The organism is Candidatus Aciduliprofundum sp. HYA1 (genome assembly GCF_056175085.1).
The window spans coordinates 788,403-846,073 of the sequence record NZ_CM149694.1 but is presented as its reverse complement, the minus strand read 5'-3'; the positions used below and the strand labels follow the sequence as shown (position 1 = coordinate 846,073).

General features: G+C 45.9%; 54 protein-coding genes, 3 tRNA genes and 1 rRNA gene (2 of these 58 cut by a window edge). 29 read left to right on the top strand and 29 right to left on the bottom strand.

The features are described from left to right. The 3 genes in view from AC0S1O_RS04605 to AC0S1O_RS04595 are tightly spaced (at most 49 nt apart) and all read right to left on the bottom strand, a layout consistent with a single transcriptional unit that may run on beyond the window. Positions 1 to 432, bottom strand: the 5' portion of a protein-coding gene (locus AC0S1O_RS04605; RefSeq protein ID WP_475393162.1) for an MATE family efflux transporter. The gene continues 990 nt to the left of window position 1, outside the view; 432 of the gene's 1,422 nt are visible here — the first part of the coding sequence; it begins with the start codon at positions 430 to 432; the stop codon falls past the left edge of the window. Positions 433 to 481: 49 nt separating this feature from the next. After that, complete coding sequence (amrS, locus tag AC0S1O_RS04600) at positions 482 to 1,483, bottom strand: AmmeMemoRadiSam system radical SAM enzyme (RefSeq protein WP_475393161.1); 1,002 nt, start codon at positions 1,481 to 1,483, stop codon at positions 482 to 484. Next, the gene (locus AC0S1O_RS04595) at positions 1,440 to 2,363 is read right to left on the bottom strand and encodes a thiamine-phosphate kinase (protein ID WP_475393160.1); all 924 of its coding nucleotides are present in this window, start codon (positions 2,361 to 2,363) and stop codon (positions 1,440 to 1,442) included. The genes amrS and AC0S1O_RS04595 overlap by 44 nt, the downstream gene beginning before the upstream one ends. A 58-nt stretch (positions 2,364 to 2,421) precedes the next feature. On the opposite strand from AC0S1O_RS04595, the gene AC0S1O_RS04590 reads away from it, so the two are divergent. After that, positions 2,422 to 2,877: a hypothetical protein gene (locus AC0S1O_RS04590; protein ID WP_475393159.1), complete on the top strand. Its 456-nt coding sequence runs from the start codon at positions 2,422 to 2,424 to the stop codon at positions 2,875 to 2,877. Then, entirely contained in the window at positions 2,865 to 3,332 is a 468-nt protein-coding gene (locus AC0S1O_RS04585; protein WP_475393158.1) for a DUF2240 family protein, read from the top strand. Before AC0S1O_RS04590 ends, AC0S1O_RS04585 begins: the two co-directional genes overlap by 13 nt. Here the strand turns inward: AC0S1O_RS04585 and AC0S1O_RS04580 are convergent. The 3 genes from AC0S1O_RS04580 to AC0S1O_RS04570 are packed head-to-tail and all read right to left on the bottom strand — an operon-like array spanning position 3,327 to position 5,895. Next, positions 3,327 to 4,085: a tetratricopeptide repeat protein gene (locus AC0S1O_RS04580; protein ID WP_475393157.1), complete on the bottom strand. Its 759-nt coding sequence runs from the start codon at positions 4,083 to 4,085 to the stop codon at positions 3,327 to 3,329. The two genes, AC0S1O_RS04585 and AC0S1O_RS04580, sit on opposite strands and share 6 nt — an antisense overlap. Before the next feature lie 24 nt (positions 4,086 to 4,109). Beyond that, on the bottom strand, positions 4,110 to 4,640 hold the full coding sequence (locus AC0S1O_RS04575; protein WP_475393156.1) for an NUDIX hydrolase: 531 nt from the start codon (positions 4,638 to 4,640) through the stop codon (positions 4,110 to 4,112). Then, complete coding sequence (locus tag AC0S1O_RS04570; RefSeq protein ID WP_475393155.1) at positions 4,630 to 5,895, bottom strand: hydroxymethylglutaryl-CoA reductase, degradative; 1,266 nt, start codon at positions 5,893 to 5,895, stop codon at positions 4,630 to 4,632. The genes AC0S1O_RS04575 and AC0S1O_RS04570 overlap by 11 nt, the downstream gene beginning before the upstream one ends. A 102-nt stretch (positions 5,896 to 5,997) precedes the next feature. Here AC0S1O_RS04570 and AC0S1O_RS04565 point away from each other — a divergent pair, with 102 nt between their 5' ends. From AC0S1O_RS04565 to AC0S1O_RS04555, 3 genes are read left to right on the top strand one after another with little or no spacing between them, the layout of a single operon-like run. Beyond that, on the top strand, positions 5,998 to 10,152 hold the full coding sequence (locus tag AC0S1O_RS04565) for a protease pro-enzyme activation domain-containing protein (RefSeq protein ID WP_475393154.1): 4,155 nt from the start codon (positions 5,998 to 6,000) through the stop codon (positions 10,150 to 10,152). Positions 10,153 to 10,194: 42 nt separating this feature from the next. Further along, on the top strand, positions 10,195 to 11,130 hold the full coding sequence (locus AC0S1O_RS04560) for a hypothetical protein (protein ID WP_475393153.1): 936 nt from the start codon (positions 10,195 to 10,197) through the stop codon (positions 11,128 to 11,130). Positions 11,131 to 11,169: 39 nt separating this feature from the next. Further along, complete coding sequence (locus tag AC0S1O_RS04555) at positions 11,170 to 12,369, top strand: isocitrate/isopropylmalate dehydrogenase family protein (RefSeq protein ID WP_475393152.1); 1,200 nt, start codon at positions 11,170 to 11,172, stop codon at positions 12,367 to 12,369. Between the two features lie 20 nt (positions 12,370 to 12,389). Here AC0S1O_RS04555 and AC0S1O_RS04550 read toward each other — a convergent pair whose 3' ends face one another. The 4 genes from AC0S1O_RS04550 to AC0S1O_RS04535 form a co-directional block, all read right to left on the bottom strand. Next, positions 12,390 to 13,022 (bottom strand): PLDc N-terminal domain-containing protein, encoded by a 633-nt coding sequence (locus AC0S1O_RS04550; protein ID WP_475393151.1) that lies wholly within the window; start codon positions 13,020 to 13,022, stop codon positions 12,390 to 12,392. Between the two features lie 65 nt (positions 13,023 to 13,087). After that, entirely contained in the window at positions 13,088 to 13,585 is a 498-nt protein-coding gene (locus tag AC0S1O_RS04545; RefSeq protein ID WP_475394470.1) for a 3-isopropylmalate dehydratase small subunit, read from the bottom strand. A 19-nt stretch (positions 13,586 to 13,604) separates the two neighbouring features. Beyond that, on the bottom strand, positions 13,605 to 14,864 hold the full coding sequence (locus AC0S1O_RS04540) for a 3-isopropylmalate dehydratase large subunit (RefSeq protein ID WP_475393150.1): 1,260 nt from the start codon (positions 14,862 to 14,864) through the stop codon (positions 13,605 to 13,607). 5 nt (positions 14,865 to 14,869) lie between these two features. Next, complete coding sequence (locus tag AC0S1O_RS04535) at positions 14,870 to 16,027, bottom strand: citrate/2-methylcitrate synthase (protein ID WP_475393149.1); 1,158 nt, start codon at positions 16,025 to 16,027, stop codon at positions 14,870 to 14,872. 99 nt (positions 16,028 to 16,126) lie between these two features. Between AC0S1O_RS04535 and guaD the strand changes: the two genes are divergently transcribed. After that, on the top strand, positions 16,127 to 17,332 hold the full coding sequence (guaD, locus tag AC0S1O_RS04530) for a guanine deaminase (protein WP_475393148.1): 1,206 nt from the start codon (positions 16,127 to 16,129) through the stop codon (positions 17,330 to 17,332). On the opposite strand, the gene AC0S1O_RS04525 is transcribed toward guaD, so the two are convergent. Next, positions 17,320 to 17,871, bottom strand: a complete 552-nt coding sequence (locus AC0S1O_RS04525) for an undecaprenyl-diphosphatase (RefSeq protein ID WP_475393147.1) — start codon at positions 17,869 to 17,871, stop codon at positions 17,320 to 17,322. The two genes, guaD and AC0S1O_RS04525, sit on opposite strands and share 13 nt — an antisense overlap. A gap of 83 nt (positions 17,872 to 17,954) precedes the next feature. On the opposite strand from AC0S1O_RS04525, the gene AC0S1O_RS04520 reads away from it, so the two are divergent. Beyond that, positions 17,955 to 18,026, top strand: a tRNA-Cys gene (locus AC0S1O_RS04520). A 1-nt stretch (position 18,027) separates the two neighbouring features. On the opposite strand, the gene leuS is transcribed toward AC0S1O_RS04520, so the two are convergent. After that, the gene (leuS, locus tag AC0S1O_RS04515) at positions 18,028 to 20,850 is read right to left on the bottom strand and encodes a leucine--tRNA ligase (RefSeq protein ID WP_475393146.1); all 2,823 of its coding nucleotides are present in this window, start codon (positions 20,848 to 20,850) and stop codon (positions 18,028 to 18,030) included. A 104-nt stretch (positions 20,851 to 20,954) separates the two neighbouring features. Between leuS and AC0S1O_RS04510 the strand changes: the two genes are divergently transcribed. From AC0S1O_RS04510 to rrf, 7 genes are all read left to right on the top strand, one after another. Continuing rightward, positions 20,955 to 21,308 (top strand): 50S ribosomal protein L18e, encoded by a 354-nt coding sequence (locus AC0S1O_RS04510; RefSeq protein WP_475394469.1) that lies wholly within the window; start codon positions 20,955 to 20,957, stop codon positions 21,306 to 21,308. Between the two features lie 5 nt (positions 21,309 to 21,313). Continuing rightward, complete coding sequence (locus AC0S1O_RS04505) at positions 21,314 to 21,730, top strand: 50S ribosomal protein L13 (RefSeq protein ID WP_475393145.1); 417 nt, start codon at positions 21,314 to 21,316, stop codon at positions 21,728 to 21,730. Positions 21,731 to 21,734: 4 nt separating this feature from the next. Continuing rightward, a complete protein-coding gene (locus AC0S1O_RS04500; RefSeq protein WP_475393144.1) occupies positions 21,735 to 22,133 on the top strand; it encodes a 30S ribosomal protein S9 in 399 nt (132 codons plus the stop codon). 5 nt (positions 22,134 to 22,138) lie between these two features. Beyond that, positions 22,139 to 22,360 (top strand): DNA-directed RNA polymerase subunit N, encoded by a 222-nt coding sequence (locus AC0S1O_RS04495; protein ID WP_475393143.1) that lies wholly within the window; start codon positions 22,139 to 22,141, stop codon positions 22,358 to 22,360. Between the two features lie 9 nt (positions 22,361 to 22,369). Beyond that, positions 22,370 to 22,442: transfer RNA gene (locus AC0S1O_RS04490), tRNA-Pro, on the top strand. Positions 22,443 to 22,508: 66 nt separating this feature from the next. Continuing rightward, on the top strand, positions 22,509 to 23,066 hold the full coding sequence (locus AC0S1O_RS04485; RefSeq protein WP_475393142.1) for a TATA-box-binding protein: 558 nt from the start codon (positions 22,509 to 22,511) through the stop codon (positions 23,064 to 23,066). 37 nt (positions 23,067 to 23,103) lie between these two features. After that, positions 23,104 to 23,226, top strand: a 5S ribosomal RNA gene (gene rrf, locus AC0S1O_RS04480). A gap of 35 nt (positions 23,227 to 23,261) precedes the next feature. Here the strand turns inward: rrf and citF are convergent. The 8 genes from citF to AC0S1O_RS04440 form a co-directional block, all read right to left on the bottom strand. Continuing rightward, the gene (gene citF / locus AC0S1O_RS04475; RefSeq protein ID WP_475393141.1) at positions 23,262 to 24,797 is read right to left on the bottom strand and encodes a citrate lyase subunit alpha; all 1,536 of its coding nucleotides are present in this window, start codon (positions 24,795 to 24,797) and stop codon (positions 23,262 to 23,264) included. After that, a complete protein-coding gene (locus tag AC0S1O_RS04470; protein WP_475393140.1) occupies positions 24,798 to 25,646 on the bottom strand; it encodes an HpcH/HpaI aldolase/citrate lyase family protein in 849 nt (282 codons plus the stop codon). Beyond that, positions 25,643 to 25,885, bottom strand: coding sequence for a citrate lyase subunit gamma (locus tag AC0S1O_RS04465; RefSeq protein ID WP_475393139.1), 243 nt, complete (start codon positions 25,883 to 25,885; stop codon positions 25,643 to 25,645). The genes AC0S1O_RS04470 and AC0S1O_RS04465 overlap by 4 nt, the downstream gene beginning before the upstream one ends. 70 nt (positions 25,886 to 25,955) lie before the next feature. Further along, positions 25,956 to 27,170 carry an ammonium transporter gene (locus AC0S1O_RS04460; protein ID WP_475393138.1) on the bottom strand — a complete coding sequence of 405 codons (1,215 nt, stop codon included), beginning with the start codon at positions 27,168 to 27,170 and terminating at the stop codon, positions 25,956 to 25,958. Positions 27,171 to 27,289: 119 nt separating this feature from the next. Continuing rightward, on the bottom strand, positions 27,290 to 28,744 hold the full coding sequence (locus AC0S1O_RS04455; RefSeq protein ID WP_475393137.1) for an RtcB family protein: 1,455 nt from the start codon (positions 28,742 to 28,744) through the stop codon (positions 27,290 to 27,292). Positions 28,745 to 28,788: 44 nt separating this feature from the next. Continuing rightward, complete coding sequence (locus AC0S1O_RS04450; protein ID WP_475393136.1) at positions 28,789 to 29,415, bottom strand: DUF973 family protein; 627 nt, start codon at positions 29,413 to 29,415, stop codon at positions 28,789 to 28,791. Then, complete coding sequence (gene ftsZ / locus AC0S1O_RS04445; RefSeq protein WP_475393135.1) at positions 29,402 to 30,514, bottom strand: cell division protein FtsZ; 1,113 nt, start codon at positions 30,512 to 30,514, stop codon at positions 29,402 to 29,404. The genes AC0S1O_RS04450 and ftsZ overlap by 14 nt, the downstream gene beginning before the upstream one ends. Positions 30,515 to 30,591: 77 nt before the next feature. Then, positions 30,592 to 31,356 (bottom strand): sulfide-dependent adenosine diphosphate thiazole synthase, encoded by a 765-nt coding sequence (locus AC0S1O_RS04440; RefSeq protein WP_475393134.1) that lies wholly within the window; start codon positions 31,354 to 31,356, stop codon positions 30,592 to 30,594. Positions 31,357 to 31,458: 102 nt separating this feature from the next. On the opposite strand from AC0S1O_RS04440, the gene AC0S1O_RS04435 reads away from it, so the two are divergent. Continuing rightward, complete coding sequence (locus tag AC0S1O_RS04435) at positions 31,459 to 31,797, top strand: hypothetical protein (RefSeq protein WP_475393133.1); 339 nt, start codon at positions 31,459 to 31,461, stop codon at positions 31,795 to 31,797. On the opposite strand, the gene AC0S1O_RS04430 is transcribed toward AC0S1O_RS04435, so the two are convergent. Then, complete coding sequence (locus tag AC0S1O_RS04430; RefSeq protein WP_475393132.1) at positions 31,787 to 32,299, bottom strand: gamma carbonic anhydrase family protein; 513 nt, start codon at positions 32,297 to 32,299, stop codon at positions 31,787 to 31,789. The two genes, AC0S1O_RS04435 and AC0S1O_RS04430, sit on opposite strands and share 11 nt — an antisense overlap. A 73-nt stretch (positions 32,300 to 32,372) precedes the next feature. Between AC0S1O_RS04430 and AC0S1O_RS04425 the strand changes: the two genes are divergently transcribed. After that, positions 32,373 to 32,618 carry a pseudouridine synthase family protein gene (locus AC0S1O_RS04425; RefSeq protein WP_015283509.1) on the top strand — a complete coding sequence of 82 codons (246 nt, stop codon included), beginning with the start codon at positions 32,373 to 32,375 and terminating at the stop codon, positions 32,616 to 32,618. On the opposite strand, the gene AC0S1O_RS04420 is transcribed toward AC0S1O_RS04425, so the two are convergent. Then, a complete protein-coding gene (locus AC0S1O_RS04420; protein WP_475393131.1) occupies positions 32,615 to 33,895 on the bottom strand; it encodes an NAD(P)/FAD-dependent oxidoreductase in 1,281 nt (426 codons plus the stop codon). The genes AC0S1O_RS04425 and AC0S1O_RS04420 overlap by 4 nt on opposite strands. A gap of 136 nt (positions 33,896 to 34,031) precedes the next feature. Here AC0S1O_RS04420 and AC0S1O_RS04415 point away from each other — a divergent pair, with 136 nt between their 5' ends. Next, positions 34,032 to 35,129, top strand: coding sequence for an OBG GTPase family GTP-binding protein (locus tag AC0S1O_RS04415; RefSeq protein ID WP_475393130.1), 1,098 nt, complete (start codon positions 34,032 to 34,034; stop codon positions 35,127 to 35,129). Here the strand turns inward: AC0S1O_RS04415 and AC0S1O_RS04410 are convergent. Next, positions 35,112 to 35,774: a class I SAM-dependent methyltransferase gene (locus AC0S1O_RS04410; protein ID WP_475393129.1), complete on the bottom strand. Its 663-nt coding sequence runs from the start codon at positions 35,772 to 35,774 to the stop codon at positions 35,112 to 35,114. The two genes, AC0S1O_RS04415 and AC0S1O_RS04410, sit on opposite strands and share 18 nt — an antisense overlap. 69 nt (positions 35,775 to 35,843) lie before the next feature. Between AC0S1O_RS04410 and rnhB the strand changes: the two genes are divergently transcribed. The 4 genes from rnhB to AC0S1O_RS04390 are packed head-to-tail and all read left to right on the top strand — an operon-like array spanning position 35,844 to position 39,405. Then, positions 35,844 to 36,485, top strand: coding sequence for a ribonuclease HII (gene rnhB, locus AC0S1O_RS04405; protein ID WP_475393128.1), 642 nt, complete (start codon positions 35,844 to 35,846; stop codon positions 36,483 to 36,485). Continuing rightward, positions 36,482 to 38,449 (top strand): IGHMBP2 family helicase, encoded by a 1,968-nt coding sequence (locus tag AC0S1O_RS04400; protein ID WP_475393127.1) that lies wholly within the window; start codon positions 36,482 to 36,484, stop codon positions 38,447 to 38,449. The genes rnhB and AC0S1O_RS04400 overlap by 4 nt, the downstream gene beginning before the upstream one ends. A gap of 2 nt (positions 38,450 to 38,451) precedes the next feature. After that, entirely contained in the window at positions 38,452 to 39,066 is a 615-nt protein-coding gene (locus AC0S1O_RS04395) for a class I SAM-dependent methyltransferase (protein WP_475393126.1), read from the top strand. A 27-nt stretch (positions 39,067 to 39,093) separates the two neighbouring features. After that, a complete protein-coding gene (locus AC0S1O_RS04390) occupies positions 39,094 to 39,405 on the top strand; it encodes a transcription factor S (RefSeq protein ID WP_475394468.1) in 312 nt (103 codons plus the stop codon). On the opposite strand, the gene AC0S1O_RS04385 is transcribed toward AC0S1O_RS04390, so the two are convergent. Genes AC0S1O_RS04385 through AC0S1O_RS04370 form a run of 4 tightly spaced genes read right to left on the bottom strand, consistent with a single transcriptional unit; the run spans position 39,402 to position 44,430 of the window. Next, positions 39,402 to 39,824, bottom strand: a complete 423-nt coding sequence (locus AC0S1O_RS04385) for a hypothetical protein (protein WP_475393125.1) — start codon at positions 39,822 to 39,824, stop codon at positions 39,402 to 39,404. The genes AC0S1O_RS04390 and AC0S1O_RS04385 overlap by 4 nt on opposite strands. Before the next feature lie 27 nt (positions 39,825 to 39,851). After that, on the bottom strand, positions 39,852 to 42,944 hold the full coding sequence (gene rgy, locus AC0S1O_RS04380) for a reverse gyrase (protein ID WP_475393124.1): 3,093 nt from the start codon (positions 42,942 to 42,944) through the stop codon (positions 39,852 to 39,854). A 24-nt stretch (positions 42,945 to 42,968) separates the two neighbouring features. Then, positions 42,969 to 43,571 (bottom strand): KaiC associated regulatory domain-containing protein, encoded by a 603-nt coding sequence (locus AC0S1O_RS04375; protein ID WP_475393123.1) that lies wholly within the window; start codon positions 43,569 to 43,571, stop codon positions 42,969 to 42,971. 1 nt (position 43,572) lies between these two features. Next, a complete protein-coding gene (locus tag AC0S1O_RS04370; RefSeq protein WP_475393122.1) occupies positions 43,573 to 44,430 on the bottom strand; it encodes a KaiC domain-containing protein in 858 nt (285 codons plus the stop codon). A gap of 71 nt (positions 44,431 to 44,501) precedes the next feature. Between AC0S1O_RS04370 and AC0S1O_RS04365 the strand changes: the two genes are divergently transcribed. Continuing rightward, on the top strand, positions 44,502 to 44,759 hold the full coding sequence (locus AC0S1O_RS04365) for a hypothetical protein (RefSeq protein WP_475393121.1): 258 nt from the start codon (positions 44,502 to 44,504) through the stop codon (positions 44,757 to 44,759). A gap of 22 nt (positions 44,760 to 44,781) precedes the next feature. Then, complete coding sequence (pyk, locus tag AC0S1O_RS04360; protein ID WP_475393120.1) at positions 44,782 to 46,431, top strand: pyruvate kinase; 1,650 nt, start codon at positions 44,782 to 44,784, stop codon at positions 46,429 to 46,431. A gap of 2 nt (positions 46,432 to 46,433) precedes the next feature. On the opposite strand, the gene AC0S1O_RS04355 is transcribed toward pyk, so the two are convergent. Beyond that, positions 46,434 to 52,835, bottom strand: coding sequence for a CARDB domain-containing protein (locus AC0S1O_RS04355; protein ID WP_475393119.1), 6,402 nt, complete (start codon positions 52,833 to 52,835; stop codon positions 46,434 to 46,436). Between the two features lie 93 nt (positions 52,836 to 52,928). On the opposite strand from AC0S1O_RS04355, the gene AC0S1O_RS04350 reads away from it, so the two are divergent. From AC0S1O_RS04350 to AC0S1O_RS04325, 6 genes are all read left to right on the top strand, one after another. Beyond that, positions 52,929 to 54,503 (top strand): NosD domain-containing protein, encoded by a 1,575-nt coding sequence (locus AC0S1O_RS04350; RefSeq protein ID WP_475393118.1) that lies wholly within the window; start codon positions 52,929 to 52,931, stop codon positions 54,501 to 54,503. 33 nt (positions 54,504 to 54,536) lie between these two features. Further along, positions 54,537 to 54,610 (top strand) — tRNA-Val (locus AC0S1O_RS04345). Positions 54,611 to 54,764: 154 nt separating this feature from the next. Beyond that, on the top strand, positions 54,765 to 55,025 hold the full coding sequence (locus AC0S1O_RS04340; protein ID WP_475393117.1) for a 4Fe-4S dicluster domain-containing protein: 261 nt from the start codon (positions 54,765 to 54,767) through the stop codon (positions 55,023 to 55,025). After that, positions 55,022 to 56,140, top strand: coding sequence for a 2-oxoacid:acceptor oxidoreductase subunit alpha (locus tag AC0S1O_RS04335; protein ID WP_475393116.1), 1,119 nt, complete (start codon positions 55,022 to 55,024; stop codon positions 56,138 to 56,140). The genes AC0S1O_RS04340 and AC0S1O_RS04335 overlap by 4 nt, the downstream gene beginning before the upstream one ends. Further along, positions 56,140 to 56,976, top strand: a complete 837-nt coding sequence (locus AC0S1O_RS04330; RefSeq protein WP_475393115.1) for a thiamine pyrophosphate-dependent enzyme — start codon at positions 56,140 to 56,142, stop codon at positions 56,974 to 56,976. Before AC0S1O_RS04335 ends, AC0S1O_RS04330 begins: the two co-directional genes overlap by 1 nt. After that, positions 56,973 to 57,533, top strand: coding sequence for a 2-oxoacid:acceptor oxidoreductase family protein (locus tag AC0S1O_RS04325; RefSeq protein WP_475393114.1), 561 nt, complete (start codon positions 56,973 to 56,975; stop codon positions 57,531 to 57,533). Before AC0S1O_RS04330 ends, AC0S1O_RS04325 begins: the two co-directional genes overlap by 4 nt. On the opposite strand, the gene glyA is transcribed toward AC0S1O_RS04325, so the two are convergent. Further along, positions 57,526 to 57,671: the end of a serine hydroxymethyltransferase gene (glyA, locus tag AC0S1O_RS04320; protein ID WP_475394467.1), read on the bottom strand. 1,159 nt of this gene lie beyond the right edge of the window; 146 of the gene's 1,305 nt are visible here — the last part of the coding sequence; its start codon lies off the right edge, out of view — the gene reads right to left on this strand; it ends in the stop codon at positions 57,526 to 57,528. The two genes, AC0S1O_RS04325 and glyA, sit on opposite strands and share 8 nt — an antisense overlap.

Sequence of the window (57,671 nt, the reverse complement as noted above, 5' to 3'; positions counted from 1 at the left end):
GGATCCGTAGATGGCAGATGTTTGAAGCAGAGTTCCCTTTGCCCCTATGAGTTCAAATATGGGGTATGAGAAAACCGAGCCTATGAGCGCCATTATTGTTGCAAGAACTATGACTATGCCAAAAATCTGACCCGTGTAATGGTTCGCCTGCTCCCTATCATTTGAACCGATGTACTGGGATATTATGGGTATACCTCCCCTCCCCAGCCCTCCTGCAAAGGATATGAAGAAAAAAACCACGGGCCATGTGAAATTTATGGCCGCCACAGCCACCTTTGCCTCCTCCTGAGGTAGGCGGCCCAGCCAGAACATATCGGCCAGGTTGTAAAGGGTTTGCAGAAGGCTGCTCAGCATCATGGGCCAGCCTAGGAGGAACATGGTACGTATAACTCCGCCTTCGAGTATCTCCTCCCTGCTCAATCGCAGTGCCACGAAGCCCTAAAAGGATAAAACTTATTTTAATGTTTGCGTATAAATGCAATTACAATCTAACATTTATCCTTGCGCCACATTTTTTACATTTTCCATCTCCCGTCAGTCCTAAAATTCTGGTGTTGTAGTAGACCCTTTCAATCAGGAGATTCCCACAGTTCGGGCAGTAGGTGCTTTCGTATTCAGGCTCCCAAGTGTTGCCAAGATACACGTATTCCAGTCCCACCTCCCTTGCGATTTCGTAGGCCCTGTGAAGAGTCCTAACCGGGGTTGGAGGCTTATCCGTGAGTCTGTACATGGGAAAGAACCGTGAGAAGTGAACAGGTATCTCTGGACTCAATCCGTACACCCACTCCACAAATCTCCTTATCTCTCCTTCCCCATCGTTCAGCGTTGGAATTATGAGGTAGGTGAGTTCAACATGAATTCCCAAGCGATAGGCCCTTTCAACGGTCTCCAGCACAGGTTGAAGTCTTGCCCCTGCGATTTTTCTGTAGAATTCATCATTAAATGCCTTGACATCTATGTTCATTGCATCAAGGTACCTGGCAATTTCCTCAAATGGCTCCCTGCATATGTATCCATTCGTAACATAAACGGTGTATAGCCCCTCACTCTTTGCCATTTTTGCCACATCAAGGGTGTATTCGTGCCATATTGTTGGCTCGTTGTATGTAAATGCTATGCCCTCATAATTCCTGGCCACCTGCATAAGTTCCTCCGGGCTCATCTCCCTTATGTATGGAAACTCCATTCCAACCTGACTTATCTCCCAGTTCTGACAGTGCTTGCATCTCATATTGCAGCCCACCGTGGCAACAGATAGAACCTGGGAGGTGGGCTTGAAATGAAAGAGGGGTTTTTTCTCTATTGGATCCACCGCCATTGAGGATACGCTGCCATAATTGAGCGTGTAAAGCTTACCTCCAATATTCTTCCTGACCCTGCAAACGCCCACCTGCCCATCCCCGATCACGCATCTGTGTGGGCACAGATTACACCGAACCTTATTGTCTTCCAATTTTTCCCAGTGCCTGGCTAAAATGAGCATAACCCTCACCTTCAATTTTTTTATTTTCCTTCCATACCCCTGCATTTTTCCTCTCAACAACCTCCCCTATCTCCTTGCCAATCACACCACGCTTGGCAGTGTATATGAGTTCGTACTCACCACCAAACATTGTTGCAAGGTACTCCAAGGGCAGGTTGTAATCCTCTGAAACCTCATAGGCAAGTTTGTGTATGGGAATCCTATCAAAATATATTCTCAGCCCATATTTCTCATTCCCCATAAATTTAACAGATGCAAGCAAGCCGTCGGATAGGTCCATGCATGCGCTTCCAACCTCTGAAATCTTTCTACCCTCTTCAATCCGGGGATTCACGTCCAACAGGTACTCAATGCCCTCATCATGCCCGTTTTTCCAGAGAAAATATCCAGCGGCCTGCTTTCCAAGTTCTCCAGTAACAAAAACCCGCTCACCATTCTTTAATGCGTTCCTTCTCAAGATTCTGTTGGCCTCCACATGACCAACCGCAAAGCCGCTCATTCCCACGCTTTTTGACTCTTTGAAATCTCCACCGTAATAGGGCACACGGAATCTCTGCAAGATACTGTTCATTCCCTCAACAAAGGATTCCACATAACTCCAGTCCACATCCTGCGGGAAGGCCATGGAGGCCATGAATAAATCGGGCAGCCCGCCCATTGCAGCAATATCACTTAAATTTATGGATGCGAAAAAGGCTCCAACCCTCTCGGGGTTCCATTCTCGCATGAAATGCACACCCTCTCCAATGAAATCCACGGTATAAAGCTGGTAAATATCTCCCATTTTTATGTAAACGCAATCCTCATAGGTTTGTTTCTTTCCAATTATTTTCCATATCCCGTCTATGGCCCTTCGCTCACCCATGTGCCTCAGTTGCATCGTGCTACGCATGACCTTGCAACGATAAAGTTTTTACTCCATACACACATACTTCCCCGTGGAATGCTTGAAGATATATCCTGTGGCGCATGGAAAAATTGACGGAAAGAGTATTGAAAACTTCGTGGACTCCTTCAATGGAGATGTGCTATATCTCATAGACGTGGACTCCCACAATGGTAGGGAGATGAACTTCAAGGTTTACGATGAGTTATCGGGACTCTTTGAAATGTGGATAGATGCGGCTCCAAGAAGACACTACGATGTTATGGACGTGCTCGTAATTGGAGGCACCAAGGCGGTGATCACGCCCCATTTCACAAGGTGGAAGGAGATAGCAAAGGCCATAGAATTAACGGAGAACACGATTTTGAAATCATACAATATGGAGGAAATTGAAAAATTTCTGAGTATGGGGGGCAAAGATATTATAACATCCGCGCGCATGGCCCCACTTGTGCATGCCAATACCTATGTGCTAAAAGGAGGTGAGGTCTGCCCATGGAGGATCTGAAAAGGGTGGTTGCATTCGTGGTGAAGCGGAAGGGAAGGGAGATAAGGGAGGAGGATTTTGTAAATACCCTGTCCTACGATATGAAGTGGATTTCTCCAAATTCCGCACGCGCACTGTTCAAGGTGGCCGTGGATACCCATCTCATTGAGAAAAAGGATGAACATTACGAGCCAACCTTTGAGATGAAGGGACTGATCCTGCCCCTTGATTTTAAGGTCACCGAGGAGAATGTTGCCAGGTATTTCACCAAACCGGATATTTTCACAAGGATAATGGATCGCCTGACATCCAGCCTGAAGAGGAGCAGAAGGGACATACTTATGGAAATAAACGAAATCAAAAACAGGATGAAGTATGTGAGCATTGAAGTGGCAGCCCTAATTTACTGCAAGGAAAACGGGATAGATTGCTCCGAATTTTACCCAGAGGTAGAGAAAAGAATAATGGAATTATAAATTGGATGCACTCTCGGTGAATTTTAAAGCCTTTTCCACATCTCCCTTCTCCATATATATGTCTGCAGCCACTTCGTAGATCTTTTTCTTCAGTTCATCATCTCCATCCTTTTCAAGCATGGATAACGCCTTTTTGATAAAATGGAGAGCCTCGTCAAAATAGTCGTCTTCAAGGTAGTACATGGCAAGATGGTAGAGTGTCTCAACCTGGGCTCTTATATGTCCCTCCCTCTCAAACAGATCAAGGGCTCTGTAAAGATAGTCCAGCTGTCTCATATCATCATAAAGCAAGGCAAAATTTGAATATACCGCACCAAGGGCAACGTTATCCCTAAGATTACGAAATATTCTCTCTGCCTCACCAAAATCTTTCTCAGCTTCATCCCTCATGCCCAGAAAATAATGTAAGAGACCAAGATTGCTCAAAATTATACCCCTCTGTTTCTTATCCTCCTCAACTTCAAGCTTACCTTCAAGTTCCTCAATATCGCTCTGAACTCGCTCCATGAACCTTTTGACCTCTTCCACATTTTCCTGAACCTTTTGATTCTCAATCCCCTCAGTGTTGTCAAGGGCCATCTGAAAATATTTAAGGGACTCTCTTGGATAGTGGAGAAAATAAAGGCATAGCCCTGCAAGATTCGCATTGTAGGCTATTTCATCCCTGGTTGTGGAATTTTCCAACTCGTCCAGAAAGAGTTCAAGCGCCCTGCGATAATTTTCCCTGTTGAAGTATTTCAGCGCATTCCCCATACGCGGTCCAAGCATTTATACAATTTAACACTTTCCAAGGTATCTTTTCAGAGCGTAAATCCCGCTTAGCACGTTGGCTCCAAGAATAAGATCCCCAGGAAGAGAAAAGAGATACTCATCAACATTTACCCATGGAACCTTAATTATTTCTATCTCCTCCGTGGGTTCAAGATTTTGCTTTGCAACCATTTTCACATCGGGTGCGTAAAAATAGTAGGCCTCCATTCTTGTTAGCCCCTGACAGATCACTCCCCTGAAGAGGAAAATTAGTTTCTCTGCTTCATACCCCGTTTCCTCCAAAAGTTCTCTTCGGGCACATTCCTCCGGATCCTCATCATCAACCAGCCCTGCTGGAAGTTCAATAACATACCTGTTCAAGGGAAAACGGTAATGCTTCTCCAGCAGGATTTCTTTATTTTCCGTGAGCGCAATCACCACCGCAGTTTTCGTATGATTTCCAATTTCAATGCTTTCCCATATTGCACTTCCGTTGTAGTCCCTTCTAACACGCAGAAACTTGCCCCTGAAAACGATCTCGCTTCTCTTAATGTTCATTTTTTCTCAGTTCCTCCAGTATCTCCTTGGCACGATCAACACGGACAGTTCTCTCGGCCACAAGTTTCTCAGCGACCTTGTCAATTTCCTCTCCCTTCGCTCCTGCCATGACAGCGATGTTTCTAGCATGTAAACTCATGTGTCCCCGCTGTATGCCCTCCGTGGCCAGAGCTCTTAGCGCTGCGAAATTCTGTGCAAGTCCCACGGCGGCGAGAATTTCTGAGAATTCCCTCGCACTCGTTATGCCCAGAATCTTTCTTGCGATTTTGGCCTTTGGATGTGTGCTCGTTGCTCCCCCAATAATCCCAACGGCCATTGGGATCTCAATGCTTCCCACAAGGTTCCCCTCATCGTCTTCCTCGTAGGTGGTTAGGGAGGTGTACTGTCCATTGAGAGCGGCGTAAGCATGCGCTCCCGCCTCCACCGCGCGCCAGTCGTTGCTTGTGGCGATTAGCACGGCATCTATCCCATTCATTATTCCCTTGTTGTGTGTAGCCGCTCTGAATGGGTCCACACGGGCAAATTCATAGGCGTACAGGATACCACGCACTGTTTCCTCACCAATCACATCTTTCCTCCACACCGCGCGGGCCCTGGCAAGGCGATATATGGCCAGATTGCTGAGGATGCGGAGATAGACCTTGCCACCAGTTATATCCTCTATATACGGAGCCAAAGCTTCTGCCATGGTGTTCACCGCATTTGCGCCCATGGCATCTCTGACATCCACATGTAAATGGATAACAAGCATCGGCCCCAATTTTGAATCCAGCACCCTCGCAGTTATGTCCCTGCACCCTCCACCGACCTTGACGAGCACCGGGTCCTGCTCGTTGGCAATCCTCATCAACTCATCTTTATGCTCAAGAACCTGTAATTTTGAGGAGAAAGGGTCTTTCAGGCCAACAACCTGAATTTGGGAGATCATAATTGGCTCGGTGGAGGATGTGAAGAATCCGCCTCCGGGCCTTGCAAGTTTCGCCGCGTGGCTTGCCGCGGCAACCACGCTTGGCTCCTCTATGGCCATGGGAATTAGATAATCTCTTCCATTGATCAGAAAATTCGTTGCGATGCCCATTGGCAATTCGGTCATTCCTATTACATTCTCAATCATCCTGTCTGCCAATTCCATACCCAGATGCCCATTCAGAAGAAAGTTTGCTTCCTCATCACTCAGATTCGCAAATTCCTTCACGATTTTGAGACGATCTTCCACAGGCAACTTGTAGAATCCGGATATGCGTGAGGATTTCATAGGTGGGTTATTGGCTGTTCTCTATTAAACTTTTTTTTGGTTGCGAGTTGCGAAAGGTATTAATAATATTGTTTCATTTGATAAGTTTATAAGGTGATTCGTATGAGTTTACTGGGTGGGAAGAAAAGATTGTTCGTATTTGCCATTATCCTTTTGTTGGTCATAGTGAACATGGCCACATTGATCAATACACCACAGAGAGTGAACAGCCCCAGGGAAATATCCCCTGGAAAAATGGTCATTTACACAAAAGGTTTCAATGCAGATCTGGCAAAACCTGAAAATTATATAGGTTCTCCAAATCCTGGGCAGAAAATATATATGACCATAGCCCTCAAATGGAGAAACGATGATGATCTGAATAAGACCCTATGGCTCATAAACAATCCCAGATCTCCTCAATACCACCATTTTCTCTCTTGGAAGGAGTTTAAAAATAGATATGCACCCTCAGAAGTTGTTTACAACTCAATTTTAAAGTGGTTGAAAAAGGAAGGATTACACGTGCAATATACATACCCCCTAAGAAATTCCATAACGATATACGATAGTATGGGAAAAATAGAACGTGTGTTCCACACCCAGTTCGGCATTTACAGGGGGGATGGCAAGCATCTAAGAAAAGAGTATTTTGCCATATCAAAACCCATAGAATTCCCAAGTAACTTCATACCTTACATATTTGGAATTGATGGACTTGACAACGCCACAAGGTATCATCTAAACTATTTTAAGGCCTCCTCTGGTATAGATTATCTCAGTGGAGCAGATGTTGCAAGAATGTACCATGTTTATGAGTTGTACAATGATTCTGCCTCAGGGGCAGCAAGTACAAAGCATATATTTGCCACTGGACTTCGCGTGGCTACTGTACTATGGGAAGGTGCCGATTCCTCTGGAAACCAGTATGCTCCATTTGATCCGAGTGCAGTGGGTTATTACTATGGTCATGTGATTCCCTCTTGGATTCAGAATTTGGGTGTGAATTCTACAATTCATTACTACGGCACAAGCGGTACTGTGGCTCCAGGCAGTAATACAGATGGTCAAGTTTCTGTGGAGAATGAACTTGATCTCGAAATGGTGGGAACTTTAGCTCCAGGAGTGGATGCTTACTGTGTCTATGGACCTGGAGGAAGTAACGGAGGACCTTCAGAGTCTAATTTCCCAGATAATGAATACGATTATATAGCAAATACCCTTGCTACAGACACATCTGCAACACTGGTGGCTGTTAGCAATTCGTGGGGTGGAGGAGATGCTACGGGTTCTGCAACCACAGACAACGATATAAAGGCTCTTAATGCTATGGGAGTAACAGTTCTTGCCTCCTCAGGAGATGACGGAGATACCAATTCACCAAGTTATATTTCAACAGATGCTCATTCGTCATTTGGTGTTATTGCAGTTGGTGGCACCACGCCATTCCCAAATGGGTATGATATTACCACTCTTGATGATGAAGCCACAATGGGATATAATACAAACCTTGCTGACCCCAGAAGCAGTGAGATAGTGTGGTACGATATTTCAAGCACAAATAGTGCTGGTGATCACTGGGGCACTCAGAGTGGTGTGAGTTCTACATATCCCGAGCCATGGTTCCAGCAGGATTTTGTAGGGAGTATAATAAGTAATACTGGAAGCACAGGAAGGGCCACTGCAGATATATCCGCAATGGGTAATCACACCCTTATCTACACCAGCAGTAGCAATGGATTGCAGTGGAGTTATGTGGCTGGTACCTCCGTAGCCTGCCCCGTCACCGCAGGAATGATTGCAGAGATGGCCGCCTATGTGGGTGTGCAGTACGGAGTCTCAGATCATGGATTTGGATATCTTCTACCAACAATATATCAGCTTGGAAATGATTTCTACAATAATGGAAAGTACAGTTCCTCTCCACCATTCTTTGATGTGACAGAAACTCCCAGCGGGTATCACAACGGAGAAACCGCCTACGATGCCCGCACCGGCTGGGACCTTGCATCTGGATGGGGAGTTATAAATGCCTGGGAATTTGTGCACGATATCGGATTTGTGCTCAGTGCCTCCACATCCTCAGCCACCATATCTCAGGGACAGACTGCCTCTTATACGATAAATGTGGCATTTCCGTACATGTGGACATGCGAGGTGGGGCATTTCACGGTGAGCGGCCTACCTTCCGGTGCAACTGCAAGCACGTCGGTGGAATACGTGCATCCTGCCGGTAATGGCACAGCTGCATCGGTCACCTTGAACGTGGCCACCCAGCCGTCCACTCCCACAGGTACATACACTCTAACCTTCTATGCGTATTCCTACAATCACACCACTGGCCATTGGGGTAATCTAACTCAGAGCGTGCAGCTCACATTGACGGTAAATTCTGCAAATGCACCGGATCTTACAATAACCTCAATATCCACTTCCGCGAGCACAGTTGATGAGGGAAAGAGCGTCACAATATACGCCACGGTGAAGAATGTTGGAAATGAAGATGCCAGCAATGTTTACGTGGGCTTCTATTATGATAATGTTTCTGCAAGTACCCACATCGGAAATGCCTCCGTGGGCACTCTGGCAGCGGGGGCAAGCGCAAATGTTCAGATTACGTGGGATACCACCGGGCATGTGGGAACGCATACTTTGATTGCCTACGCAGATCCAGACAACATAATAGCTGAGAAGAATGAGACGAACAACTCTGCATCTACCACGATAACCGTAAATGGATATGGAGTATCTCTCTCAGTAAATCCAGCATTGGCCACCGTGCAGCCGGGCAACTCCGCCACATATACCATAACGGTGAAGAACATTGGAACTCTCCAGGATACCTTTGATCTGAGCACATCTTCGGTGGCAACGGGGTGGTCTGCATCACTTTCAGAAAATTCAGTCACACTCAACGCGGGGGCGAGCACAACGGTTACCCTGACAGTCACTGCTCCAAGCACCGCAAACAATGGAGATTCGCAGTCTGTAACGGTTACCGCGGTTAGTGAGGGTAATTCAAGCAAGAGTGATAGCGTTACCACCACAACAACCGTAGCAACGATATCCATCACTGAAATGCACATTTACTCTCACCTGGATGCGGTGATAAATTACACCACTTCCGAGAGCGTAAAAACCTACATAGAATATGGAATTGGCCCGAACCATATGAATATGCAGACACCGGAAGAGAGCAGTGCGAGCATATATCACGAGGTGGCAATAGAGAATCTCACTCCGGGAATGAGGTATTATTTTAAGGTGTATATGACCGATGGTACCACGAGCGTGTGGAGTAACATATATAGCTTCACCCTCAACGGTACAAATGATTTTGAGACCAGTGATAATGGGCAGTATCTATATAACTGGCATACCGTGGCTTGGAATTATAGCACTGGTAACAGTGAACCGAGCATATGGCAATGGGGCTCTCCCAGCAACGTTGGACCAACATCTGCACATTCTGGAAGTGATTTGATAGGCACAGTGCTGAATGGAGATTATGGGGTAGATGAGCAGGTACAGGTTTTGATGACTCCTTGGATGGATTTCACAAACGCGTCCTGGGTCACTCTTTCATTCTATGCATGGTATGACCTTGAAGCAGATTCCAGTGGAATGTGGGATGGCGTTACCATGGCTTTTGAAAATGATACCGGTAGCACATGGTGGCTCTTAGATCCAAATAACAATGCTTCTCAGTACGATGGTATATGCGCATCTGATCAGGGACTCAATGACACATACATATTCGGGGGCAACTCTGGAGGATGGGTACTCAAAACCTTCAACACCAGTGCAATAAATGATCCAAACGTGAACAGGAACCTTCTCGGACATAAGGTTCGCTTCATATTCTACTTTGAAAGCGACGAATCTGTGCATAATTATCCTGGATTCTACTTTGACGACATCCAGGTGAAGGCAGGAATTCCACAGTACCACATATATGGATACGTCAAAGATTCCAGCGGGAACCCGGTGAGCGGAGCAACAGTTTGGGTAAACGACACCACCCTTGGCATAACCTATGAAACAACCACAGACAGCAATGGATACTATGAGATTTACACACACAACTGTATGGGTGGGGATAGCATAAGCGTGGATGCAGAGAGCACGGGTATGAAGGGAACAAATTCAGGTACGATGAGCAGCACAACAACCAATCTACAAATAGACGTAACTTTACAGGCCGTACCAGAGCTGAGTTTCCTTGCACTAACCGTGTTCCTGGCAATTGCGGTGCTTCTTCTTAGGAGAAAAAAATAATTTCTCACACATTTTAAATACTCTCCCATTCATATCCTTTTTGTGAGAAAGGAGATCAAGGCTGCACTGGTACTTTCACTTTTATCACCATTCTTTGCAGAGGTACTCAGCGGTTCAACTCCTCCATATCAGGTGATTTCAGATCCACTATCATTTCCATCACTCTGGGCATTTTATGGCTCTGGAGTACTCCTGTTTCGCGAACTGTGGATCCGAAAAAACAAAACTCCCGGTGGAATCATGATGCTGGGATTTGCCTATGGCATTTTAGAAGAGGGTGTGTTTATAAAATCATGGTTTGACCCCAAATGGCCGGATCTGGGAATACTCGGAAGATACGGAAGATTTATGGGCATAAACACAGTATGGGCAGTATGGCTCACCATTTTTCATGCATTTATGAGCATATGGGTACCCATAATGCTGTTCGAACTTCTATTTCCAGAACTAAAAAACACAACCTTCCTCAAGAAAAAAAGCGCCATAGTCCTTTTATCAATGTACCTGGGCATGGGAATTGTAATGAATCATATTCTGGACAATTATCATCCACCATTAATTCCATATTCCCTGACAGCGATGCTTGCCCTATCATTCATAATTTTGGGGACAAAGCTCAAACTACCTAAATTACCCAAGATATCTGAGAAAAAAGCCTTTCTCCTTGGGATAGCATACTCAACGGCATTGTTCATAATATTTGTGCTCATTCCATATACAACTATCCCTTCAGAGGCTCCAATAATTTTAGGCATACCTCTCGGGATTATTTTTTACATTATTCAAGTAAATCAATCACAGAAAGTTATCCATAGCCTTATGCTGGGCGCTCTTTCATTCTGGCTTCTTTTTATGGATCTCGCTTTAGCTACCATGGGCCATCTTGCCGAATTACCTCTGGGATGGGGAACCTACATTGCAATTCTATATGCATACTTTAAAAGATACAATTTTACGAACTCCAACAAAAAGCGGTAAGTTTAATTACTGAATTCCATTATTGCAATTGGTGATACAATGTATGAGCAGGAGATTAAGGCAGCGGTGGAGCATTTTGAAAGTTTGCTCAGAGAGCAGCTGGAAAGGGTACAGAAAATAAGAAACGAGGGGGACTGGATTGATTATTCAAAGCTTCCAAAAATAGTGATAGGGGTTGCGGGAGGAGATGGAATAGGTCCATACATCACGGAGCAGACACAGCGCGTTCTTGAATTCCTTCTGAGGGATGAGATCGCCACGGGAAAAATAGAGTTCAGGAAGATTGAAGGGCTCACCATTGAAAATCGAGTGAAGCACATGCAGGCCGTACCTGACGATGTGCTTGCGGAGATCAAAAAATGTCACGTGCTCTTAAAGGGTCCCACAACCACTCCAAAGAAGGGTGATCCATGGCCAAATATTGAGAGTGCCAATGTGACTATTCGCCGGGCCCTGGATCTGTTCGCCAATGTTCGTCCGGTACGTGTACCAGAACTGGGCATTGACTGGGTATTCTTCAGAGAGAACACGGAGGGTGCCTACATGCTGGGATCAAGGGGCATAACAATAGGCAACGATCTCGCCATGGATTTCAAGGTCATTACGGAACCTGGAGCTGAGCGTATAATTCGCCTTGCATTTGAGTACGCAAAGAAGAACAATCGCAAAAAGGTGACAGTTGTAACAAAGGCAAATGTGGTCAAGAAAACCGACGGGCTTTTCCTAGATGTGGCGGAGCGTGTTGCAAAGGACTATCCTGAAATAGAATGGGATGACTGGTTCATAGACATAATGACTGCAAAGCTCATTGATCCTGCACGCCGCTCACAGTTTGATGTGATTGTCCTTCCAAATCTATACGGAGATATCCTCACCGATGAGGCCGCCCAGATCCAGGGAGGTGTTGGAACGGCCGGCTCTGCGAACATCGGAAAGAGATACGCCATGTTTGAGGCCATACATGGCACTGCATTGAGAATGGTAAAGGAAGGCAGGGCAAAGTACGCGAACCCAATGAGCATGATAAAGGCAGGAGCAATGATGCTTGAGCACCTTGGTTACAAAGAGGAGGCAAAGCGCCTGAATATGGCCATAGACATATGCACGGTGTACGAAAAGAAAATCGTAGTAACTGGACGCAGTGATGGCGCAACTGGCGAGGAACTGGCGAACTACGTTATGGAAACCTTGAAGGACCCAAAACTGGAGGAAAGGTGGAAGAAATACACCTCCCCTTAAATTTTTAAAAAATGAAAAAATTACCGGACTCTGTTTTTTGGTCTGACTATAAGCCAGATTATGAGTCCGATTATGTTCAGCACTAGAACCACCAGAAACCATACCAGTCCACTTTTTCCACGGCGCCTTGCATCTCTGTAAACCCAGATCAGTACCAAGAGCCATACCACAAAAAATAGCATACCAAGGATACAGGCCTTTCCTCCCATACTACCAAGGAATTCACCGAATGATAGCTCAACATCCTTTCCATATTTCAGAGAGTAACTGAAACTGACCGGATTTGGCGTTGCGCTTTCCACCACAAGATAATACTTACCTCCAGAAGAACTGTTAACGTAGTACTGCACGTTTGCATTTTGAACACTCAGAACAGAGCCTCCAGATAGATAGACAAATCTCTGCCCGGCCGCATATTTCTGAAAATTGCTTTCTTCCAAAAGATACGCATTCACAGGTCCAGTTGCCTTTATGGTGTACTTTATGCCTCCACCATTTGGCAGGTCAATTGTATGATACCAGTACTGGTTTTCGGTTATGCTCACATTATCAGAATCACTGTTCACGTCCTCTCCAAGTGCCACTGGTGTCACTAATAGAGCCACAAAAATAAGGCTCAGTACAATACCCATAACACTATATTTTCCATTCACGATAGCCTCCTCCCACAAATAACATTAGAGTTCAAAAAATAAAAACTTTGTGGATAAGAGAGAAATTAATCCACCTTGAAGTCCCCGTGCTTCATTATGTGCTCCACTATTCCCCCATCCTCAAGAAGCCGCATCATGAAAGGAGGAATAGGCGTGCTCTGCAGCTCAATTCCCTTGGTAAGGTCCTTTATTATGCCTTTTTCAAGATCAATCTCCAGTTCGTCGCCCTCGTCGATTTTATCCGTATCGGCAACAAGGAGGGGAAGACCTATGTTGAACGCGTTGCGATAGAATATCCTCGCAAAACTCTTTGCAATGACACAACTAACTCCTGCAATCTTGATTATTCGTGGTGCATGCTCCCTGCTGCTTCCCAGACCGAAATTGTTACCGGCCACTATTATGTCTCCAGGCTTAACCTTCTTTGGAAACTCAGGATCCGCATCCTCAAGCACATGCTTCGCAAGTTCGGGCAGATTTGTGCGCAGGTGGAAATAGCGCCCAGGAGCGATGTGATCCGTTGATATATCATCGCCAAACTTCCAAACTCTTCCTTTTATTATCTTCTCCATGCTCATCACCTCACAGATACTCGCGAGGGTCTGCAATCTTACCCTCTATGGCAGTCGCAGCGGCAGTTGCAGGTGAAGCAAGGTAAATCTCCGCATTTGGATTGCCCATTCTACCCTTGAAGTTGCGGTTCTGCGTACTGAGCACCCTTTCGCCATCTGCGAGAACACCTTTATGTATGCCAACACAAGGGCCACAGCCAGGAGATTCTATGGCCGCTCCTGCCTCCACAAACTTCTCCAGGAGCCCCTCTTTCAATGCCTGAAGATAAACGCGGCGCGATGCTGGAATAACAATGAGCCTGGTTTTCTTATTGACTTTATTTCCATCAAGAATTCTGGCAGCAACGCGCAGATCCTCAATGCGGCCATTTGTGCATGTTCCAATGTAAACCTGGTCTATCCTTATATTCTCCTTCCTGGCCTCCGTTATTGTGCGGGTATTGTCAACGGTATGCGGGAATGAAACCGTTGGCTCAAGCTCGCTGACATCAAACTCGTATTCCTTCTCAAAAATCGCATCCTCATCGCTTTTTATCTCTCTGTATTTATCTCCCCGGCCCATCATTTCCAGATATTTTCTGGTAGTCTCGTCCGGTGGGATCATTCCTGTCTTGCCTCCCGCTTCAATTGCCATATTCGTTATTGTGAACCTTGACTCCATGCTCATCCTGTCAATTGTTGGTCCAACGAACTCCATGCTCTTATAGGTGGCACCATCCGCCCCAATAGTACCAATGATGTGCAGTATGAGATCCTTGGAGTAAACTCCCTCTGGGAAATCCCCCTCAATGTAAAACCTGTGGGTTTCCGGCACGCGAAGCCACACCTTCCCAAGGGCAAATGCTATGGCCACATCCGTGCTTCCCATTCCCGTGGCGAATGCCCCCAAAGCTCCGGATGTGCAGGTATGAGAATCTGCACCAACGATCAACTGCCCTGGCGAGGCCCAAGATTCTACAAGCCTCTGATGGCACACACCCTCGCCCACATCGGAAAGATACGCTCCTGTCTTCTCCGAGAACTCCCTGAGTATCTTGTGGGCATTGCTCAATTCCTTCCTGGGCGAAGGAGTGGCGTGATCAAGGAAGAGAATGGTGTTTTTTCCGTCAAATACCCTCTCCATTCCCATCTTTTGAAGAACCTGAACACTGAGAGGCCCTGTTCCATCCTGTACCATTGCAACGTCCACCTTTGCAACGACTATCTCGCCTGCCTTAACTTCCCTTCCCACATGCTCTCCAATTATCTTTTCAGCCATCGTTTTTCCCATTGTTTCTACCTCCTTTGCTCAATGGGCACATACTCAACATAATCAGGTCCGGTATAATACGCTCTTGGTCTGAAAATACGATTATTCTGTGTGTACTCGCAAACATGCGCAGCCCACCCCACAGAGCGGGCCATTGCGAACACGGGAGTGAATAGGTCACGGGGAATGCCAAGGAACTGGTACACAATGCCAGAGTAGAAATCCACATTCGGGAATATTCCCTTCTTTCCTAGTTCCCTGATCATTATCTCCTCTATCTTCTCACCTATGGATATGTACTTCCTATCGTTGTACTTATCAGAGAGGTACTCCGCGTACTCCTTCAAAATCCTGGCGCGAGGATCGTAGGTCTTGTAAACCCTGTGCCCGAAGCCCATTATCCTGCGCTTCTCCTTAAGGGCGTTGAGCACATATTCCTCAGCCTTATCAGGCGAGCCTATCTCATCAAGCATCTTCAAAACCCTTTCATTGGCTCCACCGTGCAGGGGACCCTTTAGGGCACCTATGGCCGATACAATGGCTGAATTTATATCCGAAAGCGTGGAAGCGGTTACCATGGCAGCGAATGTGGAAGCGTTGAGCCCATGCTCCGCATGCAAGATAAGTGCTATGTCAAAGATCCTGGCCTCTTCCTCATCAGGCTTCTTTCCATGAAGCATGTAGAGGAAATTTGCGGCGTGCCCAAGATCCGGATCGGGTGGCACGATCTCCTGACCTGTACGGGCCCTGTGATAGTATGCAATGATCGTTGGGATCTGGGCAATTATGCGTATGACCTTGCGCATCACGCCCTCGCGGCAGCACCTATATTGGTCAGGATCGTAGAGCCCGGCATGGGCCACAGCCACCTTGAGAATGTCCATGGGATGAGGATTTGGAGGTAGTTCCTTAACGCACTCCTCAACCTTCTTTGGAAGCACCCTCAGTTCCCTCATCTGAGTGGAGAATTCATCCAGTTCCTCCCTGGTAGGTAGCTCTCCATATAGAAGGAGATAGGCCGTTTCCTCGTAGGAGGAATACTTGGCAAGCATCTCAATGGGTATGCCCCTGTAGATCAATTTTCCCTCATTGCCATCAATTGCGCTTATTGAGGACAGCGCTGCAATAACACCTTCCAAACCCTTGGAATACTCTATTGGTCCTGAATCTTTCAAAACTCCCATAATATCATCTCCCTTAGCAAAGCACATATTGATTTCTTCTATTTTAGATTTTGGGTTTTCGCAAAAAGTATTAAATTAACCACCGCAATTCGCCATGGAATGAAGAGAGCGTACCGCTCAAGGATAATAACATACTGGCGTGGAGAACTTAGGGATTTCAAAGATGCATATCTGGTCGTGGAAAACGGAAAAGTTAAGGGCATAACAAGAGAGAGGCAGGAGAACGCAATGGATTACAGGGATCACCTGATCCTCCCTGGCTTTGTGGATACTCATACCCATCTACCACAAATTGACGTACGGGCAAGGTGGAGCCCGGAACTTCTCGGGTGGCTTGAAAAATACGTGTTTCCCGCAGAGGCAAGGTTCTCGGATGAAGATTATGCAAGGGACAGAGCATCAAAGTTCCTCTCAAATCTCGTAAAAAACGGCACCACAACGGCTGCAATATTCTCCTCTCCCTTTAGGGAGGCAACGGATGTAGCGTTTGAAGAAGGAGCAAAGATTGGTATGCACTTCATAATGGGCCAAGTGCTGATGGATATGAACGTGCCGGATGAAATAAAAACAACTGTGGAAAGGGCGAAAAAGGATGTGGTGGAACTTGCCAAAAAATGGAATGGATATGGGAGCAGAATTTTCTACGCGGTCACCCCCAGATTTGCAGTTTCATGCAGTATGGAACTGATGCGTATGCTCGGAGATATGACCAGAAATTTAGGGCTCTACGTGCAGACCCACATATCTGAGCAGGCTGGCGAGATTGATATGGTAAGGAGAGTGCATCCCAATTATGAAAACTATGCCTCTATTTACGAGCATGCGGGACTGCTGGGAGAGAGCACCATACTGGCCCATGGAGTGCATCTGTCGGATTTGGAATTGAAAATTTTGAGAAATAGAAATGTGAAAATCTCGCACTGTCCATCTTCAAACTTCTTCCTGCACAGCGGAATAATGAGTATGGAGAAAATGAGAAAGTATGGCATAAGAGTTGGATTCGGCTCGGATATCGCTGCTGGTCCCTATTTTTCAATGCTTGAAGTTGCCAGGGATGCCTCCTACGCAAATAAAATATCCCCTGAGGAGGCCTTTTACCACATAACGCTTGGAGGCGCAGAATCTCTGAATCTCGGGAACATTATAGGCTCGCTTGAACCCGGGAAATGGGCAGATTTTGTGGTTTTAAAAGCCCCGGATGAGCCAATGGAAACCAGGGATCTGCTCTCGTACCTCATCTACCTTGGAAGAAGAGAAGATGTGCAGGCAACCTACATCTCTGGAAAACCCGCCTACGAAAGATGAGGTATTCTGGATATGCACCTGTAAATGGGAGTTCTGAAAAGAAAGAGGAGGTAAGAAACCACCAACGCCACGAGGAACCCTCCGATTATGTCAAAGGGAAAGTGCACACCGCAAAATATCCTCGCATAGCCTATGAGCACGGAAATGATGAGAAAAACAGCGCTCTCCCTGTATCTCTTAAAGTACAGAAATGGCAAGGCAAAGGAGAATATTACCGTGGTATGGTCGCTTGGAAATGAACTATCGGTGGGGTGAGATATAAGAGTCGTGCCAAGACCCATTGCAAATGGCCGTGGATGGTAGTAGAAATGGCTTATTGTCATGGATAAAGATAGAGACAAAAGGGTGGATATGAGAACAAAAATCGCAAATTTTCTATCTTCACCATTTTTTCTGAAAAAGAGATAAATCAGGTAAAGGGGCACAATGAAAATCATATACTGCGCAAAGAGTATCATAAAAGCATCCAAATAGGGATTTTTTCCGGCCATGGAGTTTATGATTTTGAACCAGTGAATGTTTATGGATTCCATACCCATAGTTGAGAATGGGCAATGCCCTATTTATCATTTCCCACAGGGGAGAAAACCTAATAAACCCGAATCATATTCCTCGAAAGAAAGGGCAGGTGGCAGAGAGGTTATGCGCGGGACTGCAGATCCCGTTCACTCGGGTTCGAATCCCGACCTGCCCTCTCATTCAATATAAATTGCAGGTTTCAGCGGAAGTGAGAACCTTCTCTTATTCCTTGGATCGTACTCTGCATTTATTATTATCTCTGCTCCCATCTCCTTTTGCAGATACTCGTTTGATTCCTTCAAAACGCCAACCTCGTCAATCTCCCTGTACTCCAGATGCTCCTTAAGCAATCTCTTAACGAAATCTGCTGTATCCTTGCCCTTACGAATCTGCATCGCGATTTTCATAGCTTCCCTGGGAGTTGAGTTTTTGAGTGCCCTGAATATCTCCCACTTCCACGGCTCTGCAGTGTAAATGTATATCTTGCTTGGCTTTATCCTTGCAACCTCAACGATTTCCCTGATGTCTTCAAGAATCGAACGTATGTACTCTTCTTCGGCCTCCACGACATCATCAATGTAATCTTCCCTTATTGGCGGAAGGGTTTTAAGGGAGATGTAACTTTCATGCCCAAGCATGTGCCAGAGTTCCTCACAGATGTGGGGTATCACAGGGGAGAGTATCAGAAGCCAGTCCTCCAGGATTTTCCGGACTATCCTTTTCCTGCGCTCTGAGCCCGCTCTCTTCTCATAGTACTTGATATCATTAACAAAATGAATTAGCATGTTGAGCATTGCATCCCTGATCCTGAAATTCTCAAAGAGTGCAACACTTTCCCTGAAGAGCCTGTAGAATCTGGACAGCAGCCACCTGTCCATTCTGGTAAGTTCTTCCAATTCATCCACGCCTATGCTCTCCTCCGCTAGATTAACGAATTGCACGAATCTCCTGCGAAGTGAGGCAATCTCGCTCTCCCTCCAGTCCACGACGCTGTCCAGATCCGCGTTCAAAGCGCAGTAGAGCCTGAAGAGATCCACGCCGTATTTATCGGCCACATGGGCGAGGGGGATCACATTGCCCTTGCTCTTCGATATCTTTGCCCCCTCCCGAATCATCAGCCCGTTCAACGTTATCCCACCTGGCCAGTGTTTCTCTGGGAATATGGCCGTATGGTGCATTATGAAGAAGGCCAGATGATTGCTGAGATGAGGAGGTGCTGTGTGTCTCTCATCGTTTGGATACCAGTACAGGAACTCTGAGCGCATCTCCTCCACTATTCTTCCCTCTATGCCCGTGATCTTTGAAACTTCAGAGGCAGAACCCTTACCCAAAAATACGTAGTCAAAGAACTCCTCACTCAACTGCTCAGGCCCTATGTTCTCTCCTCTTATTACGTGGGCTATGGTGTACATGGCCATGTATATGGTGGAATCGCTCAGGCTCTCTATGATCCACTCCCTGTTCCAGGGGAACCTCGTGCCAAGCCCCCTCTTGCGGGCGCATGGCCTCTTTTCAAGCCAGTCAATTATGCCGTGCATTATATCCCTGTATTTTTGTGGATAGAAGAGCATTTTATCCACAGCCCTGTGGGCGGCTTCCTTCCACCAGGATGGTGTGTAATCTATGAACCATTGATCCTGGAGAACAGCGACGATGACCTTGTGTCCATTGCGCGTGACAGCCTTTCTAGAAGTTTCGTAGAAAACATCGGCCTTGCCAATACCCTTAAGCCAGTTCTTAACCTCATCCTTTATCTCGTTTATCTTTATGCCTGCAAACTTCCCACATTTCTCGTTGAGCACGCCACTGTAGAACTCGTCCTTGTATATTATTTGTGTTGCTTCCTCCAGCCTTGGATCATTCTGATCCTTTATGCCCATTCTCTCGCATATGTCCCTTGCAGGTATGTCATATCCTTCAATCTCGATTATCTTTATGGGTTCGATACTCCCTATCTCCTCTGGGTCAAGCCCGAATTTTCGCAGGTATTCCTCGTTGCCCTTGAGATCCTCAAGGGCACGATAATCGTACGGCGCATGAGCGGGCACGGAATAAACCACGCCTGTTGCATTGTCAGGATCCACAAAATCCGCAGGTAACACGGGCACTTCGCGCCCTTCTGAAGGCTCAACAACATTTTTCCCCACAAAATACACGCCTTTCACGCATTTTCCCCTCTTAACACCCTCCTTCTGGTAACTCAACTTCTCGGCTGCCTCCCTTGAGATCCACCACTTCTCCCCATTCACCAATACCTCGCAGTACTCGGCATTGGGGTTTATCCAGAGATTGGTGACACCGAATATTGTCTCGGGCCTGAGCGTGGCGGCAACGAGGTATCCATCCTCAAATTCAAATTTTATGGCTGTGAATTCCATTATGCTTACCTTGTTCACATCCCCATCCTCAATGTCGTCCTCACCCACAGGATTTCCATCCACGGGGCTATACGTTATCGGATATGCCCCCTTCTTTATAACGCCCTTATCGTAGAGTTTCTTGAACTGCCATTCCACAAATTTGTTGTAAATGGGCTCTGCCGTATGGAACTTCCTGCGCCAGTCAATGCTGTAACCCATCCCTATGAAGTCCTGCTGAGTTTTTTCTGCGAAGTACCTCGCTATGTTCTCTGGCTCAACGAATGAAGCAACGATCTCCTCCACCCTTTTTTCATCATTCTCGTATATGCGCACGTACTCCCTGTAAAGATTGATCACCCTCTCGTCCCCGCTGCGAATGGCATCTGCTATGGCGAGAACGGGAGTGCCCGTCACGTGGAAGGCCATGGGAAAGAGCACGTTGTATCCCTGCAATCTCTTGAACCTGGCAATTATGTCTCCCGTGGTGAATGTCCTCCCGTGCCCGATGTGAAGAGATCCAGACATGTAGGGATAGGGCACGGTTATGAAGAACTTCTTCCTTTTTTCCACCTTAGGCTCGAAGATTCTATCCTCCTGCCATTTTCTCTGCCACTTGCGCTCTATTTCCGCAAAATCCATGGGGCTTAATGTGATTCCTTAAATAAATATTTGTGTCGGGATAAGAAAAATTTATAAAGGGTATGGGCATGGCGAGCATAATCGCAATGTCGGAGGAGTCAGATATGGCGAAAAATAATCCTGAACTGGTAAAGCTCCTCACGGAGCTAAGGATACAAGCGAAAAAGAAGAACGCGCCTATCTGGCGAGACATTGCAGAGCGTCTTGAAAGACCTTTGCGTGTCTGGCCGGAGGTAAACGTGAGTCGCATTGAGCGTTACGCCAACGATGGCGATGTGATTCTCGTTCCCGGGAAGGTTCTGGGATCTGGAATTCTCACAAAGAAGGTTACTGTGGCCGCATGGAAATTCTCAAAAGGCGCCAAGGAAAAAATTGAGAGCATTGGTGGAAAGACCATGACGATAAAGGAGCTTATGAAGAAAAATCCCACGGGCTCCAACGTTAGGATCATGGGGTGATGGTGATGACGATCATTGATGCAGATAATGCCGTTTTGGGCAGGCTGGCCAGCATAGTGGCAAAGAGATTGCTCAACGGAGAGGAAATAATCATAGTGAATGCAGAGAAGGCTGTCATCGTTGGGAACAAATCATTCATAATAGAGAAGTACAAGGAGAGAAGAAACATAGGAAGTGTGCGCAAGGGCCCCCACTATCCAAGAATGCCCGATAGAATTCTGAGAAGAACAGTAAAAGGAATGCTTCCGATCAAAAAATCCCATGGAAAGGAAGCATACAAAAGGTTGAAGGTTTATATGGGCGTGCCAAAGGAACTGAAGAGCAGAGAATTTGAAGTGCTTGAAGATGCAAAGAATAATAAACTTGAAGGTTTTATAACGCTCAAGGATCTATCCATTCAGTTGGGTGCCAAGTTGAGGTGATATGATGAAGGTTGCCATTGCAAGCGGAAAGAGAAAAACTGCAATTGCCCGCGCCGTGGTTAAAGAGGGTAAGGGCAGAATTCGCGTTAATCATGTACCCCTTGAAATTTACGAGCCCGAACTTGCAAGATTGACCATTATGGAGCCTGTGGCCCTCATAGGTGAGAAGGCCAACAATGTGGATGTTGACATAAGGGTCAAGGGCGGAGGCGTTATGGGCCAGGCAGAGGCATCCAGAACGGCTGTTGCTAGAGCAATATTAAAGTACTTCAACGATCCGGAAATTGAGAAGATATACAAGAGTTACGATAGAACCCTGCTGGTGAATGATGTGCGCCGCAAGTTGCCCAAACTACCACTGGGTCGCGGTGCAAGGAAACGCAGGCAGAAATCTTACAGGTGATTCACGTGATCATACCTGTGAGATGTTTCTCCTGCGGCCGTGTGATAGCATCCGATTACATTGCCTTCGTGAACAAGGTGAACCTGATAAGGGAGACTGAAAACAGGGAACCCACCCCCGATGAGATTCAGAAAATATTTGATGAGATAGGGGTACGCAGATACTGCTGCCGCAGGATGATTCTGAGCCATGTGGATCTCATAGACGACACAATGGCCTTTGACTGAGCCAAGCATGGGGCCGTAGGGTAGCTTGGCATCCTACCACCCTGGGGCGGTGGCGACCCGAGTTCAAATCTCGGCGGCCCCACTCCCCATTTTATTTTGTGAAGTGTTTATATATAACCTATCCATACCCTATTTAAAGGTGATTTAGATGGAGGATGAAATGGAGAAGGTGCAGATAGAGAATATAGTGGCTTCTACATCATTGGCAGATAAACTTGATTTGAGCAAAATTGCCCTCGCCCTGGACGGGGCAGAGTACGAGCCAGAGCAGTTCCCCGGACTTATTTACAGATTGCCGGAGCCCAAAACGGCCGTGCTCATATTCCGTAGCGGAAAGGTTAACTGCACAGGGGCAAAGGATATTGAAAAGGTAGAAAAAACCATAAAGATTCTGGTAGACAAACTCAAGGCTGCAGGCATAGATGTTTACGATAATCCAAAAATAGTGGTGCAGAACATAGTGGCTGTGTATGATCTTGGCGTGGAACTTAACCTGACAGATATAGCCATGTCCCTGGGACTTGAAAACGTGGAATACGAGCCAGAGCAGTTCCCAGGACTAGTTTATCGCATTGAAGAGCCAAAGGTCGTGCTTCTTCTCTTCGGCTCCGGCAAGGTCGTATGCACAGGAGCAAAGAAGAAGGAAGAAATTGTAGAGGCCATAAAGAAACTCAAGAAAGAACTTGAGAGCGTGGGATTGATATAAGCGAAAGGGTTAAATATCTCACTGATATACACGGGTTGGTGACGGTCATAGCGGCGGGGAAACACCCGGTCTCATTCCGAACCCGGCAGTTAAGCCCGCCCGCGTACCGTGTGCGTACTGGGATGCGCGAGCTCCCGGGAAGCACGGTTCGCTGTCACCATCCTTAAAAATTTTTCAAAAATTAAAAAAAGGAAATTACTTTTTGACCTTGTAAACCACATCAATTACAGTTCCATCTCTCCATAGTATGGCTGCGATTATATCATCCGTTGTTTTCGGCTCCTGGGGCTTTCCACATATCCTCTCCGCCTTCTTCTGCAGATCCTGAATATCGAATATGGGCACTTTGGAACCGCGCATTGCCTCAATTATATCGTCCCTCTTCGGGTTAATCGCTATTCCATGCTCTGTAACCACTACATCCACCACCTCGCCGGGTGTGGTAACCGTCGTGACACGCTCACGTATAACTGGAACACGGTACCTGTAAAGGGGAACGGTCACTATGGTGAGCGCGGAACCGGCGGCGACCTCCTGATGCCCTCCAATGCCATGAAGCAAAAGACCATCGCTGTGCGTGTTAACATTCACATTGAAATCCACATCCACCTCCGTGGCACCGAGAACTCCAACATCCAGCATGTTCACTATGCCTCCAGAGGAATATGGGTTTCCGTACATGGCAAGGGGCGTTTCTATGTGGTTCGCATCCTCCTTAAGGGATCTAACGGCATCAAGATCAAAGGCCTGACCATCAAAAACCACATCCACAAGGCCCTCGTGAAGCATGTCAACCACGTACTTTGTTACCCCACCATTTATGAAAGATGCCCTTATTCCCCTCTTTCGCATCAAATCTCCCAGGAATTTGGTAACTGCAAGCGAGATTCCTCCCGCTCCCGCCTGGAAGGAAAAGCCGTCGCGCAGGGCCACTCTATCAATGACTTCAAGCGCGTACCTGGCTATCTTCAATCTTGAAGGCGATGTGGTTATGCGCAGCGTTCCGGACATTATGCCCTGGGGATCCCCTATTTTATCAACTGGCACCACATAGTCAATCTGGTGCTGGAATATGCTTATGGGATGCGCAGGATAGGGCACGAGATTATCAGTTATGGCCACAGTATGATCAGCATGATAGGCATCCACCATGCCGTAGGCAAGTGGGCCGCATGCGGAAGGGCCATCCACACCGTTGAGATTCCCATACCTGTCCGCGGTTGGTGCGGCGATGAATGCAACATCAATATGCACCTCCCCACTTTCCACCGCCCTCACACGGCCACTGTGGGAGCGGAGCACTGCGGTCTCGCGCATAGCTCCGTAGCTCGTTGCCTCACCGAGGGGACCGTTCATGCTTCCCTCTATCCTCCTTATGGTTCCATCGCTGAGCATGGGTACAAGGGGCTCGTGCACCGGGAAAAGCGCGGTTGGAAAAACCCGTATATCTTTTATGCCCATCTTCCTTATGGTTTCCATCACCATGTTCACCACATAATCTCCGTTGCGGAGATGGTGGTGGAAACTCACTGTCATTCCATCCTCAAGCCCAACTTTCCTTATGACCTCTTCAATTGAGCTCACAACCTTATCTCTCCCACGTGGAGCCATGCGGATGAGCGAGCCCGCCCTTCTTCCCTCTGGAGGGGTTTTCAAATCTCCTGCGAACGGCTTGAATCTCTGGCCATTTATCTCGCTGGGCACCTCACGACCAACGGCGTTTACGGGCATTCACTCCACCTCCGCGTAAGCGAGGATCTTCTTTGCCCTCTCCACCACGGGAGGGTCTATCATTCTTCCGTTCAAGGCCACCACAGCCTTACCCTCCCTCTCGGCCTCCTTTGCCGCTTCTATTATTTTCCTTGCCTCCTCTATCTCCTCCTCCGTGGGCCTGAATGCACGGTGCACAACCTCAATCTGATTGGGATGTATCACGCCAATGCCATCAAATCCCATGTACCTTGCTCTCTGGGCGTATTCAAAGAGAGCATCCACATCGCGAACATTGCTGAACACAGTATCAAGGGCCTGCTTTTTATTGGCCTTGGCAGCGAAAACTATCTCGGCACGCACATGCTCCAGAATCAGTGCCTTCTTCCTTGGAATGCCCAGATCAGCGGTCAAATCCTCACCACCCCAGGCAAGAGCCACAACACGGGGATGAGAGGCAATCTCCCTGGCATTGGCCAATCCTCGCACCGTCTCGATTATGGGCACTATCTTCCTGGGTTCAAGATCGTACTCATCCTCAATGAGGCTAATCTCCTCATCGGCAAGTTCAAGTTCTGCCGTACTCTCAACCTTTGGAAGGTTAATCACATCCACAAATGGGAGCACTTCCCTAAGATCCCTTTTCCAGTAGGGCGTGTCTATTCCATTTATGCGAACCCACTTTTCGCTTGTTCCAAAATCCACATTCTGCAAAGAGTACTTCACGAGGATGCGAGCATCAAATTTCTGCGTTATGGGTACAGAATCCTCAAGATCAAGAATGACGCAATCCGCACCGTAGAGACCTGCATTCTCAACGAGATGCGGATTGTTGCCGGGAATGTACAACCTGGTTCGCCTCAACTTCATAGGTCCTCACCCCCGAATTTTCTTATGGCTGCCTCGAGCCTGGCACGAAGAACCCAATCCAATGCACCCATATCCTCAACCAATATCCTGGCTTTCAGCTCCCTGGTCATTTCATCGACGGTGGCACGGATTGCATCTCCATACAACCTTTCAAGTTTGCTCTTCACAACAACTTCCCTTTCATCACTGGGTTCAATCTGAACGAAAACATCACCCTTTTCCCGCGTACCCGCTTCCATAAAAAAGAGATGGAAATTGAATATAAAAAGTATTGGGAGATAAAAAGAAGAGTTAAAAATAAAAAGAAATTTAATCCGCATTTAGATATGTGGACTCAGCCCACTCTACTGCGTCCAGTCCCTCTTTTTCTTCTTCTTCAGGAACTCTCAGGGGTGTTATTCTGTCTGTTATCCACATGATTGCATAGGTAACCACAAACGCGTACACTGCACACATTACAGCAGCAGCAACCTGTTTGGCAAAGAACACAACGTTGCCGTAAATCAAGCCATTGCTTCCAAGAATGGCCGCACTGCCAAATATTCCCAACAGGATTATTCCTGAGAAGCCACCGATTCCGTGTACTCCCCAAACATCAAGGGAATCATCCCATCCTCTCTTGTTCTTGAAGTCCACAGCCAGATGGCAGATTATCGCTGCCAGTATTCCTATAGCCATAGCCGCCTGAGGGGTAACAAACCCTGCAGCCGGGGTTATTGTGGCAAGTCCCGCAATGGAACCTGTAAGGAATCCAAGTGCACTCCACTTTTTATTTCTCCAGTAGTCGATGAACATCCAGGTAATTGCCGCAAAAGCCGCCGCTTCCATAGTGTTTACGAATGCAATGTTTGTGTCCACATCCACTCTAAGAGCAGAGCCAGCGTTGAATCCAAACCATCCAAACCATAGAAGTGCAGTTCCTAGTAGAACAAGAGGCAGACTGTGATTACCTTCCTTGGGGAACTTTCTCTTTCCAAGGTAAGCAATGGCAGCCAGAGCACCAAAACCTGCACTGGTATGGACCACTATTCCACCTGCAAAATCTTCAACACCCCAGTTTGCTAGAAAACCGCCACCCCAGAGCCAATGGGCGAATGGGAAATACACCAGGAACAACCAAAGTGTGATGAAAACAATGAATCCCTTGAATCTCATTCTATCCGCAAATGCTCCGGTCATCAGAATGGGGGTTATTATGGCAAACATCAGCTGGTACACCATAAATGTCAGCATACTTATCTGGTCATTTCCTGGGAAAAGGGTGGATGGTGTTATGTTGCTCAAAAAGAAGTACTTGTAATTTCCGATAATTCCACTTACATCCAGACCAAATGCCAGGCTGAAACCAAAGAATACCCAGAGTATCGTTGTCCACCCTGCAGAGAAGAAGTTTTGCATCATCATTGTAGTTGCGTTTTTTCTGTTCACCAAACCGCCATAAAACAGCGCCAGTCCAGGAGTCATTATGAAAACCAGCGCCGCGGCGATCAACATAAATCCATCGCTTGCAGGATTAAACGCCATTTTTTATCACCATAGGGGTATGCTAATGAATATTTTAAATATTTCGATTATTTTTGAAAAATTTGAACACGTGTGCAAATGTATTCGACAGAGAAATAGAAAAATAATTGGTGCGAGAGTTATCCCTTAACCACGCCCAGAGGCACCATCCTCGCAACTATTCTGGATATGCCAGCACCCTCCACGGCACGAACCACATCGTCCACGTTCTTGTAAGCACCCGGCGCCTCCTCGGCAGCCACCCTGTTACTGGCACTGCGCACATATATGCGTTTCTTCTCCCACAGTTCCCTCTTGACCTGCTCACCGCGGAATCTTCTCAGAGCCTGATGCCTGCTCATAACTCTACCAGCCCCGTGGCATGTTGAGCCAAATGTTTCCTCCATGGCCTTCTGCGTGCCAACAAGAACATAGGAGGCAGTACCCATATCTCCGGGTATCAGCACGGGCTGACCAACGTCCCTGTATATATCAGTCAATTCTGGCCTGCCGGCTGCAAAGGCCCTTGTTGCACCCTTGCGATGCACATAAACCTTCATCCTCTTCCCATCAACAGTGTGCTCCTCCAATTTCGCTATATTGTGGGCCACCCCATATACGAGGTGCATTCCAAGATCCTCAGGATCCTCACCGAACACCTTACCAAAGGACTCGCGAACCCAGTGCATTATCAGTTGCCTGTTTGTGAATCCGAAATTGGCCGCTGCACTCATGGCTGCAAAATAATCCTCCGCCTCCTTGCTCTTCACGGGAGCGCATGCAAGCTGGGGATCTGCAAGTTTTATACCGTACTTTCTCGATGCACTTTCCATAACACGGATGTAGTCACTTGCAACCTGATGTCCCAGACCACGGGAACCTGTGTGGATCATAACCATTATCTGTCCCTCATGGGTTATTCCGAATTTTTTGGCAACATCAGGAAGGTAGATCTTATCAACCATCTGCACCTCCAGAAAGTGGTTTCCAGCACCAAGGGTGCCAAGCTGGGGTGCACCTCTCTTTTTTGCCTTCTCACTGACCTTGGTGTGATCCGCATATTTTATGCTTCCACCCTCTTCCAATCGATCCAGATCCTCGTTCCACCCGTATCCGTTCTCCACGGCCCACTTTGCTCCGTAATCAAGAACCTTGTTCAATTCCTGAAATGTGAGGCGGAGTTTGCCCTTCTCACCCACTCCTGAGGGAACGTTCACAAATATTGTGTCCACGAGTTCCTTCAACTTGGGACGCACATCCTTTTCCTCAAGATCTGTTCTCAAAAGTCGCACTCCACAGTTTATATCGTAGCCCACTCCCCCCGGAGATATTATGCCTTCCTCGGCATCAAATGCTGCCACCCCGCCAATCGGAAATCCGTATCCCCAGTGGATATCCGGCATTGCCATACTTGCCCTGACTATGCCCGGAAGCGTGGCAACGTTAGCAACCTGCTCTGGAGCATTATCATGCTTGATCTGCTCAATCATGTGCTGGGAGGCAAATATTATGCCCGGCACGTTCATACCCGGCTTGTAGTCCCTGGGTATCTCCCAGCGAAAAGAATCCAGTTTCTTAAGAGGACCATTCCACATAATGCATCACCGGATTGAAGATTGAGAAATCCTATTTAAACTTATCACCACGGTGGAGGTGGTGGAAGAACCGTGGCCTTTTTTCCACGGGGATTGTTTTCAAGATCCTTGAATCCTACGAAAAGGAGAATGGCTCCCACAATACCAATGAATATCATCAGTATCGCGCCGAGCTTTACAATCGTGCTGTTGTAATGATCGCCTATACGATAAATAGCTATGAGAACCATTATGAACCCAACCAGGCCAATAACTCCAAGAGCCCCTGCAATGAAGAAAACGAGCATTATGGGGCCGGGGGAACCGGGAAATGCTGGACCTATCACAAAGAGCGAAAGTAAAGAGGGATAAACGAAGACTGAAAAGATGAGCAAGATGGACCCCGTTTTTCCCAGAGAAACGTTTGGCAGGATTTTTTCCATTAAATCAAACCCGTGCCATAGGTAGTAGATGGAGATGACCACTCCAAGAGCATTAACAGTGAGTGTGGGCATAAGAGACGCGGGAGAGAGAATGTGAGCAGGAGAATTAAGAGGCATTGTGGAGAAAAGCACGAACCCAAGGGTCATAAAGGATATGATCCAGCCAATAATACCAAAAATAAAGTTTATCAAAAAAGATAGGGAGAGATAATGCAGCGCTTCCCTTTCATTACTTTCAGCGGATAACATCCACACCGTACTGTGCCTTGAGTTCCTCTGCTGTTACCTTACCGAGTATCTGCTTGCTCTTTACCCCTGTGGCAACCACGAGCACTGAGATGCGCCGCTCGTAGGTGGGATCTATGGCACAGCCCCATATAATCCGGGCGTTCTTTGCCACCTTCTTATGCAGTTCCTCCACCGCACGCTCCGCCTCGCTTATCGTCATATCCGCACTGCCCACCACATTCACAAGCACACCTGTGGCAGTTGATATATCCACCTCAAGAAGTGGAGAATTGATGGCATCTTCCAGTGCTTCAAGGGCACGCTCCTCACCGACACCTTCGCTTTCACCAAGGCCAATCATTGCAACGCCGCCACCCTTCATAACGGTCTTCAGATCATTGAAGTCCAGGTTAACCAGGCCTGGCTTGGTTATCATCTCGGTTAATCCCTTGATGGCACGCATGAGAACCTCATCTGCGAATTTAAACGCCTGATTTAGAGGCAATCTTGGAACCAGTTCCAGCAACTTGTCGTTTGGAATTGTTATAACTGTATCAGCAGTTTCCCTCAATTTCTCAAGGCCCCATTCTGCATTCTCGGTCCTCATCTTGCCCTCTGCCTTGAAGGGCAGGGAGCATATTGCAATGGTAAGAGCACCGAGTTCCTTTGCTATCTGGGCCACAACGGGGGCGCTTCCCGTGCCCGTACCCCCACCCAGACCGCAGGTTATGAAAACCATATCGGCGCCCTGAAGGAGTTCCCGTATTTTATCCTCCACCTCCCTTGCAGCCTCCATACCTCTCTGAGGCAATGCTCCTGCTCCAAGCCCCCTGGTGATCCTCTTTCCAAGAAGAACCTTTCTGTGAGCCTTTGTGATGAGAAGATGCTGAGCGTCCGTATTCGCGGCTATCAGTTCAACGTTTCCATATATGCCCTCTTCCATTATTCGACTTATTGTATTGCTCCCTCCGCCTCCACAGCCAACGATCTTGATATTTGTCCTCAAACTCTTGAGCATTTCCTCTAACTCTTTATCCTCCTGAGATTCTATAACAATTCCCTGAGGTTCCGTGGCCTTCACTTCTGCCCGGGCCAATGCTTCCTTAATGAGAGACTTCATAAATATCACCCTATAATGTGTATGCAATTCTACATATAAAAAGTTTTAGATAGTTTAAAATCCTGCACTGCAGTGGATTACTGCAACCTCTTGATTATCTCCTCCGCCACCTTCTTTCCACTCAGGAGCATGCCCCCGAATATTGGGCCCATTCTGGGCGAGCCAAACACGGCATTGGCAGCCATACCTGCAACGAAAATCCCGGGATATATCTCCCTTGTGTTTTCCACAACGGCGCTCTCTGCAATATCTGCGTCCATGCTGTGTTCACCCTCAATCTCACCCGAGGGGGTGTTCAACTTTATATTGTTTTTCCTGACAAGGGTTTTGACAACTTCGCTCTCGTGGCCCGTGGCGTCAACAACATACTTGGAGTAAACGGATAGTGGGTCTATTGGCAAATCTCCAATGACGCTCCAATTTATAACAAGTCCGGATACGCGATTGTTCTTGATTATCACATCCTCAGCACCTATCAAGTTGAATATTTTTGCCCCCGCCTTTGTAGCATGATAGGTAAGAGCCGTGACGGAGTGCACAGAATCCGCCACGTAGTAATCACCCATCCTTTCGTAATTTATGCTGAAATCGTCCAGTATGTGCTTGGCATCCTCCTGAACAACTATCTTGTTGAACATCATACCTCCGCCCCACATTCCGCCACCGATGCTCAATTTCCTGTCAAAAATTGCAACCTTCCTTCCCGATTTTGCCAGATAGTATGCGGCGGTGAGTCCAGAGGGGCCTGCACCAACTATTGCAACATCCACCGATGTGTATGAGAGCAAATCTCGCATATACGATTCTACAATTTTCTTTGTGATTTCGACTTCATCAAGCATGGGGATGGGTATTGTGTGGCATTATAAACAATTTTCTTTTTTGATTATATCCTTAGGTAAGGATAAGAAAACACTTAAAAAGGAGGGGTACGAGTATCAACTATGGGAGAGGTACTGATAGTGGAGCACGGGCTATCTATGCGGAAACTGTACCCCATAATCTTCAAGGGAAAGCGGCTCATATTTGCCAGCACCCCAGAGGAGATAATAGATGTTTACAGACACCACGATCCAACAATAGCCCTGATCCTCTCCAATGACCCCAACGATGTGGACATAACAAATTTAATAAGAATTCTGAGTAGAGATACGAAAATAATATGGATAAGTGGAGATGAAGATATGGAGAGAAAGGTGAGGGAGAGAGTTGATGCTTCCTTCACTCCACCCTTCGGTTTTGACGATTTCATCCTGAAGTATCAGGAGCTCATCAAGGTATGAACCTTGCGTATTTCCCACTGCGATGCTCATCCCTTATTCTCTGATAAATTTCCCCATTCTCAATGGCCATTCTTTCAACATCATCACCCTGCCGTACCACCTTGCCGGGAATCCCGAGTACCAGGCTCTTTGGAGGTATCTTTGTCCCAGGCGTTACAACGGCACCTGCACCTATAACACTTCCATCGCCTATCTCCGCACCGTTCAGCACCACGGCATGGATCCCCACTATCACGTTGTTCCCAATCCTGGCGGCGTGTACAACGGCCATATGCCCTATTGTCACGTTCTCTCCAACGATGGTGGGCTGCCCATAATCCCCGTGAAAAACGGCGTTGTCCTGCACATTTGAGTTCCTTCCGATCCTTATGGGTGCCACATCTCCACGCAAAACCACACCGTCCCAAACACTGACCCCTTCGGCAATCTCCACATCTCCTATGATCACTGCTGTAGGTGCAATGTACGCGGATTTATGAATTCTCGGCCTTATCACGTTCATAGGGGTAAATGGATTTATAGATTAAAATAATGCGCAAGGATACCCTTAAATAATTCTTGAATAATCCCCACCCATGAACGTGGAAGACCTGTTTGACACGATAGAGGAGTCACTTCTTGACATACTGGCGAGGATAGACGATGGCGATGAAAGTGCCCTTGAGGATCTGAAAAAGATCAAGGTTTACGTGAGTGACCTTGCAGACGTGCTCTCCATAATAAAGGAGGAGGACTCAATAGAGGATTTCAAGAAAAAACTGGATGTGCTGAGCAAAAAATTTGATGAGTTTCTGATGGATATAATCCGCGTAACCGGTTAAACCTCGTACTTTTCAATTTTTATTCTCCTCATTGCGTTGTTTGCGGCAATGTTTATCACGTCGTATAGATGTGCAGATGCGGGACAGTAGGCATGCTCCATAAAGGCCAAGTCCAATATTTTCCCACCCCCACGCATGAGGGCAGATACAATATCTATTTTCTTGGAGGCCTGGTATCCAACTGCCTGAGCACCCACAATGTTTCCCTGCTTATCAGAGAATATCTTCACATAAACATCGTGTTTTGAATACGGAGTTATGGTCAAATGTCCCCTCCCATATATTTCGCTTCTTCCACCAACGCAGGCCACTTCGAAATTTCCCATGGCAGATACAAATGCCCCCGTGTGCCTCGTGTATATGGCGTTTCCTCCGGCAGCATTTATGCCCGCCACTATTCCCTCACGGGCAGCAATTGTTGCAAGTTGCAGAATACCGTAGGGAGTGCGAACGCAATCACCCACCGCGTATATATTGGGATCCGAGGTTTGCATTCTCTCATTTACAAGCACATAGCCCCTATCGTCCATTTTAACCTTACCCTGTAGAAGTTCCGTGTTTGGCCTCACACCCACACTCAGTATGACCATATCTGCCTCAACCGGCTCTCCATTCACAATTGCACCCTCCACTTCCTCATCTCCTGTTATCCTCTCAACCTTGCTGTTGCAATGGCACCTTATACCCATGGACTCAAGACGCTCCTTAACTATATTCGCCATGTCCCCATCCAGGGCTCTGGGAAACGGATGCTCAAGCATTTCCACAATGGTCACCTCAAGGCCCCTCTTTCTCAGAGCATAGGCCATCTCCATCCCAATGGCTCCGGCACCTATAACAAGAGCCCTTTTGCTTCTCTTTATCCACTCCTTGATTGCTAGGGCATCTTCAACCGTGCGCACCGTGAAAACTCCCCTTTTATCCACACCGGGAATCGGAGGCACAGCGGGGCGAGCACCTGCTCCGTAGATGAGCTTTTCGTACCTGATTTCCCTTATTTCTTCATCTCCCACCTTCCTGTAGAGCACCTTCTTTTCCTTCGTGTCTATCTCCACAACCTCATGCTCAAGAATCAGATTTATGCGAGGAGTTCGTGGAAAGGGATGAATTATTTCCTTAACATCAATGGCTCCCTCAACCACAAGGGGTATGGAGCAAGGCGAATAAGTTTCGTAACTTCTCCTCTCAATTATTGTTATTTCCTCCTTTCTGTTGAACCTGCTGATCCACCTTGCAGCGTAAATTCCTCCGGTACCCAATCCAATTATCACTATCATGATTGGGGTAATGTATTACGAATTTATTAATTTTTTTGCTTTATTTCGTTAAATGGTTACGAAAAATAGTAAACACTGAGCGATGGGAGCGAATTGGGGGAGAAAAAAATTATATTGAGGGGATAAATGCAGAGCCGTGGACATTGAGCAGAGAATCAAGGAACTCGAAGAGGAGATAAAGAGAACGCAGTACAACAAGGCAACGGAAAAGCACATACTGCGCCTCAAGGCGAGAATAGCGTATCTAAAGAAGGAACTGGAGGAGAGGAAGAAAAAGCAAAGGGCCCAAACGAAGAAGGGCGTGAAGAAGAGTGGAGATGCCATGGTTTCCCTCATCGGGCCACCAAGCGTGGGAAAGAGCATGCTTTTCAACCTGCTAACCAATGCCAAGAGCGAGGTTGGTGACTATGCGTTCACCACTTTAGATGTTCTCCCAGGAATTTTGAAGTACAGGGGCGCTGAAATTCAAATTCTGGACATGCCCGGGCTCATAGAGGGGGCATCATACGGCCGTGGAAATGGAAGGGAAATACTGAGCATTGCCAGAAACTCGGATCTCATAATACTCATGGTTGATGTATTCACCGTGGAATACCTTGACACCGTGATGAGAGAACTGCACAATTTCGGGATACGCATAAATCAAGAACCTCCCAAAATAAGCGTAAAGAAAAAGGATCGCGGGGGGATAAACATTGCATCCACGGTACCCCTGAGCATGGACAGGGAGGATATTGCCGCAATCCTGAGGGAATTCGGGTACATCAACGCAGATGTGCTGATAAAGGAGGACATAAACCCGGAAAGGTTGATGGATTTTCTCTCTGGAAACAGGGCCTACGTACCCGCGCTACTCGTGGTGAACAAGGTTGATCTGGCAGATGAGGAATCAATCAGGGAAATAGATAGAAAACTGGAAAAATGGAATCCACTGTTCATATCGGCCAAAAATGGAGTTGGAATTGAAAAACTGAAGGAGCGGATTTTTCAGGAATCCGGCCTGATTCGCATCTACCTCAAGCCCCAGAGTGGCAAGATCGATTATGATGCACCCCTTATACTCAAAAGGGGTAGCACTGTTGAAGATGTGTGCAAAGCCCTCCACAGGGATTTCATAAAAAAATTCAGATACGCCATGGTCTGGGGAAAGAGCGTGAAATTTCCGGGTCAGCATGTTGGATTGGAGCACAAACTTCAGGACGAGGACATCGTTCGCCTAGTCATCAGAAGATAATGTGAACTCTGCATACTGGAAGAGTTTTTTCACAAATTCATGCTTCCCCGTAAGCGTGAATCCACGTTTCCCCGCCTCACCCTCAAGATCGTAACCGAGGAATTCCTCAGCCAGGGGACATTCAAATTTATCAATCAGCAACTTGAAGTACCAAGGTGCCCTGCTAAAATCCATCTGGTTGTAATCAAAAATGTAGAATTTACCACCCCCCTTCAGTATGCTTCTCACATTTTCAAATATTTTGCCCCTATCCTCAGGAGTGAATCCATGGAACGCGAGCACTATAAGGGCCACATCAAAGTACCCATGATACTCGGGGGCAAAACTCTCGCGAATATCGTGCTTTACAATTTCAATGTTCCCCTTACCAGAGGTTTTTCTCCGCGCCTTCTTCAGCATATCATCGGATATGTCAAATCCCACAATTTTTCCATCATTTCCGACTCTCTCGCTCAGTATAATTGCGTTCCTCCCATTACCAACTCCCAGTTCTGCAACCCTGTAGCCCCTCTCGATGTGGGTGTAATTGTAAAGCACATTGCGAATGAACCTATTGTACTGGAAGAGGGTTACCAAATCAAGGATCTCATCGTAGAACCTCGCCTCAAATCCAGTTATGACAACGCTCACCTTCGGATTGCCCATGAGATTGAGAAAATATGCCCCTATTTAACCTTTCCCAAATCTTTAATACCCCCGTGCGTATGGCGCTGTATGGCCTGTGGAGTTGATGAGGCGGGCCGGGGACCGGTGATAGGCCCCATGGTCGTGGCAGGAGTTTGTGCATCACGCGATGCCCTCATAAGCCTTGGGGTTAAGGATTCAAAGAAATTGAGCCCCAAGAGGAGGGAGAAACTGGCAGAGGAGATAAGAAAGATTGCCTCCCAGATCATTGTGCTCGTTGTTCAACCGGAGGAAATTGATGCCCTTCGGAAGGAGATGACCCTGAACGAGATAGAGGTTGAACTCTTTGCGAGAATAATCTCAAAGATGAACGATGGGATTGTGTACGTGGATGCCGCAGACGTTGACGAGGAGCGCTTTGCCAGGGAAATCGCCACAAGGGTTGGAAAGGATGTGGAGATAATTTCAAAGCACAAGGCGGACTCTCTCTATCCCGAGGTCAGTGCAGCCTCCATAATTGCCAAGGTTGAAAGAGACCGGATAATTGAAGAACTGAAAAGGGAGATGGGGGACTTCGGCTCAGGGTACCCGGCTGACGATAGAACAAAGGACTATCTTGAAGAGTATTTCAAAGAGCATGGGGATCTGCCCCCCCACGTGCGCCGCTCATGGAAGAGTGCAAAGAGGTTTTTGAATAAGAAGAGCCAGAGTAATTTGGGTGATTTCAGTTGAAATTTGAAACTGTGGAGGATTACATCTCCCATTTTGTGAGGCTCATAAACATTGAAAGGGAGGAGGAGATGCGCCGCCACTGGGAGGAGATAAAGAGGCTCACCGGAAGGAAAAGGGAGAAACTCGGCAGGGCGATTCTGAACCTCCGTGGCAAGTTCATCGGCAGGGGACTTGGTGGCGCTTATCTTGTAAAATTCTCACGGAGGGATATACCCAAGAACGAGCTAATGGTGGGTGATGTGGTCATAGTCAGTGCAGGAAAGGTCTCCCCAAAGAATCCCCAGGCCACAGTTTACGAGAAGGGCTCACGCTACATAGTGCTCTCCTTTTCAAAAACCCCACCAAAATTCGTTTACGGAAAAAATGTGAGGGTGGATCTATACGCCAACGATATAACCTTCCAGAGAATGCTTGAGGCTGTGAATTCCATTAAAAGGGAAGAGCATCTTCGGCTCCGGGGAATTCTTCTCGGCAGGGCGAATCTGGAAGTGCATGATGAACAGGTGAACTTTGAAAATACCCGCCTAAATGAGTTTCAACGCAGGGCCGTCAGGAGAGCCATGGGCTCTGAACTCTTTCTGATCCACGGACCACCGGGAACGGGTAAGACCACCACCCTGGCCGAAGGGATTGTACAAATGGTCCGGCGCGGATTCAAGGTCCTGGCAACTGCAGATTCAAACGTGGCCGTGGACAATCTCGTGGAAAAACTTGCCCATAAGGTGAATGTGGTACGCATCGGACATCCCGCAAGGATAAGTAAGAGCATAATGGAGCACACACTGGATTACATAGTATCAAGGGACATCGAGTACAGAAAGGCCATGGAACTCTGGGAAAAAATTGACGGAATGAGGGAGGAACAGAGCAGGTACACAAAGCCCACGCCCCAGTGGAGAAGGGGAATGGGTGATGACGAGATCGTGTATCTTGCCAACGCATCAAGAAGTTACAGGGGTGTGCCTGTGGATGTGATGAAGGGCATGGCCCAGTGGATCAAGATTCAGAGGAGGATAGAGGAATACGTGAAAAGGGCGAAGAAAATGGAGGAAAGGGCGATAATCAGGGTCCTTGAGAACGCAGATGTGATATGCACAACAAATTCCACGGCAGGAAGTGAGATGCTGAGAGATTTTAGATTTGATTTTGTGGTTATAGATGAGGCAACCCAGGCAGTGGAGCCATCCTGCCTCATCCCGATGCTCAAGGGCACGAGAATATTAATGGCGGGAGACCACAAGCAACTGCCACCCACGGTAATGAGCTATGATGCAAGGGCCCTGCAACTCACCATGTTTGAGAGGCTCATAAAAACATATCCCCAGGCATCCATCACCCTACGCATCCAGTACAGGATGAACGAGAAAATAATGGAATTTCCTTCCAGGATGTTTTACAATGGCCTGCTTGAAGCCCATAGAAATGTGAAGCACAGAACCATCGCGGATCTGGGTATTGACCCGTCCAAAATCAATGAAATGCATGATATCTGCAACCCGGAGGAGGTCATCATCTTTGTGGACTTGGAGACCGAGGAGGAGCAGAGAAGGGGCTCAACTTCCTATCAAAACCCGGGCGAGGCAATGTGCGTCAAGAAAATTGTGAACTGCCTTTTAAAAATAGGGCTAAAAGAGAAGCACATAGGAATCATCACCCCCTACGACGATCAGGTTGATCTTCTGAAATCAATGATCCCAGATGAAGATCTGGAGATAAAATCCGTTGACGGTTTTCAGGGAAGGGAGAAGGAGGTTATCGTCATATCATTCGTGAGGGCAAACGAGCGTGAAGAACTCGGATTTCTCACGGATTTGAGGAGGTTGAATGTTGCGATAACCCGGGCAAAGAGGAAACTGATAATAGTTGGAAACGCCAGAACATTGAGAGCGCATCCGGTATATGAGTCCCTAATAGAGCATATCGAGCGTAGGGGAAAGGTTTTAAAGATGAACGATGATTGCTGAGCATGTTTGACCCGAAAGAGTACGATTCCTGGTACGACAGGCATCGCGAAATCTTTGAGGCAGAGGTGGAAGCCCTGAGACCCATGGTTGAAAAATATCCGAATCCCAAATTGGAAATAGGGGTGGGTACGGGAAGATTCTCCCAGGCTCTGGGCATAACCCATGGTATAGATCCGGATCAGGGTATGCTTGAACTCGCTAGAAAAAGAGGGATAGAGGTGGTCAGGGGCATGGGAGAGAATCTGCCCTACGGGGATGAGAGTTTTTACCTGGTTCTCATATCCACCACGCTTCCATTCCTTAGGGATGCCAAAAAGGTTGTGGAAGAGGCACACAGAGTCCTGGTGGACAACGGCGGGCTCGTGATAGGCTTCATACCCCGTAACTCCCACTTTGGAAGGAAGTACACAAGAATGGGAGAGGAGGGTGATGAGAGGTTCAAGAATGCTCACTTTTACACCATGGAAGAGGTTGAGTCCCTCCTTGAAGACCTATTCTTCATCGTTAGGGTAAGAAGTACCCTTCTTGGAGAGGATATCTCCCTTAACGTCGTTGATGGATACCGCGAAGATGCCAGTTTCGTGGCAATTGAGGGTGTGAAAATTCAAAATGTTTAAGAATAATGAGATTATGCCTCACCTATGATGTTCTGTCCCAAGTGTGGCTCTTTAATGCATCCCAAGGACGGAAAATGGGTTTGCTCAAACTGCGGCTACGAGATTCCTATCGAAGATCAGGAAAAGAAGGAAATTGTGGCAGAGGCAAAGGAGAAGGAGATGATAGTCATATCCTCACAGGAGGAACTCAAAGCCCTTCCCTACGATGAGAGTGTGATATGCCCCAAATGCGGGCATGTGGGCGCCCACTGGATGCTTCAACAGACCCGTGCAGCCGATGAGCCGGAAACAAGGTTCTACATCTGCCCCAAGTGTGGGCACCGGTGGAGGGAGTATTAGGCGTATCCCACAACATCCGATTTTTTACCCTTCGGTTTTTGCTGCATGGCCTGGGCTGGAGGGGGTATTGGCGGTGGCAGGCGTATTTCCTTGGCTATGAGAACTCCCTCAATAACACAATTGTTTATTATCGTACCGTGTATCTCTTGGGCAACCTCATCTGGCATCCTGTGATTGTTTTTCCACTCCTTCATCAATTCCTTAACATTTCCCTCGTAGATCACCACACCATCGAAGATTATTACCCCTATCCCGGAATACGTTATGGTGAACTTGAAATCAACCTTGGCATTGTTCACATCCACCTGCGTTATGGATATTATGCTACTGTTATTGTCAATTCTTATCTCCCTCGGCGCGTTTTCGGGTTCTATGAACCTCTTGGCCTCTATACCATCGATTCTGAACATCTTTATCATGGATGCACCCATGCCCTCAACACTTATCTATTTTCCCTTTGATAGGGTTTGCATTTCCCCATATAACTCCCCAAGCAGTTCCTCATAATCCCTTCTCCCACTTTCCACATCATCCATTTTCCTTTCAAGGTTCCTCGTTCTATCCTCACTTATGAACCCTCCATAATTATCCCTCAGAAATTCATAAACTTGTCTGCCTCTTTTAGTGGGAATGAGACCACCTCTTTCAATCACATACCTCCTGAGGAATAACTTGGAAATTATTGTCGCATACGTGCTGGGTCTTCCTATACCTCTGTCCCTCATCAACCTTATCAAATCCGCCTGGGTGTAGGGCTTTAATTTTATTTTTCTTCTCTCAACTTCAATCTTCACCCTTCCCTCCGGGATAGGCGTGTATTTTTTCACCCTGTATGGATACAATTCCACGGATTTCCCTCTTGCATCCACAATCAGGGGAAACTCAATTTCCCTGTTCTCCGCACTTATTCTGTACCTTATGATCCTTATTTTCCCCTCACTCTGGGATGCCATAAATCTCCTAAATATGAGATCGTAGATTGCCATATGCTCTTCATCGAGTTTGTAGGCAAACACACCCTCATCAACATACCTCTTCAGGTCCTCCGAACTCATAGGTCTGGTGGGTCTTATGCACTCATGGGCCCCTTCCTCACCCCATGGCCGACCTCTGAAATCATTCCCAAGGTACTTCCTTGCAATCTCCATGCCTTCCCGGGACACATGGGTTGAATCCGTGCGATGATAGGTTATGAGACCCATCTCAAAAAGTTCCTGCAGAATCCTCATACTATCCCGAGCACCAAGATGTAAAATAGTGTTTGCATCCTTCAGAACCTCATCGGTGGTGTAGGGAGGCACCACATACCTCTTGATTTCCTCTCCAATCCTCTGAACAAAGCCGAGAACACCCTCCTTCCAAGGCACCTTCACATCTGTGCCCTTCAGGAAATACTCCTCCCGGACCTCCTTGGATTTATCGTACCTATCAATCACCCAGCCAAGCACAGGGGTCTGGGCCCTGCCCGCGGATAGGTTGCGCTCTCCAAATTTTCTCCATAGAATATGGGAAAGTTCAAATCCAATCCACCTGTCTTCAATCCTTCTCACAATCTGAGCCTTCACAAGGTTTTCGTTGAAATCCCTCATATTTTCTGTTGCTTGGATAATGGCCCTCTTTGTGACCTCATGGAACTCTGCCCTCTTTATGGATTTTGCAAATGGAGCAAGCAGATTTTTCAGGTCCCACGCAATTTTCTCACCCTCCGTATCCGGGTCCGTGCCTATTATTACGTCCTCGCACTCCTGGGCAAGTTTTCTGAGAACTCCTATTTGCATTCCAGCATGGTATATGTTTTTTGAACCGCAGACCGGACATTTCTCGCCTTCCGTGAATTGATAGCCACATTCCCTGCACTTTCTTATGGGTGCATAAATCGGCACGAAATGCTCTCCAACCTCAACACCATGGTATCCCCGGGATGTTGTTAAATCGACCGTGTGACCGAGAGAGGGCGCTATGGTTAGAACCCTGTTGCCTATGGCAACCTCGTAAACTATGGCATTGCCCATTATCCTCAAATTGGGCTTGCCGAAGAAGTGCGCAATGTGCCTCGCCTTATTTGGACTCTCAACCACGAAAAGTGCAGGTTTTATTATCTCACTCCCATACTCCCGCTCCTTTACCCTCTTCCTATCTCTATCAATTTCATCCCTCAATTTTTTAAGGTTAACCACATCTATTGGTGAGAATTCAATGCCATAAATTTCCGCCCGGGAGGATAGAATTTCAAGCAACTCAGGATCATCAAGCACAAAGGATGCCCCCTTCGTCAATCCCCCCGCATAAAGACGGGAAGCACGTCCCGAGCCCTGAATGTAGGTCTTCAAATCGGGAAAGATTATGTGACCATTCCTGTAAACAAATCCCCTGCCCTGAAGATTTCCACGTTGCAGAATTTTTTTGATCTCTCCTCGAATTGCAACAATGTCATTTTTTTCAAGGGCCTCCTTAAGAAGGGGGCTCTTCTCCCGAAAAAGGTGGGCAAGGGTTATCAGCATTTTCTCACCGAGAGCATCAACATCATCCAGACCTATTTTAAACCTTGGGATTCCGTAGAAAACCACATATCTTACACGCTCTGGCATATCAACTCCCCTGATAAGTGAGCCGTAGGGAGTTGCCACACCCACAAGAAAATCGAGATTGCCCTTCCTGAATCTCTCATAGGATTCTTTGCTCTGGGCCAAAACGAGTCCTGAACGTGGAACTAGGGATGCAATTTCCCTGGCCTCCTGAGCCGTGGGCGCGAAGATGAGAGCCCCCGGTCCCATCACATTCAAAATATATTGGAATCTCTCCTTCGGAGCTACGATGTCCTCCACATTTCTCACGGCGTTACGAATATTGCCCACATCGAAGTTTAGGCACTCTCTAAGAATTTTCGTGTTATATCCCCTGGTTCCGGTGGCGGTGGATACCATGAGAACCCCTTCTCTGTGCATGATGCCCAAAATCTTTTCAAGGTTCTTTGAGCCCTTCAGCAGGGAGTCAACATCATCAACGAATATGAAATGGAACCTCTTACCCCTTAGCGCGGCATATCTTCTCGCAAGGTACGCTGTTGTGGTTATGAGAATATTGAAATCCCCACTCTTTATTCTTTTTTCCATCTCCTCCTTTTCAGCCCTCTTCATCCTCCCATGATAATAAACAAAGTGATCAAATCCCAGTGAGTGCAATTTTTCAACGAATTCCCTCAGAATTATGGTGGTGGGCACAATTATGTACGCTTTTTTTCCTTCGCTGGCAAGGTAGGCGGCCATCATAATTCCAAACAGACTCTTTCCTATTCCGGTGGGTGCTATGGCCGCAAAGGAATCACCTGAAAGAACACGTCTTGCCCACATTCTCTGCATTGCCCTGGGCTTTGAGCCCAAGGTCCTTAAGAAGAATTCTTCAAATTTCTCATACCTCTCCTTTAGAGAATTCTTGTTCAGTGGAATGTCCTTCTTGAAACACCTGCCATTTTCAATCTCTTCCCACGTCAGATCTCCTCTGCAGATGGGGCAGAGCTCTCCATACACAACGGGAATCATAAAAAGAAATGCGGTTAGGGGTATTTAACCTTTGATGGCTTCGCGAATCTCGTGAAGCAATCGTGCGGGGTTCTCTATGGGATAACTCAATCTTTGAAGTATGTCCTCCATTGCCACTCCATTTATACTGTATCCCCTCAACCTATCCAGCAAGGGTCCCTTCTCAACTGGAAAATCGAGACCCTTTATTCTTGAAAGCACGTGCACCGCCCAGTCCACACCCAGGGAGCGGGCACCCTCCTCCATGGCCTCAATGCGCTCATCAAGATTGTCTCTCCTCTCCCTTATTGCCCTGTAGGCCAGTTTTGCAAGCCCCCCAGCGACATGCTCCTTCTCCCTTCTCTCCCCCTCAAGATACGCCTTCACATTCTCCTCATCTGCGCTGAGGATGTTCTTCACAGTTTGCTCAGTTATGCCCAGATACTCTGCAATCTCCCTGTTTGTCATTATGGCCTCGTTCTTTAGGGCGATCACATAGGCGGCCTCGGCCAGACTCGGTAGCCATGTTAGGTTCCTGTATTCCACCAAGTTCTTCAGGCCACCCAGAATGCGTATGCTCTCGTGGAATATCCTCTCGGCAAGGGCATCTATATTTTTATCCTTCACGGGCTTGCCTATGACCTCCATTTCAATCACCTCCTTCAATCCTACTCAGGGGCTCTTTTATGTCTATCAATCCCGTGTCAGTTATCTCAAATAGATATGTCTCAGAGGCATGGGGCACCAGGCGGCACCCATCTATGCGGATCGTGCGCACAACCTCTCCGATTTTCCTCCTGTAGAGGGAGGCGGCCCACTTGCTCGCTATTATCTCCTTATCCATAACTATGGTGCCATCCACAATGTGCGCCACAGCGAGGCCTCCTGCAGCCTCCGCGGTCTCACTGCTCTGCGACGATCTCTTCTGGGATACCAGCAACGCGGTCTGATTCCACTTCTTCAGGAAGTTGAAGATCTGACGTACAATCTGCCTTGCAAGAACCTCACGATGCTCGTACAGGCCCGTGATGCTGTCTATGACCACATTCTTCGTGTTCTTCTTCTTTATGGCGTAGGCCATCGTATCAAGCAAGGCACTCAAATTCTCCCTCAACTCCACATTCTGGGACGCGTCTATGATTATCATATTCCTTTCCACGCTTTCAAAATCTAATCCAAGAACCTGGGCCTTCTGCTTCAACGCGGCATAGAGAAAATTAGCAGGTGATTCAACCGTGACAAAGAGAACGGGATAATTTCTTGCAGCCTGATAAACTGCAAATTGCTCAGCGAGGAGGGACTTGCCTGTATCGGGTATGCCCGTGACATTTATCACCGCCAGGTGGGGGATTCCTCCAAGGGGCCTCTTCACATAGGTATCCTTATTCTCATCGTATTGCACCGTGTAAAACATCTCATCAAGTTTGGTGCCCGTGGGTATGCCGAATATCCTTGGTGCCTTGTCCTTCAGTTCCGCCAGTTCGTAGACATACTCCTCGTGCTTCATGGTTGAAATAAAAATGTTCTTCTATATAAATTTTTTGAATAGATATTAAAAGGTTAAAGGCATGAAGGAGTATGCTATCGCCAGAGGATGCTGTTAGAAAACTCAATAGGGAGATGGGTAAACTGGATGACCAGCTGTTCACACCCATAGAGATATATGAGAACTTCTTTGGAGAGTACATAGTGCATCTGAAGGTAAACAGAATGGTTAAGGCATCATACTCTTCACTCAAAAAAATAGCGGAAATCACCGGGGCAAAGGATATACTGATTGAAAAAACAGTCGGCGACAATCTGGCAGAACTCAAACTTATGCTTCCAAAAAGGTGAAAGCGGAAGGGGAGGTAAATCTATGAGAAAAACCAAGATCATAGCAACCCTCGGACCTGCAGTGAATGATAAGGAGAAGATGAAAGAACTCATAAAGGCGGGATGCAACATAGCACGTCTTAACGTTGCCCATGGCACCGTTGCTGAGCACGAGGAGATGTACAAAAAATTTGTAAATGCAAGCGAGGAATGCAACACGGTAACAGCAACCCTCCTCGACATTAAGGGTCCGGAAATAAGAATATCCCAATGTCGTAGAAATTTTATCCGAAATGGAGAGAGCATAACCATTGGAGAGGAAGAGGATATTGAGTTCAATCACTCTCTCGTGTACGAATATCTGAAACCGGGAATTAGGGTACTTGTCCACGATGGAGATATTGAGATAAAAATTGAGAAAGCAAGCGATGGAAAGGCCATCGGAAAGGTGATTCAGGGTGGTATAATATCCTCCAGGATGGGCGTTAACGTTCCAGGGGTGCATATACCCATCCCATACATACAATCCCGCGATGTTGATTTTATGAGAACTCTAAGAAATGTGGATTTTATTGCCGCATCTTTCACAAGGGATGCTTCGGACATAACAGCTCTGCGGGAGAAAATGAAGGAAATAGGAATGAGAGCAAAAATCATAGCAAAAATTGAAAATCAGGAGGGTGTGGACAACGTGGATGAAATCCTGGAGGTGAGCGATGGAATAATGGTAGCCCGAGGGGATCTTGGAACGGAAATACCCATTGAAAAACTTCCGCAAATACAGAAATACCTGCTTGAAAGAGCCCTGATCCATGGAAAACCCGGGATAATAGCGACCCAGATTCTTGAGAGCATGATCCGTAACCCCCACCCCACAAGGGCCGAGGTATCAGACATTGCAAATGCGATTCTGGATGGGGCAGATGCACTTATGCTATCCGGTGAAACTGCAATAGGCAAGCATCCCATTAAAGCGGTAAAGGTCCTATCAAGGGTGGCCAGAATGGCAGATTCCATGGTTGAAAAGAGACACTCTGTTGAATTGAAGGGCACAATATCCGAATCCGTGAGCAACGCGGCAGTGCTTCTAGCCACGGAGATTGATGCCCATAAGATTCTCATACTCACACGCTCGGGAAAAACTGCAAGGCTTATTTCAAGGCACAGATGTCCAATTCCACTTCTTGCGGCAACCAATTCTGAAAGGGTTCTCCGGGAGATGGAGATTTACTGGGGAATACAGGGGTTCAAGATAGAAAATTTCAGATATGCGGATGAGGCTGTGAAAAAGGCAATTGAGGCTGCAGAGGAGGAGGGTCTTGTTGAAAGGGGTGATATTCTGGTTGTGGTAGGTGGCGAGCCATCAGAGGTACCTGGAACAACAAATTTTGTCTGGGTTCAAATTGTTGGAGAGGTGCTGGCAAGGGGTCATGGATTCGGATCATCAATCGTGCAGGGACATGCATGCGAATCCCCCAAAAACTGTGAGATAATGGTTGTTGATGAACTCAGAGGAGATTTCAGGTTAAACCCGCATATAAGGGGGCTAATTGTGAAATCGGACATATTTGATGTCAGGAAACTCATAGATTTGTCCAAAAAGGGACTAAGCATAATTGCAGGCACCGGAGAATTTGAAATCCCGCAAGAGAAAATAACACTTGACCCAAAAAGAGGAATAATATGGAAATAAAATCAGATACGGCTGTCTGCAGCCGCGATTTCAATGGGCACAGCAACCCTCGTGAGCATTGAAAATTCGTTGTGCATGGGCATCTCCGAATTTTGAATTTCACTGCCTGCGCAAGACATATGCACTTCCAATTTTTCATAATTTATTCCGAATTTCGAGGTTGCATTTGCTCTGTGCCTGATCGGAAGTTTATGGGGCACTGATATGTTATGGGTATCCTGCACCGATGCTGTTGTGCTTCCTGAGCTATCCCACAGGTAGTTACCAGACACACCTATTGTGGATGCATATCCATTTCCATAAACTTCAACATCATCTAGGAACACCCCGTATGGATCAGAAGAACTGGAATATGTAGGATAATCTGTGTTGTTTGTCACTACCCGAAATCTTATCATAATAGTATGCCCAGCCCAGCCACTTAAATCACAGTTAATTCTTGCCAAAGTTCCAGAGTTGACCCATCCATAGTTATTATTTGCACTTGTTCCCGCCATACCTCCAGTGCCACTCGCGCCCCACCCTATGCGCACACCATAGGTTATTGACTGCCATGTCATACCGTTATCGTCGCTTACCTCAACGCGCACCGTGGCTGGTGGGATACCGGCCGCAGAATTCAAATTGAACCTTATCCAGAATGAGAGTCTGGCGGTTCTGGCAGTTGTAAGGTCTATCTGCTTTGTGATCAGGGAGGAGTCCACTCCCCTGGGCAATGCCCAATTATTAGTTGAATTTCCATATGCCCAGGCGTAATCTCCAGAATGGGCCTCTGTTGCTCCAGAGCCTCCAAAATTATGAAGTTGCCAGAGATCTCTATGTCCATCGGAAGTCACACTTATTTTCACGTCGTCCAGATACCATCCCATTGAAGGGTTCCAGCCACCGTTTGGAGGTAAGCCACCAAACTGAACGAGCATGAACACAATGCGTATGTACCTGAAGTTGGTCTCTTTAAGATAATGGGTCAGATCAACTTCTATGTAATCCCAGCCAAATGTGCCAGATCCGCTTATACCATTGAAACACCAATATGGATGGGTTGATTTTGCATCTATAAGTCCTGTGCGTTGGCCATTTATTTTTGGCCCACCACTAGTAAGATTGTTATTCACTCCAGAAATTTTGAGATTTCCCGTATAAGATTGAGTGGGCATAATGTAATACCGGTGGCTCTGGTCCCATGTCCATGTGGTCTCATCATCTGAACCCCACATGTACATTATTCCACCATTCGTACCCTGAGTCATCCAGTACTTTGTCCAGAAACTCAACAGGACCTTCTTGGCACCACTAACATCAACTGGAGGTGTGATGAGGTAGGTGTAGTTTACATCGGGGTGCACAACATGGGAATAAGTTGGAGGTACCCCAGAATTATGCGACGGAGGTGTGTAATCAATATGATACACCACCATCACATCGTCTATACCTATAATACTATTGGTACTTTGAACTTCTATTTTGATATCATAACTATTAAGATCTCTGATGTTTGGCGGTATTTCCACATAGCAGTAGGCCTCATATTTATCCATATAATCTATTTTGTAATTGGTTCCATATACATCCCTAGTTACACCATTTAATACATTGTTTAATGTAGCAATAAGAGTCCCACCTGCATAGACCTTTATTATTGCGTCTGGGTAATATATATCATTATAGTTCACTCCCACCCAGAAACTTATATTAGCACTCCTAATAGTATAGCTCCCAGGATAATGATAGTGGAGAACATCGTAGGGATAAACCTTATGTTCAAGGTAAGCACCATCCCTATCAGTTTGCGCTACCCAGTATTTGTTTGTCCATCCATCACTCTGACTTTTATAATATTTGTTTCTATCATTAGTTGACTTAATATAGAAATCATGATGTATCCATCTCCCCATCCATCCAGGACTGCTCCAGGAAGTATCCCTGAAACCATCAGAGAAAACCACCGCTCCAAGATTGGAAATTATGGTTGCCCTAAGGCCTCCTGTGGATGCCGTCTGCGTAAGAAGCGAGATAAATGTAGTAAATGCACCTTCTATGGCATCAGGTTTACTTTCAAACAGTGCCATTGAAACATTACCTGTGGAGGAGTTTCCAAGTGCAAACAAACGCCCGTCCCATGCATTTGGCGCAATGCTTATTGTCATCATTGAATATGGAACTTTGATCAATCCGCTAGTTACACCCTTCACATAGTTATTTATTACACCATCCTCAACTTCTTCTGTGCCTGTCCCTGGAGCATATATATACTGATTACCATCCGCTGTTCCATAGGTGTCTGCATTGCTCAATCCGTCGGTCAAAACAAGAATTCCCTTCACTGCAGTGGAACGACCATGGTTATCCATGTAATATACTGCCCAAGAGATAGTATCATAAAGGGGAGTGCCACCCTTAGCATATAAGTGTGTCAGTTTCCGATCTATTATGTTGGATTGCGTGGCATATGTGAAGTCCAGTAATTTCTGTGGATGGCCATCACCATTCTGATCAAATGCAAAAATTGCCACCCTATCATTATCTCCCAATTCGGATATTGCATCTTCCGCAGCCTTTATGGCCACATCTATTCTTGTATTAGACTTACCATCTCCATTTACATCACCCACACTTGCTCCAGGAACAGTAGTGTTCATACTTCCAGATGTATCTATCACAAAAATTACATCAACCGGTTTTCTTGCGCCTGCACGGGGAGCTTCTGGCATCCAGAATGCATTTGGAGCAGAGTGATGTGCACCACCGGTGAAATCAACCACATCAGGATCTGTGGAGTTGAATATGTTATTGTCCCTATGATAAGTACCACTACTATCAGTATCTCCGCTCAAACTCCAGTCCCAATCTCCTATAACCGTTGTATTCACATCTTCCCTGTTTACGAAATCCAAGGGACTCTCTCCATTTATATCCATAACGGTAGCCTCATGCTCCCAGTTTCCTGCACCATTTTCCATATTGTCCCAGAAATAGTAAACTGTAACAGTCCTTATAGCCTCATTGTTGAAGTTGAATATTTCTTTTCCATTATAGGATGTACCATTAAATTGAGTCTCCATTACCTCATTTAGAGGATCAACAATTACCCTTATATGCCTGGCTGAACCAGCAAACATTGGTGTCCAATCAATTTCAATCTGAGCATATTTCCCAGGAGGCACATATACCGTTTTACTTCCAATCCATTCAAAATCATCGTAGAAACGAACTATTGCATTAGAGCCTTCAGAACCGTAATTGTACACCCTTGTCCTGAGCATATATGATCTGCCAATTATTGGGGGTAGATTTGGGTTATCCCCTCCGTAGATTATCTGGATATCTGATGTGAATGTCGCCAACTCTGGTTTTGATGAGTTGAAACCAAAATATCTGAATAATCTGAAGAGAATCCATGCTCTTCCCTGATTGGCCGGATCGTATGGTTTGGCAATGCTTGCATTTTTTAATCCAAAGATTCCAATTATGTTCTCTATTCCAAAGGGGAGAATGCCATATTTAGCACCGCTAACCGAAACTTTTGAGATTATCCCATAGCCATAGGATGGTATGATCTTTGAATATTCGGATGAAATGTTCTCAAGGGATTCATAACCCAGAGAAGTTCCCCCATATTTGGAGAATAAAGCCATACCTCCATTTGAGGATATATTGTACATCCCCGTGGGTGCCAGTATAACTGAAACACCATTAGTAATGCTATTAACGTTATTTACCCCGAAAATCACACTATCCGTGGTTGTAGATTTTTTAGTCATTGAGTTTATTTGCAGATAATTCATAAATGAGGAATCCGAAGATATGTAATAAGAAATATGACTTCCTATGAATAATTGTCCGGTATTTGGATTATTGCTCATGGAATCCTCTATCGCCTTTACATCCCTATTTCCTATTTTTGCATCTGCCCACAATATCAGGTTATACTGAGCAAAATAGGTACCATCAGAATATCCCTGAGGCAATGGTGTTTTGGAAATATCCAACACTTTATATTTATATCCTAGGACATTCAAGGTTGAAATGATGCTATCCTTTTCATTTATGGAATATGTTTGAGTACCATTATAAACCACCAGTGTGGAAAAATGCACAAATACACGGGTATCAACAATCTCCGTATTTATAATATTATTCTCTTCATTCGTTTCCTTTATCCTATTATAAGGATCAACAATTGCAGTAAGAATATGTTTCCCTGGCTGGGTGGGGATCCATGTAAAGTTCACAGTAACAAAACCGCCATCTGGCGGGATGGTACCAGTAGAATTTGGATTTTTGGTATTTATGTTAAGTGTGTTTATTCCGTCCACCAGGAGCAATACCTCACTAGAAAGAGGACTCCCCCCATTATTTGACACTATCACACTTATATGCACAGGTTGCTTGTATAAAGGATCCCTTGGGGTTATTATCATGTCCTCCACTGCAAGATCATTACCTGCTCTACCAGTAATGTTGGCAAGCCATTTAAGTATACGATACGCTATGAAATCCTGAGAATAATAATGTCTCACTCTAGAAATTTCAAATCCTGTAAATACAATCTTTCCACCGTTGGAAAACTCTCTGTAAACACCCACTGGATTTTGTTGGTAAGAATTCTCAGTAAAACCTTCAATAAAAGGTTTATAAGATCCCAGGTTGGATAGATAGATGGTGTCATTTCCATTGGGAGCATTATCTCTGTTGGTGAGATTATCACTTATTAAACTTCCACTTGAAAGCGTGAGATTTATTGGGGTTCCAGAGACACCTTCGATTTTAACAATTGATGTTGGATCCTGAGCCTTCTGAACATTTATGGAAGGATCATCAAGAACCGTACGTAAATTGGTTTCTCCAATCTCCTGACTTATTAACCATAGAGCACCACCTTTATTCGCCACATAATCCTGTAAAATAGATGCTTGGGTAGAGGTCAACGGATTATCTTTATATCCTGTTTCCCATATAACGAGATCATGGGAGTCTATATCACTTTTTAACTGCACAGTATCTATTGTGCTTTTATCAACGGTGTATTTATATCCTGCCGTATCTAAATAATATTTATAGTACCTGCTTGTATCAAGATTTGCACCTTCAGCGTACCCATCATCATCCACCAGAAGTATGCTAGGTAAAACCGTTAGGGATATGGAAGTGGTATCAGGATACTTATTGGGATTTTCTATTGGTGTAACATTTATTATCTGGAAAACAAGATGATGGGTACCTGACACCTTAGAAACTATGGTGTTGCCCTGAGCATTTGCCCCGACATCCTCCCAAATGAAGGATATTGTTGTCTGACCTGCTGCGGCTATGGTGTAATACCCATCCTTGCTTGGTAGATATTCAGATGAACCAAAATTGGTTTTAATTGGTATCAACCCATCAGGATTTGATGCACTCTTGTACCCTGGATACTCATCAAACACACGAAGTTGGAACTTCGCCCCACTGCCCCCAAGATTTTCAATTGTTACGGAGACCTGAACATTGTCTCCGTGGGTGGGTGTCTGCGTTCCCAGCGTTATCAATTTAGAGTCCACATACAGATCTGGATTTCTATTACCAGTACCTCTGCTGACATACAAATGTGCAGGATAGCTTATATTGTTAGAACCGTCGTTTATCCACACCTTAACGGTATAGGGCTTCATTATATTCAGGCTATCATTGGTCTTAAAATTCACTATTGAGGTGAATACATTGTTTCCGGAATAACTCATATTTTTTATAGCAGATCCATATATGCTGTACCTCAAAACACTTTCAGAAAAATCAAGGTACACCCTGTAGTTTCCAACATTTTCGGGATTATTTGGATCAAACACAATTGCTTTAAACGTCGCAGGTTTTCCCAGTATGGGGAGAGGAGGCGTTGAGGTTAGACCCACAAGTACGGGAGGCATCTTTGTTCTACCCTGAAGCTTTGTGGACCAAATTATGCTCCCTGTGTTTTTACCCATGAGGGTTATGCCTATGTTCAGACTCTTCACATCGGCTCTACTTGGCCAGCTCCAATGATCCCAAGTAGAATTATAGTAGAAGCTCTCTCCCTGCGAAAATTTACCATCTCTTAAAGATGGTTGTTTTGAAAAATTCAATTCGGATAACATATGCTGTTTTGCCGTGAAATCAATTACAACAATGAACATCGTTCTCCAATTCACCAAGCTTTCCCCTCCAACATTTTTCACCGTGATATTCAGGCAATATCCTCCTGTTTTGGTTGGTACTATGTGCAGCGTGGCATCAAACTGAGCGTAAATCTTGGGCTGGGGGGTGGGCATGGTACCCACATAGTAAAACACCGTGGAGAAAAGCATTACAGTGATGAGTAAAACCAGTATGCTTCCCAATACCTCCGAAACACCCTTTTCCTTCTTAAATAATTTTCCCTTCCATTTCATGAATGCCACATTGCAGAGATTCGTATTTAAACTTTGTGGGGTATGTACCACACATTTAAAAAATTTATATATAAAAAGTGCATATTCCACTTGATGAAAATCACGGTAATAATTGCAGTTTTTGTGATATTATTAATTTTTTGTGGTGGGCTATCCTTAACCCTAAATGGAAAAACAATTAATACCCGTACTGAAGATTACAATTTTAATCCAAATGATCTTCAATACAAATTTAAAATAGATGGAAATACCCAAATCCTTAAATTTTTGAAGATGTACAATGCTTCCGGCACAGGTACAAAAAATGATCCATATAAGATCTACAATATGAAGATAAACCTAAAAGGAGATATCCATGAAGGTTTATATATTGCAAATACTACAATTTATGTGATATTCAAGAATTTAAGAATATATGATTCTTCCACAAGGGCAGAGATAGGAGTTGGAATTCTAAACTCGACACATATTACTTTCATAAACTCCAGCATAAATGCTGATTTTTCTACCTCCGATTTTATGGGGTTCTATATTTTAAATTCCACATATATTACTGTAAAAAATTTTGAATTTAGAGACATGAATGGCAAAAACTCAGGATTTTGGATACTCAATAGTAGTAATATCACCATAAAAAATGGGACTATCTGGAACGTGAATAATATTGCCCTGCTCATAAAGAATAGCTCCCATTCTTTAATTTATAGTATTACTCTGATCAGAGGAGAGATCGTTATTGGTTTCTCTACCAATATAACAATAAATTTCTCGAATTTTTATACTCATAATAACGGAATTTTGATGGTATCAGATAAATATTGTATCATTAATAACGATAAATTTATTGAGAATTACTACGGAGTATGGAGCATAGATAGTGATCAAAATATCATCTATAAAAATATATTCATTTACGATAATGAAGGGATTAACATGGCAGGAATAAATACACCTACTCATGATAATATAATAAAGGAAAATTTATTTGCATTTGATAAAAAATATGGCATATACTTAAATCATGATGGTTCTAACTGGATCTATAAGAATATATTTTTGAACAGCAGTGCTTATGATGGAGGGTATCCAAAAGAATCTCCCTATTGGAATTACAGTTACCCGTCATACAGTTTCTGGAATTCTTCTGAGGAGGGAAATTACTGGAGAAACAACATTACATCTCAAAATCATGAAAATACCACAAACTACACTTATCCAATAATGGGACATGCTCATGCATACGATTATCATCCTCTTAAAAATAGACCTTTTAATTACACTATTTTCTCGAGCTCTCCCCAGAATCTAAAATTAATCAAAAAATCAGGATATGAAATTATTGAATGGATGCCCCCCAAATACCTAAGCTCTCAGATAGTTGGATACAATATATACAATAACGGAAAATTAATAGACTCTGTTTCCAGGGACATACACTCTTATAAAATCAAGGAGAAATATGATAAACCAACAATATATTATGTCACAGCAGTAAATAAAAACGGTGAAGAAAGCATGATAAGCAATGAAATACTCTTAAATCCCTCAAATAAAAATACAGAGACTATTATGTGGATAATTTCCATAGCAACAATAATATTAGCATTTATAATTGTATTAATTTTAATATTTAAAAAGAAAAACAGGAAAAATTATGAAAAAGCATAAGATTAAAATACCCCTCCTCTATAATCCCAGATAGGGCCCGTGGTCTAGGTGGTTATGACGTCACCCTGACACGGTGGAGGTCCCCGGTTCGAATCCGGGCGGGCCCACTTGCCTTTCTGATTTCTTCCATCATCAATCTTCCCTTGTGAATGGTAAAAAGATGGCATTTTTAAAGTTCTTATTTGAAATCAAAGATATTAATTAGGCAAACCGCAAGTTTTTTTATATATCCCGTTATACCTCTTTAAAAACATTAGGAGGATGTGGAAATTGAGTGAGCAAAAACCAAAGCCTCCAAAAAAGAGAGGCAAAGTAACCATTGATGAGAGAAGATGCAAGGGTTGCTGGTATTGCATTGAGTACTGTCCCACAAAGGTTCTTGAGGTATCAGAAAAACTAAACGAAAAGGGATATCACCCACCAAAACTTGTGGAGAAGGAACCAAATAAGGTGTGTATCGCCTGTCACCTATGTGAACTGTATTGTCCAGATTTTGCAATTATTGTGGAGGAGATAAAATGATCAAGCCCGGATACTATTTCTGGAGTGGTGATATAGCCGCAGCAGAGGGGGCTATTGCAGCAGGTTGCAGATTCTACGCGGGCTATCCAATCACCCCAAGCAGTGAGATTGCTGAGCGTATGGCCCTTCGTCTTCCCCAGGAAGGGGGCAAGTTCATAGAGATGGAGGACGAAATAGGCTCCATTGCAGCGATCATAGGTGCTTCCTGGACCGGGAAGAAGGTCATGACCGCCACAGCAGGTCCCGGAGTTTCTCTTATGAACGAAAATATAGGTCTGGCAGCCATGACTGAAGTACCTCTTGTGGTGGTAAACGCCATGCGCGGGGCACCTTCCACGGGGTTACCAACCCTAATAGGACAGGGAGATCTCATGCAGGCAAAATGGGGCTCACATGGAAGCTACGAAATCATATCCCTTTACCCGGATAGCGTGCAGGAGACCTTTGACCTCATGATCGATGCCTTCAACTACGCGGAAAGGTACCGTGTACCTGTGATTTTCCTGATCGATGCCATGCTCGCCCATATGTACGAGAAGATTCACGTACCTCCCGAGGATGAAATAGTGAGAATTGAAAGAAAGAGACCAACCACACCCCCGGAGGAAACACTGATCTACAAGGCAGATGATGATCTCATTCCTCCTATGCCCAGAATAGGTGATGGATACAAGATCCACGCCTCCGGATTGACCCACAACGAGAAGGGCTATCCTGAACTCACGCCTCAGGCCCAGGAAAAACTTGTGAAAAGGTTGAACGATAAGATAAGAAAACATGCCGAGGAGATCTGGAAGGTGGAGGAGTACAAAACAGAGGATGCAGATGTGATAGTAATTGCCATGGGCAGCGAATCAAGATCCGTGAGATACGCGGTGGACCTTGCCAGGAAGGAAGGAATCAAGGCGGGAATGCTGCGCCTAATAACAATCTGGCCATTCCCTTACAAATTCATAGAGAAGTACGATGTACCCTACATAGTTGCGGAGATAAATTACGGACAAATATACCACAAGGTTAGGGAATACACGAGAAATGTTGAACTTCTGCCCAAGATGGGAGGAGAGATTCACAAGCCTGAGGAGATTCTTCACGCAATAAGGAGGCGATTGTGATGAACCCTATGGAAGAAATGAGGATGCAGCAGGAAGAACTTCTCCGCACGGACAGGCTACCCCATGTTTGGTGCCCAGGATGCGGAATTGGTATTGTTATGAACGCATTTTTGAGAGCATTCATCCGAAGCAAGATGGATCCCAATAAACTGGTTGTGGTTTCCGGTATAGGATGCACCGGTCGTGCAGCTGGATACGTGAATGTGGATTCTTTCCATACAACCCACGGAAGGGGCATACCCTTCGCCGTGGGAATAAAATTTGCCAGACCTGATCTGAACGTCGTGGTTTTCAGTGGTGATGGGGATCTTTTCGCCATCGGAGGAAATCACTTTGTGAATGCTGCCCGCAGAAACCATGATCTTCTGATAATTGCCGTGAATAACTTCACATACGGAATGACCGGAGGACAGCATGGCCCCACAACACCCACAGGGGCATACACCACAACAACACCCTACGGAAATCCAGATAGGCCCTTCAACATACCACATCTGGCCATATCACTGGGGGCCCCATACGTTGCCAGATGGACCACCTACCACGTAATGCAGATTCAAAATTCCATATACAATGCCCTGCATCGCAAGGGATTCCGGGTCATAGAAATAATATCCCAGTGCCCCACGGTGTATGGAAGGAGAAACGACATGAAAACTCCCCTTGAGATGATGCACTATTTCCAGAAGAATTCCGTGAGGAAGGATGATGCATCCTTTGAGGAACTTGAACTGACCTACAACGGAAAGATCGTTGTGGGAGTTTTCAGAGATGTTCAGGGCATACCCACGTATGAGGAAAGGTATGAGGATATAATAAGGAGGGCTCAAAAATGAGACTGGAAATTAAGTTTGGAGGACTTGGAGGTCAGGGAATAATAACGGCTGGATACATAACTGCAAAGGCTGCCTCCATATACGATGGAAAAGAGAGTGCCTTCACCCAGGATTACAGCGCAGAGGCGAGGGGAGGAGCAAGCACCAGCGAGGTTATAATATCCGATGAGAAAATCACATATCCTCAGGTACTGGAGGCAGATTATCTCGTGCTTATGAGTCAGAGTGCATACAGGGACTACCTGCATAAATTGAAGAAGGGAGGAACGCTCATAATCGACGAGGATCTCGTGAAACCTGACGAAAGGGCAAAGGACTTCAAAATTTACAAAATACCCGCAACAAGATTTGCAGAGGAGATTGGAAATCCCATAGTGGCCAACATCGTTATGCTTGGATTCTTCACGGCAATAACAGGGGTGGTATCAAAGAACGCCATGTGGAAATCAATAGAAGAGCGCATACCCAAGAGATTCCTTGACCTTAACGAAAGAGCGTTCCTGAAAGGCTACGACTACGGAGAAAAAATAAAAAATGGGGTCGTGGAACTCAGCTGAAGAGCTCCATGAACCTGTAGGCCTCAACACCTTCATTGAAGCAATAATGGATGGTGTTGAACTCCTTTTTCAACTCTTTTACATCGTTTTTAACACCTTCGATGTCCCCATCCACAGCAACACGCTTTATTAGCTCGG

Bases quoted from the DNA above. Each gene is read 5' to 3' on its own strand.
- amrS (WP_475393161.1), bottom strand. From the start codon at position 1,483: ATGCTCATTTTAGCCAGGCACTGGGAAAAATTGGAAGACAATAAGGTT.
- AC0S1O_RS04595 (WP_475393160.1), bottom strand. From the start codon at position 2,363: ATGCAACTGAGGCACATGGGTGAGCGAAGGGCCATAGACGGGATATGG.
- AC0S1O_RS04585 (WP_475393158.1), top strand. From the start codon at position 2,865: ATGGAGGATCTGAAAAGGGTGGTTGCATTCGTGGTGAAGCGGAAGGGA.
- AC0S1O_RS04580 (WP_475393157.1), bottom strand. From the start codon at position 4,085: ATGGGGAATGCGCTGAAATACTTCAACAGGGAAAATTATCGCAGGGCG.
- AC0S1O_RS04575 (WP_475393156.1), bottom strand. From the start codon at position 4,640: ATGAACATTAAGAGAAGCGAGATCGTTTTCAGGGGCAAGTTTCTGCGT.
- AC0S1O_RS04570 (WP_475393155.1), bottom strand. From the start codon at position 5,895: ATGAAATCCTCACGCATATCCGGATTCTACAAGTTGCCTGTGGAAGAT.
- AC0S1O_RS04565 (WP_475393154.1), top strand. From the start codon at position 5,998: ATGAGTTTACTGGGTGGGAAGAAAAGATTGTTCGTATTTGCCATTATC.
- AC0S1O_RS04555 (WP_475393152.1), top strand. From the start codon at position 11,170: ATGTATGAGCAGGAGATTAAGGCAGCGGTGGAGCATTTTGAAAGTTTG.
- AC0S1O_RS04540 (WP_475393150.1), bottom strand. From the start codon at position 14,864: ATGGGAAAAACGATGGCTGAAAAGATAATTGGAGAGCATGTGGGAAGG.
- AC0S1O_RS04535 (WP_475393149.1), bottom strand. From the start codon at position 16,027: ATGGGAGTTTTGAAAGATTCAGGACCAATAGAGTATTCCAAGGGTTTG.
- guaD (WP_475393148.1), top strand. From the start codon at position 16,127: ATGAAGAGAGCGTACCGCTCAAGGATAATAACATACTGGCGTGGAGAA.
- AC0S1O_RS04525 (WP_475393147.1), bottom strand. From the start codon at position 17,871: ATGGGTATGGAATCCATAAACATTCACTGGTTCAAAATCATAAACTCC.
- leuS (WP_475393146.1), bottom strand. From the start codon at position 20,850: ATGGATTTTGCGGAAATAGAGCGCAAGTGGCAGAGAAAATGGCAGGAG.
- AC0S1O_RS04510 (WP_475394469.1), top strand. From the start codon at position 20,955: ATGGCGAAAAATAATCCTGAACTGGTAAAGCTCCTCACGGAGCTAAGG.
- AC0S1O_RS04505 (WP_475393145.1), top strand. From the start codon at position 21,314: ATGACGATCATTGATGCAGATAATGCCGTTTTGGGCAGGCTGGCCAGC.
- AC0S1O_RS04500 (WP_475393144.1), top strand. From the start codon at position 21,735: ATGAAGGTTGCCATTGCAAGCGGAAAGAGAAAAACTGCAATTGCCCGC.
- AC0S1O_RS04485 (WP_475393142.1), top strand. From the start codon at position 22,509: ATGGAGGATGAAATGGAGAAGGTGCAGATAGAGAATATAGTGGCTTCT.
- citF (WP_475393141.1), bottom strand. From the start codon at position 24,797: ATGCCCGTAAACGCCGTTGGTCGTGAGGTGCCCAGCGAGATAAATGGC.
- AC0S1O_RS04470 (WP_475393140.1), bottom strand. From the start codon at position 25,646: ATGAAGTTGAGGCGAACCAGGTTGTACATTCCCGGCAACAATCCGCAT.
- AC0S1O_RS04465 (WP_475393139.1), bottom strand. From the start codon at position 25,885: ATGGAAGCGGGTACGCGGGAAAAGGGTGATGTTTTCGTTCAGATTGAA.
- AC0S1O_RS04460 (WP_475393138.1), bottom strand. From the start codon at position 27,170: ATGGCGTTTAATCCTGCAAGCGATGGATTTATGTTGATCGCCGCGGCG.
- AC0S1O_RS04455 (WP_475393137.1), bottom strand. From the start codon at position 28,744: ATGTGGAATGGTCCTCTTAAGAAACTGGATTCTTTTCGCTGGGAGATA.
- AC0S1O_RS04450 (WP_475393136.1), bottom strand. From the start codon at position 29,415: ATGTTATCCGCTGAAAGTAATGAAAGGGAAGCGCTGCATTATCTCTCC.
- ftsZ (WP_475393135.1), bottom strand. From the start codon at position 30,514: ATGAAGTCTCTCATTAAGGAAGCATTGGCCCGGGCAGAAGTGAAGGCC.
- AC0S1O_RS04440 (WP_475393134.1), bottom strand. From the start codon at position 31,356: ATGCTTGATGAAGTCGAAATCACAAAGAAAATTGTAGAATCGTATATG.
- AC0S1O_RS04435 (WP_475393133.1), top strand. From the start codon at position 31,459: ATGGGAGAGGTACTGATAGTGGAGCACGGGCTATCTATGCGGAAACTG.
- AC0S1O_RS04430 (WP_475393132.1), bottom strand. From the start codon at position 32,299: ATGAACGTGATAAGGCCGAGAATTCATAAATCCGCGTACATTGCACCT.
- AC0S1O_RS04425 (WP_015283509.1), top strand. From the start codon at position 32,373: ATGAACGTGGAAGACCTGTTTGACACGATAGAGGAGTCACTTCTTGAC.
- AC0S1O_RS04420 (WP_475393131.1), bottom strand. From the start codon at position 33,895: ATGATAGTGATAATTGGATTGGGTACCGGAGGAATTTACGCTGCAAGG.
- AC0S1O_RS04410 (WP_475393129.1), bottom strand. From the start codon at position 35,774: ATGGGCAATCCGAAGGTGAGCGTTGTCATAACTGGATTTGAGGCGAGG.
- rnhB (WP_475393128.1), top strand. From the start codon at position 35,844: ATGGCCTGTGGAGTTGATGAGGCGGGCCGGGGACCGGTGATAGGCCCC.
- AC0S1O_RS04395 (WP_475393126.1), top strand. From the start codon at position 38,452: ATGTTTGACCCGAAAGAGTACGATTCCTGGTACGACAGGCATCGCGAA.
- AC0S1O_RS04390 (WP_475394468.1), top strand. From the start codon at position 39,094: ATGTTCTGTCCCAAGTGTGGCTCTTTAATGCATCCCAAGGACGGAAAA.
- AC0S1O_RS04385 (WP_475393125.1), bottom strand. From the start codon at position 39,824: ATGATAAAGATGTTCAGAATCGATGGTATAGAGGCCAAGAGGTTCATA.
- rgy (WP_475393124.1), bottom strand. From the start codon at position 42,944: ATGATTCCCGTTGTGTATGGAGAGCTCTGCCCCATCTGCAGAGGAGAT.
- AC0S1O_RS04375 (WP_475393123.1), bottom strand. From the start codon at position 43,571: ATGGAGGTCATAGGCAAGCCCGTGAAGGATAAAAATATAGATGCCCTT.
- AC0S1O_RS04370 (WP_475393122.1), bottom strand. From the start codon at position 44,430: ATGAAGCACGAGGAGTATGTCTACGAACTGGCGGAACTGAAGGACAAG.
- AC0S1O_RS04365 (WP_475393121.1), top strand. From the start codon at position 44,502: ATGCTATCGCCAGAGGATGCTGTTAGAAAACTCAATAGGGAGATGGGT.
- pyk (WP_475393120.1), top strand. From the start codon at position 44,782: ATGAGAAAAACCAAGATCATAGCAACCCTCGGACCTGCAGTGAATGAT.
- AC0S1O_RS04355 (WP_475393119.1), bottom strand. From the start codon at position 52,835: ATGAAATGGAAGGGAAAATTATTTAAGAAGGAAAAGGGTGTTTCGGAG.
- AC0S1O_RS04350 (WP_475393118.1), top strand. From the start codon at position 52,929: ATGAAAATCACGGTAATAATTGCAGTTTTTGTGATATTATTAATTTTT.
- AC0S1O_RS04340 (WP_475393117.1), top strand. From the start codon at position 54,765: ATGTGGAAATTGAGTGAGCAAAAACCAAAGCCTCCAAAAAAGAGAGGC.
- AC0S1O_RS04335 (WP_475393116.1), top strand. From the start codon at position 55,022: ATGATCAAGCCCGGATACTATTTCTGGAGTGGTGATATAGCCGCAGCA.
- AC0S1O_RS04330 (WP_475393115.1), top strand. From the start codon at position 56,140: ATGAACCCTATGGAAGAAATGAGGATGCAGCAGGAAGAACTTCTCCGC.
- AC0S1O_RS04325 (WP_475393114.1), top strand. From the start codon at position 56,973: ATGAGACTGGAAATTAAGTTTGGAGGACTTGGAGGTCAGGGAATAATA.